Below are 54,330 nucleotides of genomic sequence, written 5' to 3'. Positions count from 1 at the left end.
TGCCCGTGGAGGCCAGCGTTTCCTGAAACACCACGTATTTCTTGAATTCCTCACGGGTGATATTCAGGCGCTCGTCGTACACCGGTGGCACGCCACGCGCGGCGCTCACGGCGATCTGGCGCAGGACTGCCGGGTCGCCGCCCACGCTGGCTACCCGCAGTTCCAGTTGCACTGTCGAGATGCTGGAGCGGCGCGTGAGCAGGGTCACCGGCTGCGCCGTCTGGGGCAGCAGGGCGCTCAACCTGGTCAGCAGTGAGGGGGCCAGCGGTGAGGGTACAGGGGCCGAGGACGCCCCGAAGCCGTATCCGGCCACCAGCAGGCCAGACACAAGAGCAGTTGCACAGAGGGGCCGGGCCAGCGTCATGCACTGGCGAGCATAGCCCTGGCGGGTGAGAATTCCCCGTTGCCGGGCGGCAGAATCATGAAGCGTCCATCAGGTGGGCGTCAGCTCGGCCTGGGGCCCGGCCGCACACAGCAACGCGCCGGCCCCCAGGATCAGGGACCGGCGCGCACAGGGGTTTGAAGGGCCTCACCCCTCCCCCAGTCCAACGTTTCAGACAAACCCGGAGAGCGGCTTTGCAGCGCGGGCATGAGCATCACGTCCCTCCGGGCGTGGCATCGGCACATTGGAACAGAGCCGATGTGTTGGCAGAACAGACGGCAGTCTGTATCAGAACCGCGCCGAACCGTTTCCATTTCCGGGGTGAGGCACGTTGTTCGTCACTCGCTCTGCGGCGCCGCTGTCCCAGCCCGCCCGGTCGGCCGGGGGATCAACAGCGAGGGAATAAACAGCTGCGGTTCAGGCCTTGCCCACGCTGCCCAGCACAGTCAGTTTGTGCTCCACGATCTGGCTCATCAGGTCGCGGGCGGGGCCAAAGATCTTGCGGGGGTCGAACTCTTTGGGGTTGGCGTTCAGGGCTTCGCGGATGGCCACGGTGCTGGCCAGACGCAGGTCGGTGTCCACGTTCACCTTGGCAATGCCGTGGCCGGTGGCGCGCTGCAGGTCCTCGTCGGCAATGCCGGCCGCGTCGCCAATCACGCCGCCGCCGGTGCGGAATCGCTCCACGATCTCGGCGGGCACGCCGCTGGAGCCGTGGGCCACCAGCGGAATGCTGGTGAGCTGCGCAATCTTCTCGATGCGCGCGTGGTCAATGAAGGGGCGGCCCTTGCCCTTGTATGCGCCGTGGCTGGTGCCAATGGCAATGGCCAGGTAGTCGGTGCCGGTCTGCTCGATAAACTGCACGGCTTCCTCGGGGTCGGTCAGGAAGGCGTCTTTCTCGTCCACCACGATGTGCTCTTCAATGCCGCCCAGGCGCCCCAGCTCGGATTCCACGCTGATGCCCATGGCGTGCGCAGCTTCCACCACGCGCCGGGTTTCCTTGACGTTCTCCTCGAACTGGTGGTGCGAGGCGTCAATCATGACGCTGGTAAAGCCCATCTTGATGGCCTTGAGGGCCGATTCGTAAGACGAGCCGTGATCCAGGTGCAGCGCCACCGGCACGGTCGCGCGCTGGGCAAGGTCAATGACGATGTTCGCCAGATCCTGCCCGCCGTACTTGATGGCGCCCTCGCTCATCTGCACCATCACGGGGCTGCGCAGCTTCTCGGCCGTGTGGATGATCGCCTGCGTGATCTCCATGTTGTTCGTGTTGAACGAGGCCACGCCGTACTTGCCAGCGCGGGCGGGAACCAGGATGTCGTTACCAGTGACGAGCATGGGAGTGCCTCCTTGGGGCGCGGTGGTCCGGCGGGTGCCAGGGGCGGCCGGAACCGGACTGGGCCAGAAACCATGTTCACGGGCCAGCGGGGGAGGGGCGGGCGCCTGATCCCCACGCGGGCCACTGTGAGCGCCCCCACTTTACTGGCTTGCGCGGCCCGGTGCCCCGGGGCGTCCACACGACCGGGCGGGGGGGCCAGCGCGCCGGGCGTAGCATGGACTCCATGAGCCGCCCCCCTGCCGCGTTTGACCCGGCCAGCGCCCTGTCGCGCCGGGCCCGCACCATGAATGCCAGCGCCATCCGCGAGATTCTGAAAATCACCCAGCGCCCGGACGTGATCTCGTTTGCCGGGGGCCTGCCAGCGCCGGAACTGTTTCCCATTGAGGAGGTTCGCGCGGCCACGAACGCGGTGCTGGACCGCGCGGGCGCGGCGGCGCTGCAGTATTCCACCACCGAGGGCCACCCGCCGCTGCGCGAGTGGATTGGCGCGCAGGCCGGCATTCCCGCCAGCAACGTGCAGATTGTGACCGGCAGCCAGCAGGGGCTGGACCTGCTGGGCAAGGTGCTGCTGGACGAGGGCGACACCGTGCTGGTGGAAGCCCCCACCTACCTGGGCGCGCTGCAGTCATTTCAGCCGTACCTGCCGCGCTACGTGCAGCTGCCCACCGATGACGGCGGCATAGACGTGGACGCCCTGGAAGAGGTGCTGAAGCGGGAACGGGCCAAGCTGCTGTACGCCGTTCCCAACTTCCAGAACCCCACCGGGCGCACCCTGAGTGCCGAGCGCCGGCAGCGTCTGGTCGAGCTGACGGCGCAGTACGGCGTGCTGGTCATTGAGGATGACCCCTACGGCCAGCTGCGCTTTTCGGGCGAGGCGGCCCCCAGCCTCTACGAACTGGGCCTGCAGCTGCACGGCGACCCGGACCGCAACCATGTGGTGTATTCCAGCTCGTTTTCCAAGACCCTGGCCCCGGGTCTGCGCGACGCCTGGGTGCAGGCCGCCGCGCCGATCATCGCCAAGCTCATTCAGGCCAAGCAGGGCTCGGACCTGCACACGCCCACCCTCAACCAGATGATCATGGCCGAACTGGTGCACGACGTGTTGCCCCGCCAGATTGAGCGGGTGCGCCGGGCGTACGGCGAGCGGGCACAGCACATGCTGCGGGCCATGCAGGCACACTTTCCGGCCGGGGTGGAGCACACCACGCCTCAGGGCGGCATGTTCCTGTGGCTCACGCTGCCGGGGGGCGTGAACACCGAGGCCCTGCTGCCCCGCGCTGTGGAGCGCCAGGTGGCCTACGTGCCCGGCCGCCCCTTCTACGCCCTGGGCGGCGGCGAGAACACCATGCGCCTGAGCTACTCCAACGCCACGCCGGCGCAGATCGACACCGGCATTCGCGCCCTGGGGGGGCTGCTGCAAGAGGCGCTGACCGCATGACCCGGGCCACACCCGGCGTGCTGGCCGAGGTCCAGCGTGAACGTCAGCGCCAGGAGGCCAGGTGGGGTGAGCAGAACCTGGACCCCGCCGTGTGGCTGATGGTGCTGGGTGAAGAGGTGGGCGAGGCGAACAACGCGGCGCTGGAGCACCTGTTCACCCAGTTCGACAAGCAGGCCGACCTCCGCGGGGCACGCAGCCTGGACGATTACCGCGCCGAATTGATTCAGGTGGCGGCAGTGGCGGTCTCGGCGGTGGAAAGCCTGGACCGCCAGCGGGCGCGGGCCGAACAGGCGCAGGGCCCGGCAGCGGCCCCCAGCCCGGGATAGGCCCGGTTCACCGCCGGCCTGTCCCCCGCCCCCGCACTTGGGCCAAGGCCCCCTCCCCTTCTACACTGGCAGCCATGAGCCCCACCGCGCCCCTGGGCGTCTTTGATTCCGGCGTGGGTGGCCTGAGCGTGCTGGCCGAACTGCGCCGCGCGCTGCCGGGCCAGGACCTGCTGTATCTGGCCGACACCGCCCACGTGCCCTACGGCGCCCGGTCCGACGAGGACATCCGCACCCTGACCGACCGCGCGGTCACGGCGCTCCATGGCCTGGGCGCCGGCGCGGTGGTGGTGGCGTGCAACACCGCCTCGGCCTTCAGCCTCGCGCACCTGCGCGCCCGCTTTGACATGCCCATCATTGGGCTGGTCCCGGCGGTGAAACCCGCCGTGCAGGCCACGCGCAGCGGTGTGGTGGGCGTGCTGGCCACCCCCGGCACCCTGCGCGGCACCCTGCTGGCCGACGTGGTGCGCGAATGGGCCGGGCCGGCGGGCGTGCGGGTGCTGAACGCGGTCAGCACCGAGCTGGTGCCCCTGGTGGAAGCGGGCAAGGCGGACCATGACCAGACCCGGGCCGTGCTGCGCGAGGTCCTGACCCCGCTGGTACAGGCGGGGGCCGACCAGCTGGTCCTGGGCTGCACGCACTACCCCTTTCTGGCGCCCAGCATCCGCGCCGAATTTGGCACCACCTTCGCCCTGCTGGACAGCGGCGCGGCGGTGGCGCGGCACACCCGGCGCGTGCTGGACGGCGCCGGGCTGCGCGCGCCGGACACGGCCTCAGGCAGAGTGCGCTACTTCGTAACCGGCGACCCGGCACGCTCGGCCCCCGTGTTCGCCGCACTGCTGGCAGCAAACATGCACAATGGAGCAGAACTCCACCGGGCCCCCGCGCCCAGAATCGAGCGCCTGCACCCATGACTGCCCCCCAATCCAGCAAGTTTCCCGCCCGCGAGGGCCGCGACCCCCTCACCCCCCGGCCCGTCACCGTCAAGCGCGGCGTGAATCCGCACGCCCCGGGCAGCGCCCACCTGATCATGGGCCGCACCGAGATCCTGGCTACCGTGACCCTGGAAGAAAAGCCTGCCCCCCACATGCGCGGCAAGAAAGAAGGCTGGCTGACAGCCGAGTACTCCATGCTGCCGCGCGCCACCACAGATAGGCAGGCGAGAGAGCGCAACCTGCAAAATGGGCGTCGCTACGAGATCCAGCGCCTGCTGGGCCGGGCGCTGCGCGCAGGGATGGACCTGCGCTTCTTTCGGAACCAGACCCTGTACGTGGACTGCGACGTGCTGGTGGCCGACGGCGGCACCCGCGTAGCCAGCATTCTGGCCGGGCACGCCGCCCTGCACGACTTCTGCGACCGACTGATTCAGAAGGGGCAGCTGACCGACTGGCCTATTGCCCGCAATGTGGGGGCCATCAGCGTGGGCCTGCTGGGCGACGAGGTGCGCGTGGACCTGGATTACCAGGAGGACAAGGCCGCCCGCGCCGACCTGAACGTGGTGGCCACCGACGCCGGCCTGATCGTGGAGGTGCAGGGCGGCGCCGAGGAAGGCGCCCTGACCCACGAGGAATATGTGCGCCTGCTGTCCACCGGCACCGCCGCCGTGCAGGACGTGATGCGCGAGATCACCCGGCAGCTGGCGGTGATTCAGGGGCTCTGAAGACGGCCCTGAGGCGCCCTGCGCTACACTCCGGGGCAGTTCAAAGGAGGGCACACGGCATGAGCGTGACGAGATTCATCGGGCGGGCGCTGCTCGCAAGCATCTTTATCAAAAGCGGCCTGGACCACCTGCAACACCCCGAACCCATCGTGCGCGCCGCGCGCGGCGCCGAGGTGCCCGAACCCGAACTGGCCGTCAAGGTCAACAGCGGCGTGATGGTCGGCGCCGGCGCCCTGCTGGCCCTGGGCGTGGCCCCACGCGTCAGCGCCACGGCCCTGGCCGCCAGCCTGATTCCCACCACTGTTATTGGCCACCCCTTCTGGGACAAGGAAGGCAAGGAGCGCGCGCAACAGCAGACCCAGTTCCTGAAAAATCTGGCGCTGCTGGGCGCGCTGCTGTACCTCACTGGGCGGGAGTAAGCGGGAGTAATACGGCTTCCGAAAAATTCCGTAACACATTATGGAATTTTTTCGACCAGAGGGCGCAGGAACAAATGCGGATTTCCGGGAATTGGGCTGGAACAGCGCCGAAGGCGGGGAACATCCCCCTTCTTCCCGGATGTTCCGGAAATGGACGGCAGTCCGTATAAGACGGACTCGGAGAGCGGCTTCGCAGCGCGAGCAGGAGCAACACGTCCCTCCGGGGATGGCGCCGGCACATTGGAACAGAGCGGATGTGTCGGCAGAACAGACGGCAGTCCGTATAAGCCGGGCCAGGAGCCGCCAAGAAGTCCAAGTCCAGGGGTCGAGACTGTCATGGTCCCGGCCCCTGCGGCGGTTTACAGCACGCGCAGGCGGTAGAAGATCCCCGCCAGGGTGCCGGCCAGGGCCACCGCCAGCGCCAGCACAATCCAGATGCCGTTGGGGTTCTCGGCGAAGGGAATGGGCACGTTCATGCCAAAAATGCTGGTGACCAGGGTAGGAATGGCCACCAGAATGGTCGTCACGGTCAGCACCTTGACCACCTGATTGACGTTGTTGGAAATGACGCTGGCAAAGGCGCCTGCCATGCTGGTCAGAATGTTACTGGCGATACTGGCCATTTCGATGGCCTGCAGGTTCTCGATGAGCACGTCGTCCAGCAGATCGCTGTCTTCCTCGTACATCTCGAAAATGCGGTCACGCTTGACCCGCTCCATCATGGCCTCGTTGGCTTTCAGGCCGGTCAGGAAGTACACAAGGCTCTTTTCCAGCTTCAGCAGGTTCAGCAGTTCGCGGTTCTGCTGGCTGTTCTCCAGCTTGTCCTCAATCGTGTCCACGCGCTTGTTGATCTGCCGCACGTCAATCAGAAAGCGCTGGGCGTTGCGCAGGAACAGCTGCAGCGTCAGGCGGTTTTTCTTGACGGTGCTCACCCGGCGCACCAGCCCGCTGAGCACGTCCTTGACCACCGGATTTTCCGGCAGCGCGCACACCGTTACCAGACAGTGGTCGGTGTGCAGAATCCCCAGCGGCACCGTGTCGTAGGGAATATCGCTGTCCTCGGCCAGTCGGTAGCTCGTCTGCATGATGATCAGCAGGTGCCCGTCCTCGCGCTCGAAGCGGGAGCGTTCATCCGGGTCCAGGGGATAACTCAGGTAATCCAGGTCCAGGCCGGTGTCCCGGCTGACCCGGGCCAGTTCTTCCGGGCTGGGATCGGCGGCGTTGATCCAGCAGCCGTCCACGTAATGGTCCAGCGTGGTGAGCTTTCCGCCGACGCTGCGGTAGTACGTCAGCATGCGGGCCTCCGGGCGGGCAGGACCAGGGGGCCCAGCTTTTCAGCAGGCCCTGGGGGGGTGGGGCACAGACCGGGCAGGTGGCCACCGCGCCAAGGAAAACTTTTCAGGGTGCAGCACAGCAGGGAACGGCGCATGACGCGACCTCCAGAAGCAGAAGAAAGACTCGCAGGGGTCGGGCCAAACTGGGCGGTTCGCCGTCCAGGGTAAAGGGTTCTGGGCTCACGTCATCACCTCCCCTGTGCGTCACAGGCACACGCGCGCCGGTTCGGGCGCAGCGCTGCCATGCTAGCCCCGCCGGGCGCGTGTCAGCAAGGGGCACGGCAACGGCCCTCCCCAGCGGGTGGGAAGGGCCGGCGCCAGCGCGCGCGTTACAGGCCGAAGTGAACGCGGTTTTTCACGATGAAGTCTTCCTCGCCGCCGGGCACGTCCTCCTCGGGGAAGATGGCGCTGACCGGGCAGGCAGGCACGCACGCACCGCAGTCAATGCACTCGTCGGGGTGAATGACAAACTGGTCTCCCCCGTCATAAATGCATTCCACCGGGCAGACCTCGGTGCAAGCCTGGTCCTTGACACCGATGCAGGGGCTAACGATCACGTGAGGCATGGGGGACAGTATGCACACGCTGCGGGGCCGCCGCAAGGGCGAAACCCCACAGGATGCCTGGACGTTTTTCACGTTCAGGCGCGCAAAACCGACCCCGCAGCTCAGGATTGGAACGCGGTTCAGGCTGGCAGGTTCAGGTGGCGCTCCACCAGTTCCAGGTCGCTGTCCTTGTCCACATCGGTGCCCACCGCCGCGTGCGGCGTGACCAGCGCGCGGGCCGTGACCCCCAGCAGCCCCGAGACCCGGGCTTCCAGCTGCGCCACACTCAGGCGCCCGGTAACCAGCCGCAGCAGAATGCCGGGCCCAATCAGGGCCGCCAGCCGCAGCGGGGCCTTGCGGGCAGCCAGCACCTCGCGCAGCCGGGGCAGAAACTGCCCGATCAGCGCCGGGTCCAGCAGGAACAGGTTGCCGCCCGTGAACACCCCGTCTTTCAGGCGGGCGTAGGTGCGTTTCACGCCGGGAAAGGCCGCCTCGCAGGCGTCGCGGCGCACCACGGGATACACCAGCGCGGCGTCTCCCGGGGCCGCGTGCAGCACGTCGCGCACCTGAGCGGCGGTGAGCAGCGGAATGTCGGCCGTGACCACCAGCACCCGTTCCCCGGGCCGCAGTCCAGCCGCCCGCAGCGCCTCCACCCCCGCGTCCAGGTTGCTCAGCAGGGTGCCGTGGTCGGTCACGCGCTCGTCAATCAGGGCGTCCAGGGCCGGGGTGGTGGGGCCCACGTAGGCCACCCGCGCCACCTCGCCGCTGTCCCGCAGGGCGCGCAGCACCCGCTCGGCCATGGTCACGCCAGCCACCGGAATCAGTGGTTTGACCTTCACGCCGTGCGCGGCGGCAAAGGGATCGCCGGGATCGCCGCCGCCCAGCACCACCGCGCTCCAGTGCGCTCCGTTCTGGCTGTTCATTGCGGCTCAGGGTAGCAGACCGGCCCCGGGGACCGCAGGCAGGTGCAGCTGCGCGGTAAACCCCTGCCCTGGAGCGCTGCGCAGGGTCAGGGTGCCGCCGTGCAGGCTTGCCACCTGCCGCGCCAGCGCCAGCCCCAGGCCGTGCCCGCCTGTGTCCCGGGTGCGGCTGGCGTCCGGGCGGTAAAAAGCTTCGCCCAGCCGCGCCAGGACGGCCGCGTCCACCCCCGGACCGTCGTCGCTGACGGTCACCACGGCGCCCTGCGGGGTCGCCTCTATCCCCACCGTTACCGCCGCGCCCGGCGCGTGGCGCACCGCATTGGTGGTGAGGTTCCAGATGGCCTGCCCCAGCAGCACCCGGTCCCCGGGCACCGTGACCGCCTGGGGGGCATGCAGGTCCACGTCGGCCAGGGGGTCCTGTTCGCGGGCGCGGTCCACAGCCTCGGCGGCCAGCTCCCGCAGCGGCACGGGCGCGCGCTGCACGGCGGCCGGGTCGCGGGCCAGCAGCAGCAGGTGGTTGGCCAGGGTGGACAGCCGCGTGATGTCGGTGCCGATTTCCTTGAGGTCGGCGCGGTAGCGCTGGGCGTCGCGGTCGCGGGCCAGCGTGCCCTCCACGCGGGCCGTCAGCGCGGCCAGCGGCGAGCGCAGGTCGTGGGCGGCGGCGCGAAGAAAGCCCTGCTCGCGGTCACGGGCCTCGGCCAGCCGGGCAAAGGCGCCCTGCAGGGTCAGAGCCAGCCGCGCCAGTTCGTCGCCCTCGCCGGCGCCGGGCAGGGGGCGGCGCAGATCACCGCCCGCGCCCACCGCGCGCGCCGCCGTTTCCAGGGCGCGCACCGGGCGCAGCAGCCGCCCGGCCACCAGCCAGCCCAGCAGCAGCGACAGGCCCAGGGCCAGCGGGAGCAGCAGGGTCAGCGCCCGGCCAAAGGCCCGCTGGGCTTCACTCAGGGCGCGGGTGTCCAGGGCAATCTGCAGCAGGGCGTTGCCGCGCAGGGGCCGCACCAGCAGCAGAGCCGCGCCGTCCGCGCCCCCGTGCAGGCCCGGGGCCAGGGTCAGGGCCACCCCTGGCGGAAAGGCGGTAGTGCCCACCGCGCGCAGCTCGCCGCCTTGCAGCGCCACCACCCGCAGGGCCAGCCCCTGCCCGTCCACCTCGCGGGCCACGCGCTCCAGGTCGGCCTGCGAGATCGTGGCCACTCCCAGCAGCGAGGACAGCAGCTCTTCTGGCCCGTCGCCGGGCCCGGTGCGCTGGGGGCGCAGCAGCCCTTCCACCCGGCCCTGCACAGCTTCCACGGCGCTGTTCAGGCGCTGCGCCTGGGCCTGACGCAGAAAGCCGTTCACCGCCACGTACAGGCCCCCCGCCACCAGGGCCACGGCCAGCCCGGTGGCCAGCGCCGCCCACAGGGCCAGCCGGGCACGCAGGGTCAGGCGGCCCGGCTTCAGGCGCATGGGCCCCTAACGCGCCACACGGTAGCCCCGCCCCCGCTCAGAGCTGATGGCGTCCGGTGAGAGCTTGCGCCGCACGTAGCGCACATAAACGTCCACAATCCGGGCCTCGCCCCCAAAGCTGGGGCCCCACACCCGGTCAATCAGGTCTTCACGGGAAAACCAGCGCTCCGGGGCCAGGGCCAGCGTTTCCAGCAGGGCGTATTCGCGCCCGGTGACGGCCACCTCCTGCCCGTCCCAGGCCACGGTGCGGGCCACCGTGTCCAGCAGGCCCCGCCCGGCGCCAAAGCCCACGCGCGGCGCGCCCTGCCCCCGCTCCCGGCGCGACAGGGCCCGCAGGGTGGCCAGCAACTCGGGCATGGCAAACGGCTTGACGAGGTAGGCGTCGCCGCCCAGGTCCAGGCCCTCCACCCGGTCGGTCAGTTCGCCGCGCGCGGTCAGAAACAGAATGGCCGAGTCCACGCCCGTATCGCGCAGTTCGCGCGCCACCGCAAAGCCGTCCATGCCGGGCAGCATCACGTCCAGCACCACCAGCGGAAAGTCACCCAGCGCGGCCTGTTCCAGGCCCCCGGGGCCCGTCTGCGCCCAGGTGACGTCGTATCCGGCCTCGCGCAGCGCGCTGGCGGTGGGCTGCGCGATGCGGGCGTCGTCCTCCACCAGCAGCAGTCTCATGGCAGGCAGTGTAGAGCCGCCGGGTTAAACCAGCGCAAAAAAGCCCCCGCCAACCGGCAGGGGCCTGGGAACAGCCTTGTCTTAGAACAGGCTGCTGATACTGAGGCTGGCGGCGCCGGCGTTGAGGTAGATCCACTGCGCGCCTGCGGGCACGCCGCTGCGCAGGGTGGCGGTGGCCGGGGTGCTGGCGGTGGCGGGCGTGCCGCTGTAGTTGACCCAGTTCCAGCCCTTGACCAGTCGCACGTCCACGTCGTAGACGGAGGTCACCTTGCCTGCGGGGTCTTTACACTCGACCCTGCCCTTCCAGGTGAAGTTGCGGTCGGCGTAGCTCAGGCTGCCCGCGCTCATGGTCTTGCCAGTGACCGACATCAGGGCCACGGGGCCGTCCTTGGTGGCATCCACCGTGAACTGGCCGTCGCCAATCTGGGCTTCCTTGTCGCTGATCACCGTGGTGTCGGTGCAGCCCGCCGTAGTGTTGGCGCTGTATTTCGTCAGGCTCGTGGGCACCGGCAGGCTGGTCAGGGCAAAGCCGCCCTGGGCCGACAGCGCCGTCTCGGTCAGGGCCTTGGGGCTGCCGCTCACGAAGGTGCTCAGGACGATCTTGCCGGCGCCGCCCGTCCAGGCGGTGGTGGGCAGGGTGTAGTTGCCAGTGGCATCTGCGGTGACCTTGCTCTCCACCACGGTGCCGCTCACACCCGTTTCAGGCTTGGGCGTGTTGAAGAAGTTGCACGAGGCCAGGGCCAGAGGCGCCAGAACCAGCAGGGACAGAGGCTTTTTCATCAACTCGAAAGCTTAGTTTAATGACCTGGCGTTGGCTGCCCGCCTCCGCTTGACTGAAGGATACCGGCGTGCTAAGTAGCTCGCTGTTGATCTTTAGATCAACCGAGCGGAGCGAGTATCGAAAAAAGTACGTTGCACCGGGAGTGGAGACTTTGCGGTGCTCTCCTGCAAAGTCGTAACGTGAGGTGCAACGTACTTACCTGATCGCCTGCCACAGGGCCCAGCCCAGCAGGCCCACCAGGGCCAGGGTGCCCAGCGCCACCCCCGGAATCAGCCAGGGCAGGCGCCGCTGCAGGGCCAGGCTGCGGCCCTGCGCCGCCTGGTAAACCGGTGCGGGCAGGGTGCGCGCCGCCAGCGCCAGCAGTCCCGGCACCACCAGCGCGTCATCCGCCACCCCCAGCAGCGGGGTCAGGTCGGGCAGCAGGTCCAGGGGCAGCAGGGCGTAGGCCAGCGCCGCCAGCGCCAGCAGCCGGGCGCCCACCGGGGTCTGACGGTCCCCCAGGGCAAACAGCAGGGCCAGGGCGTCACGCCACACGGCACGAATCCGGGTGATCACGCCTCCTCATACGCGCCCCGGGGCGCCGCCGTTCCCAGCCCGGGGCGGCCGTGGTATGCTGGACGGGTCCGCTGCGCCGCCCCCTCAGGGCAGCCAGCGCCGGAGGTCAGCGCAGACTGGCTCGCACCCCGCGAGCCCACGTGTACCGCGAGGACACGTTCACAGACACGGGAACCCGCACGCAATTCACGCTCTTTCTGCCGCGCCCTGCGCGCAGAACGCCGCGTTTGCCTGCTCGCCCCGTGCCCTGGTGCCTGACCGCCCCGGACACGGGTGGCGTTCCCGTTTTCATGGCGCCCCCCGCTGTGGTACACTCCGCTCTTGGTGACCCGCCAGGAATGCGTGGGGGCAACGACAACGCCACAGCCGCCCGACAAGCAGCGTCTTCGGGCGCGCGGCAGGAGGAACAAAGATGTTTGCAATCATTCAGACGGGCGGGAAGCAGTACCGCGTGCAGGAAGGCGACGTGATCCGCGTCGAGAGCCTGAAGGGCGAGGCCGGCGACAAGCTGGACCTGACCCCCCTCTTCGTGGGCGGCGAGCAGGTCACCTTCGGGGACGCGGCCGGCAAGTTCACGGTCAGCGCCGAAGTGGTGGAGCACGGCCGTGGCGCCAAGATCTACGTGCGCAAGTACAAGAGCGGCATTCAGTACCGCCGCCGCACGGGCCACCGTCAGGACTACACCGCCATCAAGATTCTGGGCATCAAAGGCTGAGGTGAACTGAAATGGCACACAAGAAAGGCGTAGGCTCGTCCAAGAACGGCCGTGACAGCAATCCCAAGTATCTGGGCGTGAAGAAGTTCGGCGGCGAGCAGGTGCTGGCCGGCAACATCCTCGTGCGTCAGCGCGGCACCAAGTTCAAGGCCGGCCCCAACGTGGGCATGGGCCGTGACCACACCCTGTTCGCCCTGGAAAGCGGCAAGGTCGTGTTCACCAACCGTGGCGCCAAGGGCCGCTTCATCTCTGTTGAAGTGCCTGTCGCAACCGCTGCTGACTGAGCGCCCCCAGCATCTGGGCCGGTGACCCCCGTGGTCGCCGGCTCTTTTGCTGGCCCGGGCGCGGTACAACAAGGGGCATGTCCAGCTGCCTCCTGAGCATGGCCCTGCTGCTGGGCACCGGGGCCGTCCTCGCCGCGTCCCCCGTCCCCGCCCCTGACGCGGCCCGGCGTGAGGCGCTGGAGGTCGGCGCCCGAAACACCCTGCGCCGCTGCGTGATTGCCCTCACCCAGCAGCAAGTGGACTCGCCGTCCAGCCAGCTGCCCGCCGTCTGGGCGGGTCAGTCCTGCGCCCAGGCCATGCCAGCGCTGGCCCATTGGCCTGCCGCCCGGGCCAGCGTCATCCGCCTGCGCCCGGCCACCAGGGAGGGGTTTGAACTTACCCTCACCTCAGCGGCAGGAACGCTGTACCGCTGGCCGCCGTCCCCGACGCTGTTGCCCCCACCGCCACGCACAGGGTCGCCGCTGCTGGCTGGCGTTCTGTGGGTGACGGGGCTGGTCACCTTTGCAGCCGCGCTGGGTCTTCTGGCAGCGGCGCCAGGTTCCCGCGTTCTGGCAGCCCTGGGGTTGGTCCTGGGAGGCCTGAACGCCCTGTCGTGGCGTACCCTTGACCTGGGCCCGCTGGAACTGGCCGGCGCTGTGGTCGCCGTGAGCCTGGCGGGTGGGCTGGTGCTGGGGGTGTTGGGGACGCTGCCCCGGACAGCGCTGCGCGCAGGCCAGGAAGCGTGGTGGGTGTCGCTGGGCAGCAGCCTGTTCTGGGCGACGCTGCTGGCTCCCCTACTGGCCATGCTGGTGCTGACGGCTGGAGACGCCCTGTGGGCCGCCCCAGGCTGGACCCTGGGCGCCGCCGCGCTGACCGTACTGGGCCTCAGTCTTGCGGCGCGGCGCTGGGCTGCCCGCCGGGGCGCCGGGACACTTCCCTGATAGACTGACAGGCGTTGCGGCCTGACCGCCGCGGCCCGCGTGGGAACAGCAGCGGCCGCCCGGTCAGGCCGCGTTCGCGTTGCCGGCGGGTGCCAGGCGCGCGTAAAGGAGTTATTGTGGCGTTCCGTGATGTTCTGAAAATTGAGGTGGCCGCTGGCAACGGTGGGGACGGCAGCATGTCCTTTCACCGCGCCAAGTTTATGGAAAAGGGCGGCCCGGACGGCGGGCACGGGGGCCGGGGCGGCAGCGTGATCCTGCGCGCCATTGAGGGCGTGGAAAGCCTGGAGCGGCTGGTGGGCAAGCGCAAGTTCAAGGCCCCCAACGGCGCCTACGGCGAGGGCCGCCTGCGCCAGGGATCCGACGGCGAAGACATCTACATTGACGTGCCGGTGGGCACCACCGCCTTCGACGAGGACTCGGGCCGCGTGATCGCCGACCTCGTGCGGGTGGGCGAGGAAAAGGTGATTGCGCGCGGCGGCTCTGGCGGGCGCGGCAACAGCACCTTTGCCAGCAGCACCCGGCAGGCCCCCCGCTTTGCCGAACTGGGCACGCCCGGCCAGAAGCGCCGCGTGCGCCTGGAACTGCGCCTGATTGCCGATGTGGGGCTGGTGGGCTACCCCAACGCGGGCAAGAGCAGTCTGCTAGCAGCCCTCTCGCGGGCAAATCCGGCGATTGCCGATTACCCGTTTACCACCCTCTCCCCCATTCTGGGCGTGGTGGACCGTCTGGACGGCCACGGCCAGCCGCTGGACGAGCGCTTCACCCTGGCCGACATCCCCGGCATTATCGAGGGCGCCAGCGAGGGCAAGGGCCTGGGCCTGGAGTTCCTGCGGCACATCAGCCGCACGCGGGTACTGGTATACGTGCTGGACGTGACCCGCGACCCGGTGGGCGAACTGCGCCAGCTGCAGGCCGAGTTGCAGGCCTATGACCCCACCCTGCTGGAGCAGGTGGCCCTGGTGGCCCTGAACAAGGTGGAGCTGACCGACGAGGACCTCGCCGCCATGGTAGAGGACGAACTGGCCCAGTTTGGCCTGCCGGTGATCCGGGTGAGCGCCAAGGCAGGCCATGGTCTGCCCGAACTGCGCGAGGCCCTGTTTCAGATGCTGCCTGACCGCGAGCTGTGGGCCCAGAGCCACGCGCTGGACATTGAACTGGACACGGTGGCCGAGGAGCCGCTGCGCGTGGTCTTCCGCGAGGACCCCCCGGCGCGCGGCGTGGGCATTGTCAGCACCGGCCAGCCCGAACGCGTCTGGGAGATTCACGGCGGCAGCTTCGAGGCGCGGATCGTGCGGTTCTCGCGGTACATGGACGAGGCGTCTGAGTATCTGGGTGGGGTGTTCAAACGCCAGGGCCTGTACAACGCCCTGAAACGTGCCGGGGCCCGCGAGGGCGATACGGTGGAAATCGGCACCTTCCGCTTCGAATACTTTGACGACGAGGAAGGGCGGCAGGGGTAAACCCTGCGGAGAGAAAAAGACAGAGGCCACGTGGCCTCTGTCTTTTTGGTTGACCCGTTTACTGCTCGAAGTCACGGGTGAAGTTTTCCTGCTTGATATACACGAAGCGGGGGGTAAGGGGCGGCAGCTTGGAAATTTGCCGGAAGTTCTCCTCGAACCTCCATTGACGCAGGGGAGGGTTATAGGTGGGCTGTCCGACACGGAAGGAGCCGAAAGCGTGCAGCGGTCTGTCCAAGCTGACCAGCGACCCACGGTAGTTGTAAGGCTGAATACCATTGGGGTGACCATTGTTCGCCCCCCACTCCTCGTGGAAACGCATCATGTTGTGAACCCCACCACTCTGAAGATCCGAGGCAAGATCATTAAAGATTTGCCGCTCGGCCACCGTCGTCGCGGTCCCTGCCAGGATAGCGGCGTTGATCGTGGTGTCATCGGCCAGTCGTGCCATCAAATCGAGTCCTGACTTGTCATCACCGGCAAATGTCTCTTCCGTCGCCGCATTCACTGCTGTGGAGACACCCGCAGGACGATCCGTAGCGGTAGGAAATCGGGCATTCATGTCCACATCACGATATAGGCAGTAGGTTTCACCCAGATAGGTCCACTTGGCATGGTAGAGCGTTCTTCCTGGGGCTCCAGCCGCCATAGAAGCATTAGCCGCCGAGGGAGCACGCGAGGTCGTGCAGGGGTTGGGTTTGATCGGACTCGCCTCATCACGCTGCCACCCCGCGCTCGTCTTCCAATAGGCGTTTTTACTGATATAGGTCGTCCGGCCTGCCGCAGCTTCTGTGCCGGGCATGAAGCGGCCAGGGATCGCCTGCATCCACCGTTCAGAGAGCACGTTGAAGCTGTCGGCCAGAATGGCGGTGGGAACCCAGTCCACGCTGTTGGCCTGCGCGCTGTTGAAGTTTCCCATGACATATATGGCTTGATCCGTGACGAAGGTAACCCCTCTGGGCTTATTTCCCGACGAAGCGCGAATATTGGCACCGTTTCGTAGACGCACACCGTAATTATTGGCCACAGGTTGATTGGCCTGGGCAATGGCACCATTGCTTCCGTTCGTCAGAGGCACACTGAGAAGGCTGGTCGCCACGCTGCTTCCCGCAACACCACGATCATCGAAGGTCATGTAGATCACCAAACCGCCCTCAGTGCTGTTCTGCAAGCCCCCAGAAATCCCCAGGATTGAGGTGTTGCTGGGTGACTCGATACAATTCATCAGGCGCTGGACATCGATCTCCAGTAGCGTTTTTGTGGCTCGGGTCGGCGCATTGCCCAGCGACGGGTCTTCCCAGTACCGGGCTTCACGGGTGTCCCGAAAGGTCTGGGTATAGCTCACGGCGCTGCCTGACGAAAAGTTGGCGGGAAGAGTGATAGCCCCCAGTTGAACACATCCCACTGGATTGAGCTTTTGCCCCGTGCTGCTGACAAACTGAGGCTCCCAGAGTGTGCCATTCATCGTGTTTACAGTATCTAGGCGCTTCAGGACAATCCGAACATCTGCCTTCTGCCAATACTCAGCAGATGGTGTGGGTTGCAATTCAGAAATCGATGGAACATCCAATACTCCAATATTTGGTTCTACCGTTCCGCCGTAACGATTCCTATAGTAGGCTCTGTCATACGGGGTATCCACATTGGTGTTGCAAGGTAGGTCCACCAGACTGGTGTTCTGTGCAGCAATGCGAACTGTGCCCTGACAAACATTATCCCGCTTTTGACGACGATAGATCTCGAAGGCTGCAGTGATCTGACCACGCAAAGTCAACGAGGTATCCGAGCCTGTTCCCGAATCCAGGAAGATATTGCCGTTGGAGTGAATGGGGCCCGTGAATTCCAGCTTCGCGGTGTTGTCGAACTCCATGTCCTTGTCGAAGAACACCGCGAACTGAAACAGTGGCACCACGCGGCTGCGGAAGGTCATGTTGGCGATGGCTTCGGGGTTACCTGCAGCGTTCAGGGCCTGACTGCGAACAGTAAAGGGCGTCTCCTCACCCACCAGTCCGGCAAAGCGCTCACCCGCAGGAACCGTGATGGTGTACGGGTCTTCGCTGCGCCAGACATAGCTGACCACCTTGCGCCCGGCGATGGTGGTTTCCTCGCAACGCAGGTCGTCGCTGCCCATGTTGCTGGGCGTGCAGGGCGTAGTACTTGGATCTGGAGAGGTGCCCTGTGGGGTGCGGAAGCTCTTGAAGAGGGTGCGGACCCGGTCGGCGCGGGCATTAAGCGCGGCTTCGGCGGCGTAAAACCCAGCGCTGCCCTTGGAGGTGGCGCTGGAGGTCCGCGCATTGTTCACGGTCAGCAGTGAGTAGGTGATAAGCATGACGCTCAGCAGGGCCACCAGACTCAGGGCCAGCACCAGGGAAAACCCCTGCTGTCCCTGCGTGCGCGGCAGGTGAGGCGGGTGGGCAGGCATCACAGATGGACTCTCCTTTGCAAGGCGCAAGCTCATCAGCGCGCCTCGCTGGCAACATTGCGGGGGAAGACTGTGGCCTGAAAGTTGCGCGTCGTGTTGCGCCCCTGACCACTGCGGGCCCGAAGGGTGGCGACGACCGACTGCACGCGGTTCCAGGGACCATCTATGGCAAGGGTGTTCACTGTGGCGGTGGGGTTGACGAGCGTGGCACCCAGCGCCAAGCTGTCCACGTCGAAGGCCACGGTCTGACCCTGGGCGTCCGTCTGACCGGCCACCGCCAGCTTCAGCTCATTGTTCTGCACCCAGTACCGGCGCTGGTCAATCAGGATGATCTGACTGCCGTTGGTGCTGGAGAAACCTGCCGGCACGTTGTCCGCCAAATCAAGCTGAACTTCTCGTTTGGTTAGGTCGGCCTGGTTGGAAACCGGTCCAATAGTGGTGACCACCACCGGTGCAAACGCCGCTGCAATGCCGTTACCCGCCGGCCGGTACAGCAGCGCAGCCTGGGGTGCGTTGCTCTGCGAACCGAAAAAGATCCGCCAGGTGCGTACGCGCGTGTCATCTCCACTGGTCCCAGAGTTGGAAATGCCGTTGTAAAGACACTGGGACGGCGTATTACCGGCTGGCGTCGGTCCAATGACCTGCACACGGTTCCCCGTCACCTTGCAGACACTCAGAATCTCTGGGCGGCGACTGATCATGTCGGTGGCAGTCCCCACCTGTGCAGCGGTCATCGGCGGGATGCCACGGCGCACAATCAGGCGCTGATTGGTGCTGCTGAATTCCACACCAGACAGTGGAATCCGCAGGCTGGTCAGGTTTTCCCCTGCCTGACGTAGATCGTTGCTTATGATGTCCAGCGCCGATTGGGTGTTCTGGGCCGCCATGATGCGGCCAGTGTCAGACTCGACCAGATCGTTGCTGCTGTCAAACAGCGAAAAGGCCACCATCATGACCACTGCCAGCAGACTCATGCTCACCAGCAGTTCGGTCAGGGTGAATCCAGCCTGGGCAGGCTCAGGATTCATTGCCGAACTGGGTAAAGTACGTTTCGGCACGGTGCAGCACAGTGTTGCCATGTTTCACCTCCACACGGATATAGACGGACGTGCTGCTGCACGGCATGCTGTTTTTGGTGGCTTGCGGCAGATCGTTGGGACAGAAGTCCGTGTTGGCGGTGTAAGTCTGACCGTTCATGACGACTGTCTGCGACAGATCATTAAATTGCAGCGCTGCGTAGTCCGTGCGTTGCCGGTAGCTTTCCATGACCTGCTCGCTGACCCGCACAGCGTTGGCTTGGCGCTCCACGCGGGTGTTCAGACTGGTGTTGGCCAGCATGGCGCTAATCACAGTGGACATGGCCACGCCCAGGATTGCCAGCGCAATGAGTAGTTCCACCACTGTGAACCCGGCCTGCACCTGCGCTTCACTGCGCACTGGACTTCACCCCTCCGCTGAGCGCCACCTGCACGGCGTATCGTGAGCGCGTATCATCGATGTTCAGCTGACCACCTATGACAGCCAGCCCCCGGGCGCTGTAGCAGACAATGACGTTGGGATCGACAGAACCACCCTGGCGCGTCAGCGTAACTGGCCGTCTGGCCATGCGTTCGGGGAGTTCCACCAGACCCTGGACAGTCCACGTTCCCTGATTGGGTCCTGCACAACGCAGCGCACTCTGAATCTGCAGACCCCCGTTGCTCAGCAGTACCAGCCGCCGCGCCTGGGTATTGGCCGCCGCATCAGCGCGCATCTGGAAGAGAGCGGAGTGAACAGCCCGCGCGGTGTCCCGCGCCGGATTGCGCAGGTTCTGGAAACTCACCATGCCAATGCCGAACAGAATGCCTAGAATCGCCATCACCATAAGGAGTTCAAGGAGCGTGAAGCCCTGCCGATGGTTCTGGGGAGAAAAGTGGGGTGTCCTCATAGGTGACCTCGCTGTCACTCAAGGTGCCACCCGGCCTCTGACAATCGCCGCACAAATTTCCACACAGCACGGCCTTTTCTGCCCATTCGGGGGCCCCCAAATGGGTGGCCTTCCCCCATTCAGGGAGGGCCCGGGCGGGCCCCATGCCGGCAACAGGCAACGCTTCCTCAAGGCCCGGCGCTGGCCCCGGCAGTAGGCTGGGCAGCATGCTGGTGTCCGGTTCTGTGCAGACCCTGCTGGCGCGCGAACGGCAGCTGCTGGGTGACCTTCAGGCGTTCGTGGAAAGCCAGGGCGCCCCCGAGGATGTGGTGGCGCACGCCCGACAGGCCCTGCGGGCCCTGGACGAGACTTTCCTGCTGGTGGTGGTGGGCGAATTCAACGCGGGCAAGAGTTCTTTTGTGAACGCCCTGCTGGGCGCGGCGGTGCTGCCCGAGGGCGTGACGCCCACCACCGACCGCATTTACGTGCTGGTGCACGGCGACACCCCTGGGGAGGTGGAACCCACCGCCGACCCCTTCGTGAGCCGCCTGACGCACCCGCTGCCCAGCCTGGAGGGGGTGGCGCTGGTGGATACACCGGGCACCAACGCGATCATCCGCCAGCACCAGACGCTGACCGAGGGCTTCTTGCCCCGCGCCGATCTGCTGCTGTTTCTCACGAGTGCCGACCGGCCCTTTACCGAATCCGAGCGGCAGTTCCTGAGCCTCGCCGCCCGCTGGGGCCGGCAGGTGATCATGGTGGTGAACAAGGCCGACCTGCTGGAAACCCCCGAGCAAAAAGCGCAGGTGCGTGAATTCGTGGAAACCGGCGCGCGCGGGGTGCTGGGTCTGACCCCACCCGTGCTGCTGGTAAGCGCGCGTGCAGAGCAGCGCGGCGGTGACGTGGGCTTTCACGCCCTGCGCGAGGTGCTGCGCGCCCGCCTGTCCGACACCGAGCGCACCCGCCTGAAGCTGCAAAGTCCCCTGGGCACCGCCGCCGCGCTGCTGTCTGGCGAGGAAGCCCGCGCCGACGCCGCCCGGCGCACCCTGAGCGAGGATCTGGCGGTGCTGCGTGACCTCGAAACCCAGCAGGTCACCCACCGTGAGGGCATGCTGGGCGAGCTGGACGGGCAGCTCAACCGCGTCTCGCGCCTGCTCAGCGAATTCGAGGTGCGGGCCGACCGCTTCATTGATGAGCGCCTGCGCTTTTCCAATCTGCGCGGGCTGCTGAACAGCCGCGAACTGGAAGAGGACTTCCGGCGCGAGGCGGTGGCCGAGCTGCCCGAGGCCATTGACCGGCAGTTTGGCACCATGATTGACCGCTTCGTGGAGGCGAATCTGCACTTCTGGGAGGACGTGCAGGCCTTCTTAATCCGCCGCCAGCCCAGCGCCGAGGTGGCCCGCACCCGCTTTTCCTACGACCGGGGCGCGCTGCTGGAGGGCATTGCCGGCAGCGCGCGCGACCACCTGGAAACCACCACCGAGCAGCAGCTGGCCCGCGAACTGTCGCGCGACGCCGAGGACGCCATGAAGGGCGTGATTGGCGGCCTGGCCGGCGGCGTGGGCATTGGCGCGGGGGTGGGCGCGCTGATCGGCGCCACCGCCCTGGACTTCACGGGCGGCATTCTGGCGGGCCTGACCCTGGGCAGCCTGGGCCTGTTCGTGCTGCCCAACAAGCGCCTGCAGGCGCACCGGCAGCTGCGCGCCCGGGTGGCCGAACTGCGCGAGGCCCTGGAGCGCATTGTGCGGCGGGAATACGAGCGCGAGCAGGAGCGGGCCGATACCCGACTGCGCGACGCGGTCAGTCCCTACACCCGCTTTACTGCCCAGGAGCAGACGCGGCTGCAGGCGGCCCAGACCCGCTCAGCCGAACTGCGGGCCGAGCTGGAGACGCTGCAAACCGAGGTTAAGGCCCTGGGCTAAGCCCGGCACCAGAAGCCCAGACCGTTGCCCTTCCAGGCTGGGCGAGGCGCAGAAGCCGCCCAGCAGGAATCCGCTTACGGCAGCGCTTCGGCTTCCCGGACGATGCTCAGCACGCGCTCGCGGATGTGGCGTTCCTCGCGCAGGTAGCGCTGGGCGCTCATCTGCACGCCAATGGCGGCCACCACGCTCTCGCCGTGGGGGTCGCCGGGGTGGGACAGGGCGTGGTATGGCACCCCCAGGGTGCACTGGCCCGGCACCCATTCCTCAATGGAATAGGCGTACCCCAGACGGCGCACCTTGGCCACCTCGGTGCGCCACTCGTCCAGCGAGGTGATGGAACTGGGGGTGCAGGCCGAGAAGGTGCGCGGTGTCAGGTCCGCGTGGGCATAGAGAATCTTGCCGCTGGCCGTGGCCGTGGCGGGCAGGTAGACGTCCAGCGGCAGGTCAATGTCGGCGTCGGGGTGGCGTTCGCGGATGGCGGCCACGATTTCCTCGCCTTCCAGAATGCACAGAAAGGCCACCGAGCGCACTTCCAGCGCCAGCCGGGTAATCAGGGCGCGCGCCTCGGGAAACCAGGGCAGCGCGGCCGTGAGCTGCGCGCCCATCTCGGCCAGGTGCCAGGACAGGCGGTACTTGCCGGCGGGCGTGCGGCGCAGGAACCCGGCTTCTGTCAGGCCGGCCAGATAGGCGTGGGCCGTGGCGCGGGGCACGCTCAGGTGCGCGGCCAGCGCCCGCACGCCCCATTCCGGTTGTTCGGCACTGAAGGCGCCCAGGATGTTCGCCGCTTTCTGTAACGACAGCACTCGTCCAGCTTACAGGGACGAGGCAGGAATGTATACCGCTGTGGGCTGTGGGGCGGCCTTCCGCTGAGCGTCGGCCTGGTCAAGCCGCCCCCCTGTGCACCCCGCCCGTGGGCCCTACGCCCCCCGCAGGTGGGCGAGCATCAGTTCGGCGGTGGCGCGCAGGGCGTCCACGTGGGTGCGTTCGTAGGCGTGGCTGGCGTCTACCCCGGGGCCAATCAGGGCCACCGGGTAGTCGCCGCCCGCGCGCCACGCCGCCGTGCCGTCGGAGGCGTAGTAGGGGTAGATGTCCACCCGCAGGTCCAGGCCAGCGCGCGTGGCGGCGGCGCGCAGCCGCCCGCCCAGCGCGTGGTCGTAGGGGCCGCCGCCATCGGCCACGCACAGGGTCACGTGATGCTCGCTGCTGGTCTGGCCCTCACCCACCGCCGCCATGTCCACGGCGATCAGCTCGTCGGTGTGGGGCGGAATGCCGGTGGCGGCGCCGTGGCCCACCTCCTCATAGGTGGTGACATGAAAGGCCGCCGTGACGGGCGCCGGGCGGGCCAGCAGTTCGCGGGTCACGGCCACGAACACCGCCACCGCCGCTTTGTTGTCCAGGTGCCGGGCCTTGATGTACCCGGCCGGGGTCACGCGCGGCCGGGCGTCGAAGCTCACGAAGTCGCCCACTGCCACACCCAGGGCCTGCGTGTCGTGGTCGCTGACCACCCGTTCGTCCAGGCGCACCTCCATAACCGCCGCTTCCCGCTTTAGCTCGCGCAGAGCTGGCCCGTGCACGTGGGTGCTCTGGCGCACGTTGACCACGGTGCCTGTCAGCTCGCGGCCGGCCTGGGTGTGCACGCGCACGTCCTCACCCTCCACGGTGGCCCAGTCGTAGCCGCCCAGGGCCCACAGGCGCAGGCGCCCCGACGGCTTGATGGCCTTGACCATGGCCCCCAGCGTATCCACATGCCCGCTGAAGGTGACGTGCCCCTTCCCTGTGCCCGGCACCTCCCAGGTCAGGGCGCCCTTGCGGGTGCGGGCCGGGGCCACGCCCAGGGCGCGCAGTTCGGTGTCCAGCAGGGCCACGGCCTGTTCGGTGAAGCCGGTGGGGCTGGGGGTGGCGAGCAGCCGCACCAGCAGGTCCAGTGTGGGTTCCAGGTTCATGGGGTCTCCAGGGGGGCCACCGCAAAGCCCTGGGCCTGGGCGCCGGCCAGGGTGGCGGTCCATTCAGGGGTGTCGGGCAGGCCCAGGGGGTGAAGGGTGTGGACCGCGCGGGTATGCAGGGCCGCGCCCAGCTCCGAATCCGCAAAGGCGTCGGGCAGCCCGGCGCGCACCAGCAGGTCACCGTGTTCCACCCGGAAATCGGGGTGTAGGGTCCAGGGCTTGGACAGCGTCGCCCAGTCAGCCCCCGGCGGGGCGTCCCACTGCACCACCGCCACCAGCCAGCCCTGCGCGCGCGCGGCCTCAATCTGGCTGGCCCAGCGCCGGACCAGGGGGCGTTCATCGGCCCGGCCGTCCAGGTGACAGCGCTGGGCATGCAGCAGCAGCAGGGCATGTGGGGTCAGCGGCATGCCCCGAAGCATAGCGGGGCCCGGGAGGCGCCCCCCGTCAGGTCTGCTCCAGTTTCATGCTCATGATGCTGGCGCCGGCGTCCACGTACACGGTCTGCCCGGTTACGCCACTGCCCAGATCCGAGAGCAGGAACAGGGCCAGCTTGCCCACCTCCTCGGGGGTGGCGTTGCGGCCCAGCGGCGCGCTGGCGGCGGCCTTTTCATACATGGTGCCAAAGCCGGGAATGGAACGCGCGGCGATGGTGCGCATGGGCCCGGCGCTGATGGTATTCACGCGCACACCCGCGCCGCCCAGTTCGGCGGCGAGGTAGCGGGTGGCGGCTTCCAGGGCGGCCTTGGCCACACCCATCACGTTGTACTTGGGCACCACCTGCTGCGAGGCGTGGTAGGTCAGGCTGACGACGCTGGCCCCCGGGCGCAGCAGCTCCTCGGCGTGGCGGGCGGTGGAAACCAGCGTGTAGGCGCTGACCGTCAGGGCCGTGTTCCAGTCCTCGGGGGTGGTGTCCACGAAGCGGCCGTCCATGGCCGTGCGCGGCGCAAAGGCGATGGAATGCACGAGATAGTCCAGATGCCCAAATTCTGCCTTCACGCGGGCAAACAGGGCGGCCAGATCTTCTTCTACCGTGGCGTCGGCCTGCTGGCTCCACACGCCCCCGCGCCCGGCCAGCAGCTTGTCCAGTTCACCTTTCAGGCGCTCGCCCTGATAGGAAAAGCCCACGCGGCAGCCCGCCGCGAGCAGCTGCTCCGCAATGGCCCAGCCCAGGCTGCGCGCGTTGGCCACGCCCATCACCAGGGCCGTTTTGTCGGAAAGATCTATCTGGACCGTCATGCGGGGGACTGTAGCAGCCCCCGGGGGCCGCGCGCTGAAGCGGGTGCAAAAGGCCGGCGCTGGGCCTGACCCCGCCGCCCACCGGCCTTCGCCTTCACCCACCCCCCCCACCCCCCCCGTCAGAATCTGGTGAGAGATGAACGGGGATACTGAAGACCTGATGCTCCTTCACGCGCCGCACCTCACTGCGCCGCACGCCTTCAGTACGCGTGTCGGGGGCGTGTCGCGCGGCGCCTACGCGGGCCTGAACCTGGATGACCGCGAGGACGACCCCGCCGACGTGGCCGAGAACCGGGAGCGCCTGTGCGCGGCCCTGGGCTTTGCCCCCGCGCAGGTGGCCCGCCTGACCCAGGTGCACGGCACCGAGGTGGTGCAGGTTCAGGGCGGCGGCGTGTGGACCGGCGACGCGCTGGTGACCACTCAGCCAGGGGTGCTGCTGGCCATCGGCACCGCCGACTGCTACCCCCTGCTGCTGGAAGACCCGGACACCGGGGTGCTGGGCGCCGCGCACGCAGGCTGGAAGGGCACACTGGGCGGCATTGCCGGGCGCACCGTGGCCGCCATGACTGCCCTGGGCGCCCGACCCGAGCGGATTCGCGCCGCTGTGGGCCCGGGGATCGGCGCCGCTGCCTACCCGGTGAGCGAGGGGGTGGCCGCCGACTTTGAAGCGGCGGGGCTGGGGGGCGCCGTGCAGCGCCGGGGCGGGCAGCCCCACCTGGACCTCGCCTGGGCCAACCGGGCCGCGCTGCAGGCGGCGGGCGTTCGGGCCGCCCACATCTGGGTCAGTGGCCGCTGCTCCACCGAAGCCGACTTCTATTCCTACCGGCGCGACGCCGGGCGCACGGGCCGCATGTGGGCCGTGATTGGCCGCGCCGCGCCGGGGGTGGGCGCATGAGCCTGCTGCGGCCCCACGACGTCATTGACCACGTGACCCAGATCACGCCTGAATTTCTGGCCGCGCGCGGACTGCGCGGACTGCTGCTGGACCTGGACAACACCCTGGTGCCCTACGGCAGCTACGAACACGGCGGCGCCGCCGGGGTCATGCGCTGGGCACGCGACCTGAAACTGGCGGGCATCCGGCTGTACCTGCTGAGCAACGCCACGGGCAGCCGCGCGGCCTTCTGGCTGGAACACCTGGGCTTTCAGGGCGTGGGACTGGCGGGCAAACCCAACCCCCGCGCCTTTCGCCGCGCCGTGAGCGCCATGGCGCTGTTGCCGCACCAGGTGGGCATGGTGGGCGATCAGGTGTTCACCGACATTCTGGGCGGCAACCTCAGCGGCATGCACACCATTCTGGTGCAGCCGCTGGCCACCAACGCCCTGCCCCATACCCGCGTGGCCCGCAAGCTGGAACGCGCGGTGCTCAAACGCTACGGCCACGACTGGCGGCCCGGCGCCGCTGCGGAGCCCGCCGCTGCACCACAGGGCACAGCACCCTCAGAAGGAGAGATGAACTATGGCACTTTCAATCGGTGACCGGCGCCTCGGGGCCATCCTGCTGGAACAGGGGTATGTCAATGACGCGGACCTGCAAAAAGCCCTGGTGCGCCACGCCGAGGTGGGCGGGCGCCTGGCTGACATCCTGATCGATTCGGGGCTGGTGGGTGAAAAGCGCATTGCCCGCGCCATTGAAGAGGCGCTGGGCATTCCGCTGGTGAACCTGCTGGTGGTCACGCCCGACGCAGGGGCCCTGGGGGCGGTGCGCGCCCAGACAGCCATGACCGTGCAGGCCTTTCCCTTCGCGCTGGAGGGCGGCACCCTGCGCGTGGCCATTGTGGACCCCCTGTCGAGCTACGCCATTGAGGCGCTGGAAGACGACAGCGGCCTGAACATCGAGCCGTACCAGGCGCTGCGCGACCAGATCATGTGGGCCATTGCCACCAACTACCCCGAACTGAACCTCTCGGCCGATCTGCCGGCCGACGCCGAGGGCAACAGCGGCGGCGGCATGATGGGCCAGCGCCTGATTGCGCGCGGCCTGATCACCGACGCCCAGCTGCAGATGGCCCTGGACGCCCAGCAGCAGACCGGCGAGCCGCTGGGCGCCACCCTGATTGCCCAGAAGGCCATTACCGAAGACCAGCTGTACGAGGTGCTGGCCGAGCAGGTGGGCACGGTGTTTCTGCGCAACCCGCGCGACTTCCAGCCCAGCGAGGACGTGCTGGGCGCCATGCTGCGCGCCGACGCCCTGCGCCTGACCGCCGTGCCGGTGGATGAAACCGACACCGGCGTGACGGTGGTCACCAGCGATCCGCGCAAGCGCGACGACCTTGAGGCCCTGATTGGCCGACCCGTGAACCTGATTCTGGCCAAGCCCTCGGACGTGGAACTGCTGATTGAGCGCTTTTACCCGCAGCGCGGGCGCCTGGGCGAGCAGATGGTGCAGCAGGGCACCCTGTCGCGCGCGCAGCTGCGCGAGGCCCTGCAGGTGCAGGCCAGAGAGGGCCGCGTCAAGGCGCTGGGTGAAGTGATCGTGGAACTGGGCTTTGCGGGCGCCGACGAGATTGACAACGCCCTGCAAAAGCAGAACGCCGGGGGCGGCCGCCTGGAAGACACCCTGGTGCAGTCCGGCAAGCTGAGCCCCGAGATGCTGGCGCGCTCGCTGGCCGCGCAGCTGGGCTACGAGTTCCTGGACCCGGTGCAGAACCCACCCGACGCCAAGGTGGCCCTGATGATCCCGGAAGCCACCGCGCGGCGCTACGGCGTGGTGCCCATCCGCCTGCAGGGCGAGTCACTGGTGATTGCCATGAAGGACCCGCGCAATGTGTTTGCGCTGGACGACCTGAAGCTGATCACGGGCCGCGAGATCGTGCCGGCCGTGATGGCGGAAAAGGACATCATCCGCCTGATTGAGCGCTACTTCGGCAACAAGGACATGGCCGACCTGAACCAGCGCCTGGTGCAGGAAAGCAACAAGCGCGAGAAGGAAACCAAGCGCCAGGACGACGTGGACATCTCGGCGGGCCTGGACGACAACGCCGTGGTGCGCGTGGTGGACAACATCATCCGCGAGGCGGCGCTACAGGAAGCCAGCGACATTCACATTGAGCCCACCGAAACGGCCCTGCGGGTGCGCTACCGGGTGGACGGCGTGCTGCGCGAACAGAACGCGCTGCCCAAGGGCAGTTCGCAGAGCATCCTGGCGCGCATCAAGATTCTGGGCAGCCTGGACATCAGTGAACGCCGCGTGCCGCAGGACGGCCGCATCCGCTTCAAGAAGGGCTCCATTGACCTGGACCTGCGCCTTTCAACCCTGCCCACCGTGTACGGGGAAAAGGCCGTGATGCGCCTGCTGCAAAAGGCCAGCAACATCCCCGAGGTGGAGCAGCTGGGCTTTTCGGAACACAACTACCAGCGCTACCTGGACACCATCCACAAGCCCAACGGCATCTTTCTGGTGACTGGCCCCACGGGTTCGGGAAAATCCTTTACCTCCTTTTCCACCCTCAAGCGCATCGCGGTGCCCGAGAAGAACACCACCACCATTGAAGACCCGGTGGAATATGAAATTCCCGGCATCATTCAGTCGCAGGTGAACCCGGTGGCGGGCATGACGTTCGCCCGCGCGCTGCGCGCCTTCCTGCGTCAGGACCCGGACATCATCTTCGTGGGGGAAATCCGCGACGCCGAAACCGCCAAGATTGCCGTGGAAGCCGCGCTGACCGGTCACCTCGTGCTGGCCACGCTGCACACCAACGACGCCCCGGGCGCCATCGTGCGCCTCGAAGAAATGGGCGTGGAGCACTTCAACATCGGCGCGGCCGTGGTGGGGGTGGTGGCCCAGCGCCTCGTGCGCAAGGTCTGCAACGACTGCAAGGCCCCCACCAACGCCGACCCCGATGTGCTGCGCCGCCTGGGGATTACCGAGCGCGACCTGATGGGCGCCCAGCTGATGCGCGGCGCGGGCTGCAACCGCTGCGGCGGCACCGGCTACAAGGGCCGCATGGGCATTCACGAACTGATGGTGATTGACGAGCCGCTGCGCGTCGCCATCGGCGCGGGCAAGAACGCCACCGAAATTACCGAAGTCGCCATCCGGCAAAGCGGCATGAAAACCCTGCGCCAGGACGGCATTGACAAGGCTCTGTCCGGCATCACGACCCTGGAAGAAGTGCTGGCCGTCACCAGCAAGTAACCCCCAGCGCCTCACCCCGCCCTCTCCCCTGCCCCGAGGTATTCCCCATGACCCAGCCTGCCGACATCACCGATATCCTGCGTTTCGCCGCCGACAAGGGCGCGTCCGACGTGATCATCACGGTCGGCCTGGCGCCGCAGTTCAAGCTGCAGGGCGTGTACGACGCCCAGGGCTTTGCCGAACTGGGCGCCACCGACACCCGCAAGCTGATGTATTCCATGATGAACGAAAAGCAGCAGCGCACCTTTGAAGAGCGCCGGGAACTGGACTTCTCGTTTGCCCTGGGTGAAAAGGCCCGCTTCCGCGTGAACGCCTTTATGCAGCGCGGCAACGTGGGCGGGGTGCTGCGCCTGATTCCCACCAAGATCAAGAGCGCCCAGGAAATGGGGCTGCCCCAGAACGTCATTGACATTTCCAACGCGCCGCGCGGACTGGTGCTGGTGACCGGGCCCACGGGCTCGGGCAAATCCACCACGCTGGCGGCCATGATTGACCACATCAACACCACCAAGCGGCTGCACATCATGACCATCGAGGACCCCATCGAGTTCATGCACACGCACAAGCAGTCCATCATCAACCAGCGCGAGGTGGGCGCCGACACCATGAGCTTCAACGACGCCCTGCGCGCGGTACTGCGCCAGGCCCCCGACGTGATTCTGGTGGGCGAAATGCGTGACTACGAGACGATCAAGGCTGCCGTGACGGCCGCCGAAACCGGCCACCTGGTGATGGGCACCCTGCACACGAACAGCGCGCCCGAATCCATTGACCGTATCGTGGACGTGTTTCCCGAGGAGCAGCAGGAGCAGATCCGCGTGCAGCTGGCCAACAACCTCGTGGCGGTCATGACCCAGCAGCTGCTGCCGCGCCTGGACGGCCAGGGCCGCATCCTGGCCTACGAACTGCTGATTGCCAACCCCGCCGTGCGCGCCCTGATCCGCGAGGGCAAGACCTTCCAGATCACCAGCGTCATGCAGACCGGGGCGCGCGAGGGCATGGTGACCATGGACGCCTTTCTGGCCAACCTGTACCGCCGCCGCGTGATCTCCTTTGACATCGGTGTGGAGCGCGCCGTGGACGCCAAGGAATTTGCCCGCCTGGCCAACGACCCCACGATTGGGCAGGCCGGGGGCGCCGCCGCCGCCCCCGCCGGCTACGGCAGCGCGCCCGTGCAGGGCTTCGGCGTCACGGCCCCCACCCAGAGCCCCGGGCGCGGCGATGCGGGCCGGGGTGACGCCCGCAGCACCAGCACGCCGGAGATGGGCGGCGGCGGGTACGGCCGGCGCTAAGCCGCACCAGAGCCCCGGGGCGCGGCCGTCCGTACTGGACAGCCGCGCCCCCATGCTTGCAGCCTCCCCCCACTCGTCTGCACGTCCACGCCCCTTCCCCTACTTTGTTTTTCACTGCAGGGAGTAGAGTGTGCAGGTGACGTGGCTTAAGCCAGTGGAAATCGGACCGGACGCCCAGGCGACTTTCGGTGAATTTGTGCGCGACCTGGACGCGCGTCTTCTGGACCCGGCCACCAACCGCGCCGAGCTGGTGCGCGACATTCTGGCGCAGGTGATGTACGGCCGGTCCGCCGCGCAGCTGCTGGCGGACGCCCCGCTGGCCGCCCTGAACCTGGACCCGCGCAACATCACCTTTGAAGCCGAGTACTACATGGCCACCGACGCCGAGCAGTTCGCCCGGGTCAAGCCGCTGCTGTGGCTGTGGAAGAGCCTGGACCAGACCCCGCTGGGCCAGAACCCGGCGCTGGGCATTCCGGTGCGGCGGGTGCTGGCCGGCCACATCTTCAAGCGGGTGGGGCGCAACTTCAAATGCTGGCAGAACGTGGAATTCAGCGTGGGCTACAACATGGAAGTGGGCGACAACGTGGTGGTGCACCGCCATGTGCTGCTCGACGACATCGGCGGCATTGAGCTGCACGACGGGGCCTCGGTCAGCGATTACGTGAACATCTACAGCCACACCCACAGCGTGCTGGACGGCCCGGACGTGACCCTGCGCAAAACCGTGATCGGCCGGGGCGCGCGCATCACCTACCATTCCACCGTGCTGGCGGGCAGCGTGGTCAGCGACGACGCCATGCTGGCCACCCACGCCCTGCTGCGCGGTGATATTCCGCCGCACGGTATTGCCATGGGCCTCCCGGCGCGCACCACCCGCGTCAAACTGCGCCCCCCCACCCAGGTGCAGGTGGACGCCCGCACCTGGCCCCGCGAGGCCGCCCGGAAGGCCAACCCCGAATTCCCGCAGCCCACGCCCAACCAGACCCGGGTGCCCGAAGCGGGCCCGGAAGCCGGGGCCGAGCCGGAAGCGCGGCAGCCGGTCGGGCGCGAGGGGTAAGCGGGACAGGCGCGTACCCGGCCTGCCCCGCTCCCTTGACTGGGCCCCCTTCTGCCTCTGCCCCCTTGCTCCTGGCGGCCTTTACAGCTCGGTGGTTTCGCCGGGCTTCAGCAGCCGCACGTCCACACCCCGGGCCGCGCCTTCACGGGCAAATACGGCCGGGTCGCCAGTCAGCACCGGGAAGGTGCCGTAGTGCATGGGAATGGCCACCTTCGGGCGCAGCAGCTCCAGCGCGCGCGCCGCTTCCTCGGGGCCCATGGTGAAGTGGTCCCCAATGGGCAGCAGCGCGGCGTCCAGGCCGAGGTCACCAATCAGGCGCATATCGGAAAAGAGGCTGGTGTCGCCGGCAAAGTATACGCGCTGCCCGCCCAGTTCAATCACCAGTCCGGTGGGCATGCCGCCGTAGGTGCCGTCCGGAAACGAGGAGCTGTGCCACGCCGGGGTCAGATAGACGCTGCCCCACTCGGCGCGGTAGGTGCCGCCAATGTTCAGGGCCACCGCGTTTGTGGCGCCGTGTTTCATGGCGTAGCCGGCAATCTCGGCGGTGGCAATCAGGGGCACCCCTCCCTTGGCAAAGGCCAGGGCGTCGCCCCAGTGGTCGCCGTGCGCGTGGCTGATCAGCACCGCGCTGGGCTTGAGGGCCAGGGCCTCGTCCACACCCAGGCTGGCCTGTGGGTTGCCGCTCAGAAAGGGATCAAGCAGCAGGCGGTGGTCGGGGGTGTGCAGCACAAAAGCGCTGTGGCCCAGAAAGCGGATGTTCATGGGGGACCTCCTGTGACGGTCATACGGACTGCCGTCTGTTCCGCCAACCAGCCCGAACAGAGGCCGGCTTGCTGTCTTCACGCCCGGAGGGGCGTCCAGCTCTTTCTCACTTCGCTCGGGTTGCGCCGCTTTGGCCAGCGATTCAATCCGAGTCCGTCTCATTTCAGCACGTCCGCGCCCTGGGCCTCTATCTTCAGCAAGTCTCCATGTGCGGCGCCCGGGCCCCCGCCCATGGCCCAGGGTCCGTTCAGGCCGTATAGTGGGCGCGCAAACGCCCGGCCTTCTCCGCCCCCTTGTCCTGAAAGGAGCGCCCCTCTCCGTTGCTGCCCACCCCGCTTGGTCAGGTCAGTGTCCGGGACATCCTGGACATCGCCCTGGTTGCGTTTCTGATCTACCAGGGTTATCTGCTGGTGGCCGGCACGCGGGCGGTGAACGTGGTGCGCGGCATTCTGGTGTTTGCCGGCGTGTGGGTGGCGGCGCAGCTGCTGAACCTCACCACCCTGGGCTACCTGCTGGGGCGGGCGGGCACCGTGGGAATCTTCGCCCTGATCGTGCTGTTTCAGCCGGAACTGCGCGCGGCCCTGGAACGGGTGGGCCGCCCCCGGGGCGCGGGCGCCGGGGCGGGCGGCGCCGCCCTGCAGGACCTGGCGCGCGCCATGGAGCGCCTCTCGGAGCGCAAGACGGGCGCCCTGATCGCCATTGAGCGCCGCACCCCGCTGGGCGAGTACGCCGCCACGGGCGTCGCGCTCGACGCCCTGGTGAGCGTGCCGTTTCTGGAAGCCCTGTTTGCCCGCAACGCCCCGCTGCACGACGGCGGCGTGATTGTGCAGGGTTCACGCGTCATTGCGGCCGGCTGCCTGTTTCCGCTGCAGTCCAGTGACGGCACCTACCGCCGCTACGGCACCCGCCACCGCGCGGCCATTGGCCTGTCGGAACTCACCGACGCCGTGGTGCTGGTGGTCAGCGAGGAACGCGGCAGCATGCGCCTGGCACTGGGCGGGCGCCTGGGCCCGGACCTGAACGGCACCGAACTGCGCGAGCAGCTGCGCGCCCTGGTGTACGACCGCCTGCCGGACCTGGACGGCGCCGCCCCCGCCCCGGAGGCCCGGTGAGCGCGCCGCGTCTGGCCCGGCTGCGCCGCTGGCTGAGCCCGCGCTACGCCTGGACGCGCTTTACCCACAACCTGGGGCCCAAGCTGCTGGCGCTGGGCGTATCGCTGACCCTGTGGTTCGTGGCCACCGCTGACCGCCGCGCCAACGTGACCCAGGGCTTCGACGTGCCGGTCACGGTGCGCGACACCACCGGGGGCGGCGAGGAAAAACGCGCCACCAGCAACCTCAGCCCGGCCTCGGTGCGCGTGATTCTCTCCGGGCGCCCCGAGCGGCTGCGCGAACTGGACAGCGGCAGTGTGGAGGCCGTGGTGGACGTCACCGGCATTCCCGAAGGCAGCTTTACCCAGCCGGTCACGGTCACCCCGCCCACCGGCACGGCGGTGCAGCGCCTGACCCCCACCCGGGTGCAGGGCTTCGTGGACACCCAGGTGCAGCGCACCCTGCCCGTCACCCTCAGCGTGACCTCGCCGCCCGAATCCAGCGTGCCGCGCTACGTGGTCTCGCCCACCGAGGCCAGCGTGACTGGCGCCGGGCGCGTGCTGACCACCGTAGCGCGGCTGGTCACCAGTCCCGCCGCGCTGGCGGCCGGCGGCCAGCAGGAGGTGGCCCTGATTGCCCTGGACAGCGGCGGGCGACCGGTGCCCGGGGTGACGGTGCGGCCCTCCACCGTCACCGTGCGGCGCCTGGACACCGGCGAGCTGCCGGTGAAGACGGTGCGGGTGGTGCTGAACGAGCCGCCGCCGACCCTGCGCGTGGTCGCGGTCAGCCTGCAGCCCAGCACGGTGCGCGTGGTGGCCGCTCCGGAGTTGCTCGCGCGCCTGCGCGAGGTGGGTGGCACCGTGACCTACCGCGCCGGCACCTACACCGTGCCTGTGCGGCTCTCGGTGCCTGCCGGGGCGCAGGCGCTGGAAACGGTGAGCGTGCGCCTGACGGTCGCGACGCGGCCCGCCCCCACCCCCCCTGCCCCGTGAAGGAGCGGCGCCACCGCGTTCGTGCCTTGCCGGCGCGCGGCGGCATCAAGCCCCTATGCCCGCGAAAAACCGGGTCACAGCGCAGGCCTGGTGGCGCCATCGCCCGGCCCGCGCCCTGGCCCAGTCTGACGAGGCCCATCAGAAAGTGACCCAGAGGTCAACCCGCCGCCCCCCGGCCGGTGTACAGTTTGGCCCATGATGTGGGGAAGCGGCCACAGTCCTTCGTGATCGCCCAGCTTCTCGTACCCCGCCCCGGTGTGGCGGCGTGGACCGGCTGGGAAGAGCGCGTGCGCCTGATGGTCAGGCCACGGCGCTACGAACACGTGCTGCGCGTGGCCGAACTGGCCGCGCAGATTGCGCGCGCCAATGGCCTGGACGATATGCGCGCCTACGCGGCGGGCATTCTGCATGACATTGCCCGCGACCTGCCCGACGCCGAACTGCTGCGCCTGGCCCCCCCCGAGTGCGACATTGACGCCGCACACCCGCTGGCCCTGCACGGGCGCGCTGCCCGCACCCTGCTGGAGCGCTGGGGCTACAGCGATCAGGTGGTGCTGGAGGCCGTGGAGGACCACACCACCGGCCCGCGCGGCGGCAATCCGGTGTCGGCCTGCGTGTACATCGCAGACGTCTCTGAACCCGGGCGCGGCGTGAACCACGACATCCGCGAACTGGCGCTGTGCCACCTGGGCGCGGCGCTGGAGCGCGCCATCGTCTCCAAGGTGACCTACCTGCAGGGGCGCGGCATTCAGGTGCACCCACGGACCCTGCAGGCGTACCACGCCCTGCCCTGTGTGGCCCAGGCCACCGACGCCAGCCCGCCCCCCGCGCCCCTGCGCCTGGACCCGTGACGCCCCTCTCTGCCCCGCCCCGCATTGCCGGGCTGCGTGCCCTGCAGGCCTTTGGCCTGACGCTCTCGACGCTATCGCTGGCCGCCTTTGCGCTGCTCAGTGGGGCCGGGCCAGGGTCGGCGGCGCCGGTGGCCGGCGGGCCGGCCCCGCAGTTCACGGTGCTGATTGCCGGGCGCGACATCGTGTACTGCTACTACCAGCAGCCCTGCAAGGACCAGGAGCAGCGCACCGGCCTGGTGCAGCCGCCCAACACCGACACCGTGATGCTGGTGAAGGTGGACGGCGCCCGGGTGCGGGTGCTGAATATTCCGCGCGACACCAACGTGGGTCCCTTTGACCGCTTCAAGTCCGTGGCCCAGCAGAAGGTCAACAGCCAGTACTGGGCCGGTGGCCCCGAGGCCCTCACGCGGGCCGTGGAAACCATTACCGGTGAGCGGGTAGACGCCCACGTGATTGTGCGCACCGACTACGTGGCGCGCGTGATTGACGCGCTGGGCGGCCTGGACGTGACGGTGCCGGAAGGCGGCATTGAGTGGGTGGACAAGGCGGCCGGCGTGAACCTGAACCTCGCGCCCGGCGCCCACCACCTCAGCGGCGAGCAGGCGGTGCTGTTTCTGCGGGTGCGCAAGGGCTTCGGAGACGACTACGGCCGCATTGATCACCAGAAGCAGGCCCTGACCCAGCTGGCCGCGCGCCTGAGGTCCCCGCAAGGCCTCACTGCACTGCCCACCATCCTGGGCGGCATTGGCAACGGCGTAGAAACCAACGCTGATCCCAACCTGCTGGCGGCCCTGCGCCCCTATCTGGGTGGGCTGAAGCTGAGCTTCGCCACCCTGCCCACCGACGAGATTCCCGGCACCTTTAACCTCGCGGTCAACCGCGAGCGCCTGACGGCGCTGTGGAACGACACCCCGGCCGCCCAGTCCCAGGCTGGACAGGCCCAGCCCAGCGCCCGGGTGCGGGTGGTGGACGCCAGCGGGGCCGAGCTGGGCGAGGCGCTGGCCCGCGCCCTGCAGGCCCTGGGCTACCCCCAGGTCAGCGTGAACCGCACGCCGCAGAGCAACGAGGCCAGCCAGGTGTTTACCGGGCAGGCCCTGCAGGACGCCAACCTGCTGGCCGAGGCCCTGAACCTGCCCCGCTTGCAGGGCGAGCGCTTTCCGGTGGGGCCGGGCGAGGTGGGGGTGTTTCTGGGCCAGGACGCCCGCACCGCCCTGGCCGCGCTCTCGGGCCCTGGAACCGCGCCGTAGCGGCCCGCCCCCTTTTTCAGCGAACCTCAAGGCGAGGGCCGCCCCCGGGCCTGTACACTGACCCATTCGGCAAGCCCCCCCTCTCTGTTGCCCTTTTCTTCCCTCCCCCTTTTCCCTGGAGACCCCATGACCCAAGACCCCACCATTCAGAATCAATTGCGCGCCATTGTGGACGCCGCCCGTGAACGCCGCGCCGAGGACGTGGTGGTGCTGGACCTGACCGAGGTCAGCAGCACCCTGGAATACTTCGTGATCTGCACCGCCACCGCTGGCCTGCAGCTCAACGCCGTGCAGGAGAACATCCGCGAAAAGGCCCAGGCCACCGGCCTGCCGCGCCCCAGCGTGGAAGGCCCCAGCGAGCGCTGGCTGCTGCTGGCCTTTGGCGGCAGCGTGGTCGTGCACATCATGACCAAGGACGCCCGCGAGTACTACGACCTCGAAGGGCTGTGGAGCGACGCCCGCGTGCTGGACTTTCCCGAGATCCACGCCTGAGCGGCCTCCCCAGCTGCCCGCCGCCCCTGTCTGGAGGCGGCGGCTTTCTTATGTCGTGATACGGACTGCCGTTCCTTTTCGGCACATCCAGAAAAGAACTGGATGGTCCCCACCTTCGGCGCCCTGCCAGTTCAATTCCCGGAAATCCGTACTTTTCCCGCTTCTCCAGTCGGAACAATTCCGTAAGCCGTTACGGAACTGTTCGGAAATCGTATTAGCCCGCTTCCAAAGAGGTTCGTTACCCCCCAGGAACGACGAATCTTTTCCATCGCCGGAGACCCGTACGTTCTCGTCTGCGCTCTGCGCGTCCGCTCATTCCTCGCCTGCGGCTTACCTGAGTTCCGTCTTATCAACGGTTCGGACTCCGGGAATGAGCAGCGATCAACACGGCCTCATTGCTCTTCCCACCTTGCGGGGGACTCGCAGAGCTGCGCCGCAGAGGTTGGGAGAGGGGTGAAAGGACTGGCGTTCCAGACGACGTTTTCGCAACTGGCGCCCCACACTGCTTGAAAAGTGTCCGCACCATTGCTTACACGGACTCCGTTGGAATCGTTTCTGTAAACGATTCCATTCGAGCGGACTTGCAGAGCGGCTTCGCAGAGCGGGGGGGAGAAACACGTCCCTCCGGGCGTGGCGTGAGCAAATCGGTTCTCTTCCGGATTGTGGGCGTGACAGACGGACCCTGTCTTAGCCGGCACCCACCTGCAGGTCCTCCAGATGCGCGGCGCAGGCCAGGGTCTCGCACTGCACGGCCTCATCAGCCCAGCGCAGGGTACTCAGGGCCGTGTTGTGGTGCAGGCCGCGCCGCCCCGCCCAGGCGTCCGCGAAGTCCCAGCCCAGCCACGTGCACAGCAGCGCCGTGATGACCACGCCGTGGGTCACGATCACGGCGTGGTCGGTGGGCTGCAGCGCCAGCCGGTCCAGGACCGCGCCCACGCGGCGGGTCAGGTCGGCCACCGATTCGCCCTGGGGCGCGGCCACCAGCGGCCACTGTCGGAAGCGGTCAGCGTCCTGCGCTTCAATCTCTGCGAAGGTCAGCCCCTCCCAGGCGCCAATGTGAATCTCGCGCAGGTCGGCACTGGGCTGCACCGGCAGGCCCAGCGCGTGGGCCAGGGGCGCAGCGGTCTGCGCGGCCCGCCCCAGATCGCTGGAGAGCACATGGGTAGGGCGCACCGGGTGGCCTGCCAGCCGCCGGGCCAGCGCCGCGGCCTGGGCCTGCCCGTGACCATTGAGGGCAATGTCGGCCCAGCCCTGAAAACGGCCGGCGGCGTTGTGGGCGGTCTGACCGTGCCGCACCAGGGTGATGCGGGTCATCCGCGCACCCGCAGAAACCAGGCGGCCCAGGGGGCAGGGGTCGCCTGAGGACTGGGCGTGGTCACTGGGCGGCCTCATGGATGGCCCCATCCTGCAGGTGGGAATCGGTGACCAGGATGGCCATGCGGCGCTGGGCCACCCACTCGCCCTGCCAATACAGGGCGTCACGCTCGGTGCCTTCATGGAGAAAGCCGCACTTCTCGTAAACCCGCTGGGCACGGGGATTAAAGGCGTACACGCCCAGACTGATGCGGTGCAGTCCCACCTGCTCAAAACCGTACGCCACCACGGCGCGGGTTGCCTCGGTGCCGTAGCCCCGACCCCGCTGAGCCGGACTGTTCAGTGCGATGCGGAAATTCATGCTGCGGTTGTCGGTATCCAACTGGTTGAGCACCACCTCGCCCAAATACTGATCATCGGAAGCGCGCAGAATGGCCCAGTCGGAGCGGTCCGGCGCCTCTGCGACGCCCGCCACAAAGCGCGCGACCTGTTCGCGGGTAAAGGTCCCGTGGGTGCCGGTGAGCCGTTGAGATTCCTGGTCCTGTAAGCCCGCCATCATGCCGTTCAGATGTTCAGGGCCCAGAGGCACCAGACGCAGCCGGGCAGTGTGCAGGACAGCAGGTGGGACGAGCGCAGCGGTGTTCACCATAGAAGGCGTTCTAACAGGTGCCGCCCAGGGGTGCCATGTGTGATCTGGCTTAGCTTTTGCCTACCTGCGCTGCCGCCTGCTCCAGCGCCGCTGGCAGCTCACGCGCCACCCGTTCCAGGGTGCGCCCGGCGGCCGCCCGCACCATCTTTTCAAACGCCGCGCCGCCCCAGCCCTGGGCGTCCGGGGTCTGCAGGTGAGCGCGGAAGGCAAACGAAAAGTGCAGCGCGGCGCCTGCCACGCGGGCCTGGCCGGCCACCTCCACCCAGGCCCGCTCACCTGTCACGGGCTGCGGCTGCAACTCGGCGCCGTCCGGGGTCACCTGCAGCACGCTGCAAAACGGCAGGTCCACGGTGCCCAGCCCGGGCAGCGGCACCACCAGCTCTCCCTGCACGCGCCCTTCCCCCGCCTGCAGGGCACGCAGAAAGCGCAGGTGGGCCAGGGTGCGCGCGGGATCACGCACAAAGGCCAGCGCCGCGTCCGGCGTGCCGGTCCAGGGCAGCTCGAAAGCCTGCGCCGCCTCGACGATCAAGCGCCCCGCCTCACGGTCCCCACTTCACTCCACCCATTCGATCACCACGCGGTTCTCGGCCAGGGCGGTCTGCAACTCGGCGTCGGCGGCGCTGCGCAGGCGGGGCAGGTGAGCAAAGCGCGGGGTGGCCGAGGCAAAACCCAGGCGCACCACCACGTCGTCGCTGGTCTCGTCCTTGCCTATGCGCCACACCAGCTGCCCGCCCAGCGCTTCCAGGGCCCGCGCCAGTTCGGGCGGGGCGGGCGCGGGTGGGCCGGGCAGGTCTGCGCTCATGGAGGCATTGTACGCGCCCGGCCGCGCGGCGGGCACCGCTTTGGGGCCGGTCTTCTCATGACGGGACCCCCCGTTCTGTGCGAAGCAGGGAGGCATGACTGCTCTCCCTGTGCGCTGGCGCCACCTGGAAACCCAGGTGGGCCTGGAAAACCTGCCCGCCTTTCACCGCGCCTTTCTGGCGTGGCGCGGTGTAGAGGGCGCGCCGGCCATGCCCCTGCGCCGGGTGCAGCAACGGGTGGAAGCCGAGCTGAACCGGCTGGTGCAGGCAGGCCACGCCACGCGGGAGGAGGACGACTGGACGCTGGCCCCCGGCGCCCTGGCGGACTTTGAGGCGGCCCAGCCCTACCTGAGCTGAGCCGACCCGTATCCTGGGCCCTGTGAGGACGCTCTTTTGAGTCTGCGTATTCTGGGCGGCACCGCCAAGGGCCGGGCGCTGCAGGTGCCTGCCAGCGCCCGGCCCAGCGGCGCACGCGTGCGCAAGAGCCTGTTTGACCTGCTGGCCAGCCGCGCGCCCACTGGCACCTTTCTGGATCTGCACGGCGGCAGCGGCGCCATTGGCCTGGAAGCGGCCAGCCGGGGCTACGCGGTGACCCTGGTGGAAAAAGACGGCCGCGCCGTGGGGGCCCTGGAGGCCAATGCCCGCGCCCTGGGCCTGCGCGCCCGCATCCTCAAAGGCGACGCCCTGGGCCTGCTGCCCCGGCTGGGCCGCTTTGACATCGTGTTCAGCGACCCGCCCTACGAGGCCGACATCCCGGCGCTGACCCGTACGCTGCTGGCCAGCGAGGCGGTGGCCAGTGGCGGGCTGCTGATCTGCCAGCACCCGGACCGCCTGAGCCTGCCGCCCGCCCCCGGTTACACCCACGAGGTGCGCGAATACGGCAGCAATACGCTGACCCTGTACGAGCGGCTGCAAGATGAGCAGGAGCCATAAAAACGGCCCCAGCCTCAGCCCACGTCTGGCCCAGGACCAGTCGCGGTTCGTCTGCTGCCCTGCCCTTCCCAAATTCCGTTAAGGTGGCAGGGCAATGAACGCCGTCTTTCCCGGCTCCTTCGATCCCATCACCAGCGGGCACATGGACGTGCTCACGCGCGCCGCCAAGATGTTCGGGCAGGTGACGGTCACGGTCATGCACAACGCGCGCAAGCAGGGCCGCCACCTGTTCACCCTGGACGAGCGCCTGGCCATCCTGCGCGAGGCCACCGCCCACCTGCCCAACGTCAGCGTGGATTCCTTTGGTGGGCTCCTGGTGGACTACATGGCCCAGCAGCAGGAGGGCATCATCATCCGTGGCCTGCGGGCGGTCAGCGATTACGAATACGAGCTGCAGATCGCGCACCTGAACCGGCAGATTGGCGAGGTGGAAACGGTCTTTATCATGGCCGCCACCCGCTGGAGCTTTGTGAGTTCCTCGATGGTGCGCGAAATTGCCAGCTACGGCGGCGACATCAGCGAGATGGTGCCCCGGGCCAGCGCCGCCGCCCTGCGCCGCAAGCACGCCGACGTGTACGCCGAACGGGAAGCGGAGCAGCGCGCCCGCACAGAGGGGTAGGGACGGGGGCGCTGGTCTCCCTTGGCGGTATAACCACCGCGCCCCGAGGGCCAGAGGCCGCCTGCGGCCTGCTTTCACCAGCGGTCCCCAACCCAACTGCACCGGCCCAGCAGCAGAGGGGCCGGGGCACCCTGCACCCCCGGCCCCTCTCGCCCCGTTGCTCTTACCCCTGCGCGGCCACCCTCAGGGCTTCAGCCTTGTGGGTGCTTTCCCAGGGGAACTCGGGGCGCCCAAAGTGCCCATACGCGGCGGTCTGGGCATAGATGGGGCGGCGCAGCCCCAGTTCGGCAATAATCGCCTGCGGGCGGGCGTCAAAGTGGGCCGCCACCAGGGCCGCGAGCTTCTCATCGCCCACCGTGCCGGTGCCGTAGGTATCCACACGCAGGCTCACGGGCGCCGCGCGGCCAATGGCGTAGGCCACCTCCACCAGCGCGCGGCGGGCCAGCCCGGCGGCCACGATGTTCTTGGCGATAAAGCGGGCGTAGTAGGCGCCTGAACGGTCCACCTTCGTGGGGTCCTTGCCGGAAAAGGCCCCGCCCCCGTGCGGCACCGCGCCGCCGTAGGTGTCCACGATGATCTTGCGCCCGGTCAGCCCGGTGTCGCCGTGCGGCCCGCCAATCACGAAGCGCCCGGACGGATTGATGAAGTACTTGGTCGCCCCGGTCAGCAGTTCGGCGGGAATCACCGCGCGAATCACGTGCTCGATCAGGTCGGCGCGGATCTGCTCCTGGGCCACATCCTCGCTGTGCTGGGTGCTGATGACCACCGTGTCCACCAGCGTTTCGGTGGCTTCATGGGGTTCACCGTCGCGCACCACGGTCACCTGGGCCTTGGCGTCCGGGCGCAGGTACACAAAGCGCAGGGCCTGGGTCTGCTCCTCGCCCAGCTGTTCCCCGCGCACCTGGGCGTCGCGGGCGGCCTGGGCGGCCTTGCGCAGCTCGGCCAGGCGCCGCGTCAGGCGGTGCGACAGCGAGATCGGCAGCGGCATCAGCTCGGGCGTTTCATCGGTGGCGTAGCCGAACATCAGGCCCTGGTCACCCGCGCCCACCTCGGACGCGGCGTTCTCGGGGCGGGCGCGCTCTTCTTCGGTCATGCCGCGCCACTCTTCAGAGTGGTTCACGCCCCCGGCAATTTCCGGGCTCTGCTCGTGCAGGCTGACCAGGACCGCGCTGTACTCGGCGTCAAAGCCGTAGTTCGCGCGGGTGTAACCCACCTTCATCACGGCGTCGCGCACGGTTTTCTGCACGTCCACCCGCGCCACCCTGGCGGTCACTTCGCCCGCCACCACGGCCATGCCGGTGGTCAGCAGCGTTTCGACCGCCACGCGGCTGCCTGGCTCCTGGCGCAGGAACTCGTCGAGAATGCTGTCCGAGATGAAGTCGGCCAGCTTGTCGGGGTGCCCTTCAGACACCGATTCCGAGGTGTAGTACTTCCGCATATGGCTCCTTGCGTGCCGGGGGGCGTCTCACAGAACCGCCTGGAGAGGGATGTCGCTGCGGTCCCGGCCACGGCCACGCGCCCGGGAGGGGCGGCGTGGCCAGAGCAGCGTAACGCACCGGGGGCCAGCCCGGGAAGGACAGGAGGCCGGGCGAGGTGGACGGAGTACCGGGCCGGGCCCCACCGCCTTCAACGCCTCCCCCTTAGCTCCTCCGCCCCCCCTGACATCCGCCTGACGTTGCCCGTCAGAATGGAAACCAATGAGCCACGTCGTTGTCATCGAGGACGAGGGGACGGTGCGGGACGTCCTGCGCTTTCACCTGGAGCGGGCCGGGCTGCGGGTCACGGCCCTCGATTCGGTGGCGGGGGCCGAGGGGGCCCTGAAGGGCGCCGACGCCCTGGTGCTCGACTGGATGCTGCCCGGCGAGAGTGGCCTGAGCTTTCTGCGCCGGATGCGCGGCGACCCCGAACTGCGCAAGCTGCCGGTGCTGATGCTCACCGCCCGCGCTGCCGAGGCCGAGCGGGTTGAGGGCCTGGAATCCGGCGCCGACGATTACCTGACCAAGCCCTTCTCGGCCGCCGAACTGGTGGCGCGGGTGCGGGCCCTGCTGCGCCGCACCCAGCCCGAGGTGCCGCCCCTGATGACCAACGGGCCCCTGAGCGTGGATGTGGGCGCGGCCGAGGCGCGCGTGGCGGGCCAGCGCATGAATCTCACCCGGCGCGAATTCGATCTGCTGGCCTTTTTAACCCAGCACGTGGGCCGGGTCTATTCCCGCACCGAGCTGCTGGACCGCGTGTGGGGCGCGGACTTTCTGGGCGGCGAGCGCACGGTGGACCAGCACGTGACGCAGCTGCGCGCCCACCTGGGCGACGACCCCAGCAAGCCCGGCTTTCTGGAAACCGTGCGCGGCAAGGGCTACCGCATGCGGCCCTGGACGGAAGCGCCGTGACCGGTACCGACCACGCCGCCAGCCCGGAGCGCGCGCTGTCCCCCCTGCCCAGCGACCGCTGGATGGACGCCCTGCCCCAGGCCGTGCTGCTGACCCGGGCAGGCGTGGTCACGCGGGTGAACGCCGCTGCCTCGCGCCTGTGGGGGGTGCCCCAGGAGCGCGCCCAGGGCCGCCCGGTGCTGGAGGTGGTGCGCCGCCACACCCTGGAAACCCTGCTCGAACGCGGCGGCGAGCTGGAACTGGAGGTCTCGGGACGCACGCTGCGCTGCCAGGCCACCCGCGACGGCGAATCGGGCGCTCTGATCGTGGAGGACGTGACCGACCACCGCCGCCGCGAGGCAGAGCTGCGCGAGGCCACCGCCGTGCTCTCGCACGAGTTCCGCACGCCCGTGGCCGCCCTGCGCGGGGTGCTCGAAGCCCTGGAATACGACATGCCGCGCGACCTCTCGCAGAACTTCGTGCGCCAGGGCCTGCAGGAAACCGAGCGGCTGGCCCGGCTGGTCGAGGACCTTGCCGTGGGCTTCCGGCCCACCCGGGCGCGCACCCTGCCCCTGACCGAAGCCTTTGCCCGCGCCGAGCGTCTGCTGGGGGCCGAGCTGAGTGCCCGGCGGGCCAGCCTGCGCTTTGGGCAGGACTTTCTGGTGCGCGCCGATCCCGACAAGCTGCTGCAGGTGCTGCTCAATCTCATTGAAAATGCCCTGAAATACGGCCCGCCGGGCCAGCCCACCATCGAGGTGCTGACCGCCGAGCGCGGCACCTGGGTGGAGGTGAGCGTGCTGGACCGGGGCGAGCCCATCCTGGACGCCGAGAGCCTGTTTGGCGCCCACACGCGCGGCCCCGGCGCGGCGGGGCAGGGCAGCGGCATGGGGCTGTACATCGTGCGCTCCATCGTGCACGGCTGGGGCGGACAGACCTGGGCCGAACGGCGCGCGGATGCCAACGCCTTTTGCTTTACCCTGCCCGGGGTGGGCGGCCTGTGATCCGGTGCGCGCGGCCCCGGGCCCCCGGTTGCCCCTGCTTCCCCCCGCCTCTTGTTCCCCCGAGCCCCAGTTCCCCCCTCCCAAGGAGTGCCCATGCGTGAAGCCCTGGAAAACGATCTGCGCGCCGTTCTGAACGGCGCCCTGAACATGCTCGGCACTGTCGAGCGCATGCTGCCGGTGGCCGGCGACGTGCTGCTGCGCGAAAACGTGGAGCGCCTGCCCGAGGTCAAGGCCCTGGACCGCGAGGTGGACGCCCAGGAAGCCCAGATTGAGGCTGAATGCCTGCGGATCATTGCTCTGCACCAGCCCGTGGCGCGCGACCTGCGCATGGTGGCCCTGATTCTCAAGAGCCTCAGCGACATCGAGCGCATGGGTGACTACGTGGTGCATGTGGCCGAGGACGGCGCCGAACTGGCCCAGGGCCCGGCCCTCAAGCGCTACGTGAATCTGGCGCGGATGCTGGACCGCCTGGGCGAGATGAGCCAGAACCTGCGCACCGCCATGGCCGACCGCGACGTGACCCGCGCCGAGGCCACCGTGCAGATGGACGACGAGGTAGACGACCTGTACGAGCAGATTCAGCGCGAACTGGTCACCTACATGCTCGAAGACCCCCGCAACATCTCCAAGGCCCTGATGCTCATGCGCGTGGGCCGCAGCCTGGAGCGTGTGGGCGACCACATGGAAAACATTGCCGAGCGCGTGCGCTACTGGGTGACCGGCCAGCGCGAGGGCACAGAGGGATAAGGGCGCTGGGCCATGAGCCATGAGCTATGGGGAAAAGGCAGGGGCGTCCCTGCCTTTCGCTGATGGGCTTTTTCCTCATGGCCCATGGCCTGCGCCCGCTACACTCTGGCCTGTGAGCAACGACGCCAAGCCAACCGTCCTGGTTATCGTGGGGGGCTCCATGGCCGCCGTGAAGGCGCCGTCGGTGCTGCGGCGGCTGCGCGAGGGGGGCGCACAGGTGCGGGTGATTGCCACGCGCGCGGCGCTCCACTTCATCACGGAACTGTCGCTGAGCACCGCCGCCGACGGCCCGGTGGGCACCGATGAGCACTGGTTTGAGCCCCGCCCCGACGCCCTGCACCTCACGCACGCCCGGGTGGACGCGGCGGTGGTGGTGGGCGCCTCGGCCGAACTGCTGGCGGGCGCAGCGCACGGGCACGCGGGCGACCTGGCCCTGGCCACACTGCTGAGCGTGCGCGCGCCCATCCTGTGGGTACCGGCCATGAACGAGGCCATGTGGAGCCACCCGGCCGTGCAGGCCAATGCCGCGCAGCTGCGCGCCTGGGGCCACGCCTTCCTGGGCCCCGAGGTGGGCGCTTTTGGCACGCGGGGCGAGGGCTCGGGCGTGGGCCGCATGAGCGAGCCGGAGGAGATTGCGGCGGCGGTGCTGGCGCTGGTGGAGCCGGCGGTGGAGGGCCAGCGGCTGCCGGGAGCTCCAGGGGCCCAGGACCTCGCGGGGCGCCGCGTGGTCGTCTCGGCTGGCCCCACCCGCGAATACCTTGATCCAGTGCGCTTTATCAGCAATCCCAGCAGCGGCAAGATGGGCTTTGCGGTGGCCGAGGCCGCCCGGGACCGGGGTGCCCAGGTAACGCTGGTGACCGGCCCGGTGAGCCTGCCGGACCCAGCGGGCCTGCGCGTGGTGCGGATCGAATCGGCGCTGGACCTGCGCAGCGCCGTGTTGCAGGCCGCCCAGGACGCCGACCTTGTGGTGATGACGGCTGCCGTGGCCGACTACCGCGCGGCCGCCCCCAGCGGGGAAAAGCAGGCCAAGGTGGCGGGCGACGTGAAGGTCCACCTCACGCCCAACCCGGACATTCTGGCGGAACTGGGCCAGGCCAAGGGCCGGCGCGTGCTGGTGGGCTTCGCCATGGAAACCCACGCCGGGGTGGAACGCGCCGCCCAGAAAGCCCAGCGCAAGAACGCCGATTTCATCCTGCTCAATTACCCCACCCAGGCGGGCACGGCCTTTGGCGGCGACGACAACCAGGTGACCCTGGTGCGCCCCGACGGCACCCATGAGGCGTGGCCCCACATGAGCAAGAGAGAGGTGGCCACGCGCCTGCTGACCGAGGCGGCCCGGCACCTCCCCCCCCTCACCCCAGCGGCCCCGATTGCATAAACAGTTGAATATTCATAGCATGTGAGGAATGGCAGGGGCGCTCAGCAAGGACCAGCGGCAGAAACGCATTCAGGACATCATCGCGCGCGAAAGCGTGAGCACGCAGGGCGAACTCGTGGAGCGCCTGCGCGCCGAGGGCATCCGGGTCACGCAGGCCACCGTCAGCCGCGACATCAACGAGCTGCGCCTGGTGCGCCTGCCGGTGGGCAAGGGCCGCCACCGCTACGCCCTGGCCCAGACCGCCAGCCACACCGGCGCCGAGGAAGAACTGGCGCGCCTTTTTCAGAACTTCGTGCACGACGTGGACCGGGGCGAGAACATGCTGGTGATCCGCACCGCCGAAGGCCACGCCAGTGGCGTGGCCCTGCTGCTGGACCGCGTGCGCCGCGACGACATCGTGGGCACCATTGCCGGCGAGGACACCATCTTCGTGGTGGCCCGCACCACCGCCGACGCCGAGAGCATCATGGAGGAATTCCACGCGCTGATGCTGGGGTAGTGGGGTGATGGTTGAAAGTTGATGGTTGATAGAGAACTGCTTTTTCCGTCAACGATCAACCACCAACCATCTGCCCCCTACGGCACGTCTTCTTCCCCCAGCTCCGGCACGTTGCCAATGGGCAGCTGCACGTGGGCGGTGGTGCCCGCGCCGGGCTCGCTTTCCAGCCAGATGCGGCCCTGGTGCGCGTCCACGATGCCCCGGGCGATGCTCAGGCCCAGGCCAGCGCCGCCCTGGTCGCGGCTGCGGCTGTCTTCCAGGCGGTAAAAGCGGTCAAAGAGGCGCTCGAGCTGATCGGCGGGAATGCCGGGGCCGTCGTCCTGCACGCTCAGGCGCACCTCGTTACCCAGGCGGGCGCTGCGCAGGGTAATGGTCTGGGCGCCCGCCTTCAGGGCGTTGCTCACCAGATTGATCAGCACCTGTTTCAGGCGGTCGGGGTCGCCCTCAAAGGTCACGTCTTCGCCCTCCGTCTTCAGGGCCGTGCCCTGGGCCTGGGCCAGCGGGGCCAGCTCCTGGGTGATTTCATGGAGAAACAGGGCCGCCAGAATGGGCTCGCGGGTAATCGCCAGCGCGCCACTGTCTGAACGGGCCAGTTGCAACAGGCTGGCAATCAGGTTGGTCAGCCGCTCGGATTCGCGCTGGATGATGCGCAGACTCTCGGCCTGCTGCCCGCTGGGGCTGGTGCGGCGCAGCAGGTAGCTGGCGTGGCCGCTGATGGCGGTCACGGGCGTGCGCAGTTCGTGGCTGGCGTCACTGGTAAAGCGGCGCTGGGCCTCAAAGCTGCTTTCCAGGCGGCCCAGCATGGCGTTCAGGGCGGCGGCCAGGGCTTCAACCTCGTCGCCGGTCTGCGGCACCGGCACCCGCTCGGTCAGGTTCTGGGCGCCAATACGCTCGGCGGCGCGCTGCACCCGGCGCAGAGGCTGCAGCGCCTGCCCAGCCAGCGCGTAGGCGCCGGTGCCAGCCGTCAGCAGGCCACTCAGGAACAGCACCAGCAGCACCTTTTCCAGCTGGCTCAGCAGCCCCTGCACCGTGCTGAGGTCGCGCGCCACATACACCAGACTCACGCTCTCGTCTTCCGGGGCGTCCAGGCTGGAGGTGCCCAGGCTGGCCCCCACAGGCCCGGTGCCTGGGCTGGCCGGCAAGGCGCTGGCCGATTGGCCCGCCACCTGACCCGGCGCTGAGGGGGTGGCCTGTGGTGCCGGGGGCTTTAAGGGGCCCAGCACCACCAGCAGGCGCATGGGCACCGGCTGGCTGTTGGCCGAGACATACACCATGCGGTTCAGGGTCAGGCGGCCGTCGGCCGAATCAATCAGCCGCTCCAGTTCCTCGTTGGAGAGCTTGATGGGCCGGTTCACGTCCACCGCCAGCGAGCGCCGGGTATCGTTGCGCAGGGCCTCCACGGTACGGAACAGTTCCGCGCGCCGGCCGGGGGTGTGCAGATCGTCAATCAGCGACTGCCGGGTGTAGAAGTACAGATTTTCCAGCGCCAGGCTGGAATCGGGAAAGTAGAAGCGGGCCAGCAGCTTGGCCGGCCCGATTTCGGGGGTGCCGGCGCGCTGGGGGGTGTTGCGCTGCACCCAGTCCAGCGGCAGGCGCGGTTCGCCCGGTGCCAGGGGATTGACCACGTAAGACACGAAGCGCCGGTACGTGCCGTCCAGTTCGCGGTCCAGCCCGCCAATCAGATTGGCGCGCATCAGGTACAGGGTAATGAACCCCACTGCCGCCAGCAAAAAGGCCAGCAGCGCCGTATAAAACAGGGTCAGGCGCCAGCGCAGGGTCACGCGCGGCTCCGGTCAGGGGCAGCACTCATGGGGTGCAGTGTAGCGGCGCCTCCCATGAGATCCGGCGCGGGGGTGGGCACTGTGCCGTGCCCGGGGGCTGGCGCCGGAGCTGTCAAGGGCTTCAGGCAGACGTCCTTGACCCTGCCACAGCGCCACGCGCCCTCAGGACCTCGCTTACTCCTCGCGCAGCACGTAGCCCACGCCGCGCACCGTATGAATCAGGCGGCGCTCACCGCCCTCCTCCAGTTTGCGGCGCAGATAGCCAATGTACACGTCCACCACGTTGCTGCCGCCCGTGTACTCGGGCCACACCTTTTCCTCGATTTCAAAGCGGGAAAACACCTTGCCGGGGTTGCGGGCCAGCAGCTCCAGCAGCTCAAATTCCTTTGCCGAGAGTTCCACGCGGCGCCCGCCCCGGAAAATCTCGCGGCCGTCCAGGTTCATGACCAGGTCGGCTACGCGCACCTCACCGGTCACGGCCGGATTCACGCGCCGCAGGTGCGCCCGCACCCGCGCCAGCAGCTCCTCGATCGAAAAGGGCTTGATCAGATAATCATCGGCGCCGGAATCCAGGCCCTCGACCTTGTCCTGAATGCCGTCCTTGGCCGTCAGGATGATGATGGGGGTATTGCTGGTTTTGCGAATGCGCCGGGCCACTTCCAGACCGTCCAGGACCGGCAGCATGAGATCCAGAATCACGAGATCGGGGTTGACTTCCCGGAATTTCGACAGACCGGTGACGCCGTCAAAGGCCACTTCGGTGGCGTAGCCTTCGGCTGCCAGTTCGAGTTCGATAAACCGCGCAATATCCTTTTCGTCCTCGATCACCAGCACCAGTGGCTTGCGTTCCATGCGGTCAGTCTAGGGAGCGTTCTCATGAGAAGCCCCCCCGCGTGCTTAATCAACTTTCATGCGCGCGTCGTGCGGGGTTTCGGCCAGCAGATGGTGCGCCATGCAGTCATTGCCGAAGCCCTGCAGGGCCAGGGGGGCACAGGGCCAGGTCAGGTGTTCGGGCAGGCGGCGGCGCACCTCGTCGCAGATCAGGGTGTCGCCGGGGCGCGCCGCGTCGCACAGGCGCTTGGCGTAGTTCACGGGCAGGCCGTAGGCACTCAGTTGCCCGCCCACCATGCCCATCAGGACCGGGCCCACCGACACGCCCGCGCGCAGGCGCAGGGTCTGCCCCATCTGCGCGGCCAGGTGCAGCCGCACGGCGCGCCCGTGGGCATCCTGCGCGGCGGCACAGGCCTGCGCGGCGTGCTGCGCGGGCCACCACGCCAGCACCGCGTCCCCCTGGTGCTGCAGCACCTGGCCGCCCCGCGCCTCAAAGCTCAGCACCATCAGCTGCACGAAATCCTGCATGAGGGCCATGTAACCGTGCAGCGGCAACGCCTGGGCCATGGCCGTGCTGCCCACCAGATCCACCAGCACAAAGCAGGCAGAAACAGTGTCGTCCTGGGGACCGGGCAGGGGAAGCAGGAGATCAGGCATAAGGCAACGGCCCTCATCATGCCTGAACATGAGCGGAAAAGAAAGATGAAATTAAATCAACATTGAAGTGTCCAGGATATACAAAACCTCACATTCCGGAATTGGGCAGGGTCTGGGTGGCCCTGCCGGGCGAGGAAAGGCACAGCCCCGGAGCGCGCCCGGACAGGCTGGGCTGGCCCCAGATAGCCGACTCCTTCTGCAGCCTCTCTTTTCCAGCTCCTCCCCAGTTCTGCCAGATTCACCGGGTTGCCGCCGCCAGAAGGGCGGGCCGTCTCATCTTTGGCAGGGCTACGGGCCTGCTGGCTTCCTCGCCAACCCTCTTCTCTCATGAGGGCCAACTCTCACGCTCAGGGCTGGGTGACCAGGAAGCCGTGCAGGGGAGGCAGAGTTCGAAAGGCCAGAAGGTCGCCGGGGCGGGCCGACAGGGAGGCCCCCAGAGCCGCCAGCACCAAGGGCAGCCGCGCCTGCACCACCAGCACGCCGCGCTCGGCGGCCAGCACCCGGCCCCGGCCCTCCACGCCCGACACGCCCACCACATGCAGCTGCTCCTGCGCGTCCCCGTCCCCGGCCACCACCTCGCTGGCCGCCAGGTCCAGCACCCCATGCACCACCACCTGGGCCGGCCCCGGGCGCGCCGCGTAGGGCCCCGTGCGGTCGAAGAGGTACAGCACGCGCCCGCCCGCCGCGAACTCCAGCAGCGGGCTGCCTTCCCGCTGCGGGTACAGGATGCCGCTGGCCGCATAGGCCGCAAAGCGCGCTGTAAATTCCCGTTCCGATGTTTCCAGCGTCATGCCGGGACTCCGGGGGCAGTGCAGCGGAGCGGCGGGAAGTCAGTCTGGGCGGGCCGGGCGTGGGCGGGGCAGCTGAAGCTGTCCATCAGCGGGCGCCCCAGGCTACCCGCCGGCCCGCCGGGGTTCCCCAGATGTGGGGCAAGTGCTTCTGCGCGCTCTACCATTCGTCCCGCGATTCTAGCGAAGCCGCCGGCCCCAGCCACCCCAGGTCCGGCCGCGCGGCCCCGGCGGCGTCCAGCACCGCGTCGGCGCGCTCCAGGGCGAAGGTGCCTTCCACCTCGCGCTGCACATGAATCAGGGCCAGACCATACAGCCGCTCCAGCTGGGCCCAGGCCACCGAGCCCGCCGGCTGTTCGTCGCGGGCGCGGGCCAGCAGGGTGGCGGCGCGGCGCTCATCGCCGGCCACAAAGGCGGCGGCGGCCCCGGGGGGCACAGGGGCCTTCAGGTCAGGGTGCGCCACGTCACGTCCACCACCACGCCCGCCAGCATGGTCAGGGCCAGCCACATGTTGGCGTCGAAAAAGGCCACGTTCACGCGGGCGAGATCATTGGGATTCACGATCCGGTGCTCGAACAGCAGAATGCCGCCCATCACCAGCGCGGCCAGGTAATACCAGCCGCTGGCGTCCGTCACCCAGCCCACCAGCAGCAGCAGCGCGAAGGTCAGCGCGTGGCTGAGGGCCGCAAGGCGCAGGGCACGCGCAATGCCAAAGCGCGCCGGAATGCTGCGGATGCCGTTGGCCACATCGAAGTCGCGGTCCATGGTGGCGTAAATGACGTCCAGGCCGATCATCCAGAAAATGACCACCGCCCACAGCACCCAGGCGGCCGGTGCAAACTCCCCGGTGACTGCAATCCAGCCGCCTGCCGCCGCCGCGCCGTCGGTCACCCCCAGCCACGCGTGGCACAGCCAGGTGTAGCGTTTGGTGTAGGGGTAGCCGATCAGGAACACCACGGCCAGCGGCATCAGGGCCAGGCACAGGGGGTTCAGTTGCGCCGCCGCAAAGGCCATGATGACCAGGCTGCCCAGCACCAGGGCCCACGCCTGGGCCGGGCTCACCTTGCCGCTGGGTACCTCGCGCGCCGCGGTGCGGGGGTTGCGGGCATCGATATAGCGGTCAATCACCCGGTTGGCGCCCATGGCTGCTGTGCGCGCGGCGGCCATGGCCACAGTGACCCACAGCAGCACCGCCCAGCCCGGCCAGCCGGTGCCACTGGTCTGCATGCTGGCCAGCAGCATGCCCGCGTAGGCGAAGGGCAGCGCGAACACCGTGTGCTCGAACTTCACCAGATCCAGGTAGGTTTTCACGCGGGCGACGCCTTCACTCACGACCACGCAGCATAGCGCCTGCACGGGGGGCACAGACTTTGCTATAGTGCCCGGGCGCGCGTAGGTGGGCCTTCTTCGAGGCGTAGCGCAGGCCGGTAGCGCACTTGGTTTGGGACCAAGGGGTCGCAGGTTCGAATCCTGTCGCCTCGACCACAGTTCGCCCCCTGACGCGCGCACCCCAGCGGGATTGGTGTAGTGGTAGCACAGCAGCCTTCCAAGCTTCTGGCCTCGGTTCGAATCCGTGATCCCGCTCCAGAATGACAGGCTCCCCGTGCGGGAGCCTGCCGCCTATGCGCCCTTAGCTCAGCTGGATAGAGCAACCGCCTTCTAAGCGGTCGGTCGCAGGTTCGAGTCCTGCAGGGCGCGCCAAACAAACCCCCAGCTTGAGCGGGGGTTTTGTGCTGCCCGGAGGGCTGGGATGGTCTCTCCCTCCCCTGCTCCTCAGTCCAGCACGCGCGGGATCTTGGGCCAGGCAACTCAGAAGGTGGCGTCCTGGCCCAGCTTGCCGTCGGCATACACACGCTCCACCCCCGCCAGCAGGGCCGCCAGCGAGCGCTGTGAAGTGGGCACCTGCGCCAGCGGCGGGCTCCCGTCGCGCGTCAAGCTCCCTGAGGGCCGCGCCCAGCGCCATCTTCTGTCCGAGGGGCGGAACAGGGGCGGTGAGAAGGCCCTGCAGGGACATTTTTGGTTCCTGCAGGCCGCAGCATGGGCGGGATGCCTGCGCCCCGCCTGCCCGAACCTGCCGCGCAGCCCCAGGTGCCAGAGGCCCTGACCTTTCTGGAGGCCTATCACGCCGAAACCGGCGCGCCCGGGCTGGCGGAGCGGTGCCAGGAGGTGCAGCGCAGCGGCCAGCTGCTGCTGAGCACGGCCGAACTGACCCACGGCGCGCGCATGGCGTGGCGCCACAGCACCCGCTGTGTGGGGCGGCTGCCCTGGGCCAGCCTGCAGGTGCGCGACCTGCGGCACGTCTCTGGCGCGTCCGAGGTGTTTGCCCACCTGTGTGCCCACCTGCGCGCGGCGCTGAACGGCGGGCGAATCGTGCCCATCCTGAGTGTGTTTGGGCCCGGCGTGCAGGTACACAACGACCAGCTCATTCGCTACGCCGGTTACCCACAGCCGGACGGCACGGTGCTGGGCGATCCACAGAACGTGGCGCTGACCCGGCACCTGCAGCGCCTGGGCTGGGCCGGGGGGCCCGGCACCCCCTTTGATGTGCTGCCGCTGGCCATTGAGGCGCAGGGCGAAGTCGCCCTGTTTGAGCTCCCGCCCGACACCGTGCACGAGGTGCCCATCACCCACCCCGACGCCCCGGGGCTGGGCGCGCTGGGCCTGCGCTGGCACGCCCTGCCGGTGATCAGCAACATGACGCTGGAGGTGGCGGGGCAGTCGTTCACGTGTGCGCCCTTTAACGGCTGGTATCTGCAGACAGAAATTGCGGCCCGCAATCTGGCCGATGAGGAGCGCTACAACGCGCTGCCCGCTGTGGCCCAGGCACTGGGCCTGGACACCTCACAGCGCCGTTCGCTGTGGCTGGACCGCGCCCTGGTGGAGTTGAATGTGGCGGTGCTGCATTCCTTCGACGCGGCGGGCGTGCGCATGGCTGACCACCACAGCGTCACGCGGCAGTTTCAGCATTTTGTGCAGCTGGAAGCGCAGGCCGGGCGCACGGCCCGGGGCCGCTGGTCCTGGCTGATTCCGCCCCTGTCTCCAGCCACCACGCCCGTGTGGCACCAGGCCTATGACGATACCGAGCTGAAACCCAACTTCGTGCCGCAGGTCTGGCGCGAGACCCACAGCGGTTGCCCGTTCCAGGGGCCCTAATGTGCAGGGACGTTGAGGGGGAGAACGGCCCTGCCAAGCAGTCTCCCCTGCGCGAGAACAAACCCTGTGCCAGAGCAAAACCCAACAACAAGACAGCGCCCCGGAACATAAGTTCCGGGGCGCTGATTGAACGCATCTGGTCTGATGGACGTGACCTGTAGAAAGGAGGTGATCCAACCGCACCTTCCGGTACAGTTACCTTGTTACGACTTCACCCCAGTCATGCGCCACAGCCTAGACGCCTGCCGTCAGGCTCCCGGCGGTTTCAGCTGCAACGTACTCCCA

General features: G+C 68.4%; 59 protein-coding genes, 3 tRNA genes and 1 rRNA gene (1 of these 63 only partly in view). 32 read left to right on the top strand and 31 right to left on the bottom strand.

From position 1 onward, the window contains the following. On the bottom strand, positions 1 to 364 hold the 5' portion of the coding sequence (locus tag C8263_RS11260) for a hypothetical protein (RefSeq protein ID WP_146160661.1). 365 nt of this gene lie to the left of the window's left edge; only the first 364 of its 729 coding nucleotides appear in the window; it begins with the start codon at positions 362 to 364; the stop codon falls past the left edge of the window. Positions 365 to 799: 435 nt separating this feature from the next. Continuing rightward, the gene (gene fba, locus C8263_RS11255; RefSeq protein ID WP_107138218.1) at positions 800 to 1,717 is read right to left on the bottom strand and encodes a class II fructose-1,6-bisphosphate aldolase; all 918 of its coding nucleotides are present in this window, start codon (positions 1,715 to 1,717) and stop codon (positions 800 to 802) included. Between the two features lie 224 nt (positions 1,718 to 1,941). Between fba and C8263_RS11250 the strand changes: the two genes are divergently transcribed. From C8263_RS11250 to C8263_RS11230, 5 genes are all read left to right on the top strand, one after another. Further along, on the top strand, positions 1,942 to 3,156 hold the full coding sequence (locus C8263_RS11250) for an aminotransferase-like domain-containing protein (RefSeq protein WP_233218777.1): 1,215 nt from the start codon (positions 1,942 to 1,944) through the stop codon (positions 3,154 to 3,156). Continuing rightward, the gene (locus C8263_RS11245) at positions 3,153 to 3,482 is read left to right on the top strand and encodes a nucleoside triphosphate pyrophosphohydrolase family protein (RefSeq protein ID WP_107138217.1); all 330 of its coding nucleotides are present in this window, start codon (positions 3,153 to 3,155) and stop codon (positions 3,480 to 3,482) included. Before C8263_RS11250 ends, C8263_RS11245 begins: the two co-directional genes overlap by 4 nt. Positions 3,483 to 3,556: 74 nt before the next feature. Then, positions 3,557 to 4,393 (top strand): glutamate racemase, encoded by an 837-nt coding sequence (gene murI, locus C8263_RS11240; protein ID WP_107138216.1) that lies wholly within the window; start codon positions 3,557 to 3,559, stop codon positions 4,391 to 4,393. After that, a complete protein-coding gene (gene rph, locus C8263_RS11235) occupies positions 4,390 to 5,139 on the top strand; it encodes a ribonuclease PH (protein WP_107138215.1) in 750 nt (249 codons plus the stop codon). The genes murI and rph overlap by 4 nt, the downstream gene beginning before the upstream one ends. A 59-nt stretch (positions 5,140 to 5,198) precedes the next feature. After that, positions 5,199 to 5,558: a DoxX family protein gene (locus C8263_RS11230; protein ID WP_107138214.1), complete on the top strand. Its 360-nt coding sequence runs from the start codon at positions 5,199 to 5,201 to the stop codon at positions 5,556 to 5,558. Between the two features lie 359 nt (positions 5,559 to 5,917). Here C8263_RS11230 and C8263_RS11225 read toward each other — a convergent pair whose 3' ends face one another. From C8263_RS11225 to C8263_RS11195, 7 genes are all read right to left on the bottom strand, one after another. Beyond that, a complete protein-coding gene (locus tag C8263_RS11225) occupies positions 5,918 to 6,853 on the bottom strand; it encodes a magnesium transporter CorA family protein (protein ID WP_107138213.1) in 936 nt (311 codons plus the stop codon). Between the two features lie 368 nt (positions 6,854 to 7,221). After that, a complete protein-coding gene (locus C8263_RS11220) occupies positions 7,222 to 7,458 on the bottom strand; it encodes a ferredoxin (RefSeq protein WP_107138212.1) in 237 nt (78 codons plus the stop codon). Between the two features lie 119 nt (positions 7,459 to 7,577). Continuing rightward, on the bottom strand, positions 7,578 to 8,360 hold the full coding sequence (locus C8263_RS11215; RefSeq protein WP_107138211.1) for a nucleotidyltransferase family protein: 783 nt from the start codon (positions 8,358 to 8,360) through the stop codon (positions 7,578 to 7,580). 6 nt (positions 8,361 to 8,366) lie between these two features. After that, positions 8,367 to 9,797, bottom strand: coding sequence for a sensor histidine kinase (locus C8263_RS11210; protein WP_107138210.1), 1,431 nt, complete (start codon positions 9,795 to 9,797; stop codon positions 8,367 to 8,369). A gap of 6 nt (positions 9,798 to 9,803) precedes the next feature. Further along, complete coding sequence (locus C8263_RS11205; protein ID WP_107138209.1) at positions 9,804 to 10,466, bottom strand: response regulator transcription factor; 663 nt, start codon at positions 10,464 to 10,466, stop codon at positions 9,804 to 9,806. 81 nt (positions 10,467 to 10,547) lie between these two features. Further along, positions 10,548 to 11,246, bottom strand: a complete 699-nt coding sequence (locus C8263_RS11200) for a hypothetical protein (RefSeq protein ID WP_107138208.1) — start codon at positions 11,244 to 11,246, stop codon at positions 10,548 to 10,550. A gap of 196 nt (positions 11,247 to 11,442) precedes the next feature. After that, positions 11,443 to 11,802, bottom strand: a complete 360-nt coding sequence (locus C8263_RS11195) for a DUF1232 domain-containing protein (protein WP_107138207.1) — start codon at positions 11,800 to 11,802, stop codon at positions 11,443 to 11,445. Between the two features lie 412 nt (positions 11,803 to 12,214). Between C8263_RS11195 and rplU the strand changes: the two genes are divergently transcribed. The 4 genes from rplU (at position 12,215) to obgE (ending at position 15,181) form a co-directional block, all read left to right on the top strand. Then, positions 12,215 to 12,517, top strand: coding sequence for a 50S ribosomal protein L21 (gene rplU / locus C8263_RS11190; RefSeq protein WP_107138206.1), 303 nt, complete (start codon positions 12,215 to 12,217; stop codon positions 12,515 to 12,517). 11 nt (positions 12,518 to 12,528) lie between these two features. Beyond that, entirely contained in the window at positions 12,529 to 12,801 is a 273-nt protein-coding gene (gene rpmA, locus C8263_RS11185) for a 50S ribosomal protein L27 (RefSeq protein WP_107138205.1), read from the top strand. A 77-nt stretch (positions 12,802 to 12,878) separates the two neighbouring features. Then, entirely contained in the window at positions 12,879 to 13,721 is an 843-nt protein-coding gene (locus tag C8263_RS11180; protein ID WP_146160660.1) for a hypothetical protein, read from the top strand. Between the two features lie 116 nt (positions 13,722 to 13,837). Then, positions 13,838 to 15,181, top strand: a complete 1,344-nt coding sequence (gene obgE / locus C8263_RS11175) for a GTPase ObgE (RefSeq protein ID WP_107138203.1) — start codon at positions 13,838 to 13,840, stop codon at positions 15,179 to 15,181. A 58-nt stretch (positions 15,182 to 15,239) separates the two neighbouring features. Here the strand turns inward: obgE and C8263_RS18930 are convergent, their stop codons facing one another. The 4 genes from C8263_RS18930 to C8263_RS11155 are packed head-to-tail and all read right to left on the bottom strand — an operon-like array spanning position 15,240 to position 19,527. Further along, positions 15,240 to 17,636 carry a hypothetical protein gene (locus C8263_RS18930; protein WP_146160659.1) on the bottom strand — a complete coding sequence of 799 codons (2,397 nt, stop codon included), beginning with the start codon at positions 17,634 to 17,636 and terminating at the stop codon, positions 15,240 to 15,242. Continuing rightward, positions 17,636 to 18,628: a PulJ/GspJ family protein gene (locus C8263_RS11165; RefSeq protein ID WP_158263788.1), complete on the bottom strand. Its 993-nt coding sequence runs from the start codon at positions 18,626 to 18,628 to the stop codon at positions 17,636 to 17,638. The genes C8263_RS18930 and C8263_RS11165 overlap by 1 nt, the downstream gene beginning before the upstream one ends. Then, positions 18,618 to 19,037: a type II secretion system protein gene (locus tag C8263_RS11160; protein WP_107138312.1), complete on the bottom strand. Its 420-nt coding sequence runs from the start codon at positions 19,035 to 19,037 to the stop codon at positions 18,618 to 18,620. The genes C8263_RS11165 and C8263_RS11160 overlap by 11 nt, the downstream gene beginning before the upstream one ends. After that, positions 19,027 to 19,527, bottom strand: coding sequence for a type II secretion system protein (locus C8263_RS11155; protein ID WP_107138200.1), 501 nt, complete (start codon positions 19,525 to 19,527; stop codon positions 19,027 to 19,029). The genes C8263_RS11160 and C8263_RS11155 overlap by 11 nt, the downstream gene beginning before the upstream one ends. Positions 19,528 to 19,733: 206 nt before the next feature. Between C8263_RS11155 and C8263_RS11150 the strand changes: the two genes are divergently transcribed. Next, the gene (locus C8263_RS11150; RefSeq protein ID WP_107138199.1) at positions 19,734 to 21,428 is read left to right on the top strand and encodes a dynamin family protein; all 1,695 of its coding nucleotides are present in this window, start codon (positions 19,734 to 19,736) and stop codon (positions 21,426 to 21,428) included. Between the two features lie 74 nt (positions 21,429 to 21,502). Here C8263_RS11150 and C8263_RS11145 read toward each other — a convergent pair whose 3' ends face one another. The 4 genes from C8263_RS11145 to C8263_RS11130 all read right to left on the bottom strand — a co-directional run bounded on the left by C8263_RS11145 (position 21,503) and on the right by C8263_RS11130 (position 24,607). Next, positions 21,503 to 22,231, bottom strand: a complete 729-nt coding sequence (locus C8263_RS11145) for an IclR family transcriptional regulator (RefSeq protein WP_107138198.1) — start codon at positions 22,229 to 22,231, stop codon at positions 21,503 to 21,505. Positions 22,232 to 22,345: 114 nt separating this feature from the next. Further along, the gene (locus C8263_RS11140) at positions 22,346 to 23,371 is read right to left on the bottom strand and encodes a M42 family metallopeptidase (protein WP_107138197.1); all 1,026 of its coding nucleotides are present in this window, start codon (positions 23,369 to 23,371) and stop codon (positions 22,346 to 22,348) included. After that, positions 23,368 to 23,778: a cysteine hydrolase family protein gene (locus C8263_RS11135; RefSeq protein ID WP_107138311.1), complete on the bottom strand. Its 411-nt coding sequence runs from the start codon at positions 23,776 to 23,778 to the stop codon at positions 23,368 to 23,370. The genes C8263_RS11140 and C8263_RS11135 overlap by 4 nt, the downstream gene beginning before the upstream one ends. A gap of 37 nt (positions 23,779 to 23,815) precedes the next feature. Next, positions 23,816 to 24,607 (bottom strand): enoyl-ACP reductase FabI, encoded by a 792-nt coding sequence (locus C8263_RS11130; protein ID WP_107138196.1) that lies wholly within the window; start codon positions 24,605 to 24,607, stop codon positions 23,816 to 23,818. A 136-nt stretch (positions 24,608 to 24,743) separates the two neighbouring features. Here C8263_RS11130 and pgeF point away from each other — a divergent pair, with 136 nt between their 5' ends. From pgeF to C8263_RS11105, 5 genes are all read left to right on the top strand, one after another. Beyond that, a complete protein-coding gene (gene pgeF / locus C8263_RS11125; RefSeq protein ID WP_107138195.1) occupies positions 24,744 to 25,502 on the top strand; it encodes a peptidoglycan editing factor PgeF in 759 nt (252 codons plus the stop codon). Next, complete coding sequence (locus C8263_RS11120) at positions 25,499 to 26,086, top strand: YqeG family HAD IIIA-type phosphatase (RefSeq protein ID WP_107138194.1); 588 nt, start codon at positions 25,499 to 25,501, stop codon at positions 26,084 to 26,086. Before pgeF ends, C8263_RS11120 begins: the two co-directional genes overlap by 4 nt. Next, positions 26,067 to 28,745, top strand: a complete 2,679-nt coding sequence (locus tag C8263_RS11115) for a type II/IV secretion system protein (RefSeq protein WP_107138193.1) — start codon at positions 26,067 to 26,069, stop codon at positions 28,743 to 28,745. The genes C8263_RS11120 and C8263_RS11115 overlap by 20 nt, the downstream gene beginning before the upstream one ends. Positions 28,746 to 28,792: 47 nt before the next feature. Further along, a complete protein-coding gene (locus C8263_RS11110) occupies positions 28,793 to 30,037 on the top strand; it encodes a type IV pilus twitching motility protein PilT (RefSeq protein WP_107138192.1) in 1,245 nt (414 codons plus the stop codon). Positions 30,038 to 30,173: 136 nt separating this feature from the next. Continuing rightward, on the top strand, positions 30,174 to 31,094 hold the full coding sequence (locus tag C8263_RS11105; protein WP_199188384.1) for an acyltransferase: 921 nt from the start codon (positions 30,174 to 30,176) through the stop codon (positions 31,092 to 31,094). A gap of 81 nt (positions 31,095 to 31,175) precedes the next feature. Here the strand turns inward: C8263_RS11105 and C8263_RS11100 are convergent, their stop codons facing one another. Continuing rightward, the gene (locus C8263_RS11100) at positions 31,176 to 31,856 is read right to left on the bottom strand and encodes a metal-dependent hydrolase (RefSeq protein ID WP_107138191.1); all 681 of its coding nucleotides are present in this window, start codon (positions 31,854 to 31,856) and stop codon (positions 31,176 to 31,178) included. Positions 31,857 to 32,179: 323 nt separating this feature from the next. On the opposite strand from C8263_RS11100, the gene cdaA reads away from it, so the two are divergent. The 5 genes from cdaA (at position 32,180) to rsfS (ending at position 36,529) form a co-directional block, all read left to right on the top strand. Further along, the gene (gene cdaA / locus C8263_RS11095; protein ID WP_107138309.1) at positions 32,180 to 32,968 is read left to right on the top strand and encodes a diadenylate cyclase CdaA; all 789 of its coding nucleotides are present in this window, start codon (positions 32,180 to 32,182) and stop codon (positions 32,966 to 32,968) included. Then, positions 32,965 to 33,939, top strand: a complete 975-nt coding sequence (locus C8263_RS11090; RefSeq protein ID WP_107138190.1) for a CdaR family protein — start codon at positions 32,965 to 32,967, stop codon at positions 33,937 to 33,939. Before cdaA ends, C8263_RS11090 begins: the two co-directional genes overlap by 4 nt. Positions 33,940 to 34,163: 224 nt before the next feature. Further along, the gene (gene yqeK, locus C8263_RS11085) at positions 34,164 to 34,790 is read left to right on the top strand and encodes a bis(5'-nucleosyl)-tetraphosphatase (symmetrical) YqeK (RefSeq protein ID WP_107138308.1); all 627 of its coding nucleotides are present in this window, start codon (positions 34,164 to 34,166) and stop codon (positions 34,788 to 34,790) included. Further along, entirely contained in the window at positions 34,787 to 36,037 is a 1,251-nt protein-coding gene (locus C8263_RS11080; RefSeq protein ID WP_107138189.1) for an LCP family protein, read from the top strand. Before yqeK ends, C8263_RS11080 begins: the two co-directional genes overlap by 4 nt. Positions 36,038 to 36,163: 126 nt before the next feature. After that, positions 36,164 to 36,529: a ribosome silencing factor gene (gene rsfS / locus C8263_RS11075; protein ID WP_107138188.1), complete on the top strand. Its 366-nt coding sequence runs from the start codon at positions 36,164 to 36,166 to the stop codon at positions 36,527 to 36,529. 687 nt (positions 36,530 to 37,216) lie between these two features. On the opposite strand, the gene C8263_RS11070 is transcribed toward rsfS, so the two are convergent. The 4 genes from C8263_RS11070 to C8263_RS11055 form a co-directional block, all read right to left on the bottom strand. After that, on the bottom strand, positions 37,217 to 37,843 hold the full coding sequence (locus C8263_RS11070; RefSeq protein WP_158263786.1) for a histidine phosphatase family protein: 627 nt from the start codon (positions 37,841 to 37,843) through the stop codon (positions 37,217 to 37,219). Between the two features lie 61 nt (positions 37,844 to 37,904). After that, positions 37,905 to 38,492: a GNAT family N-acetyltransferase gene (locus tag C8263_RS11065; protein WP_107138186.1), complete on the bottom strand. Its 588-nt coding sequence runs from the start codon at positions 38,490 to 38,492 to the stop codon at positions 37,905 to 37,907. Between the two features lie 49 nt (positions 38,493 to 38,541). Continuing rightward, on the bottom strand, positions 38,542 to 39,021 hold the full coding sequence (locus C8263_RS11060) for a DUF3809 domain-containing protein (protein ID WP_107138185.1): 480 nt from the start codon (positions 39,019 to 39,021) through the stop codon (positions 38,542 to 38,544). 24 nt (positions 39,022 to 39,045) lie between these two features. Beyond that, complete coding sequence (locus C8263_RS11055; protein ID WP_107138307.1) at positions 39,046 to 39,294, bottom strand: DUF3248 domain-containing protein; 249 nt, start codon at positions 39,292 to 39,294, stop codon at positions 39,046 to 39,048. A gap of 94 nt (positions 39,295 to 39,388) precedes the next feature. On the opposite strand from C8263_RS11055, the gene C8263_RS11050 reads away from it, so the two are divergent. From C8263_RS11050 to coaD, 3 genes are all read left to right on the top strand, one after another. After that, the gene (locus C8263_RS11050; protein ID WP_107138184.1) at positions 39,389 to 39,649 is read left to right on the top strand and encodes a hypothetical protein; all 261 of its coding nucleotides are present in this window, start codon (positions 39,389 to 39,391) and stop codon (positions 39,647 to 39,649) included. A gap of 36 nt (positions 39,650 to 39,685) precedes the next feature. Then, positions 39,686 to 40,225, top strand: a complete 540-nt coding sequence (locus C8263_RS11045) for an RsmD family RNA methyltransferase (protein ID WP_107138183.1) — start codon at positions 39,686 to 39,688, stop codon at positions 40,223 to 40,225. A 94-nt stretch (positions 40,226 to 40,319) separates the two neighbouring features. Then, positions 40,320 to 40,844, top strand: a complete 525-nt coding sequence (coaD, locus tag C8263_RS11040; RefSeq protein ID WP_107138182.1) for a pantetheine-phosphate adenylyltransferase — start codon at positions 40,320 to 40,322, stop codon at positions 40,842 to 40,844. 163 nt (positions 40,845 to 41,007) lie between these two features. On the opposite strand, the gene metK is transcribed toward coaD, so the two are convergent. Further along, a complete protein-coding gene (gene metK / locus C8263_RS11035; RefSeq protein WP_107138181.1) occupies positions 41,008 to 42,282 on the bottom strand; it encodes a methionine adenosyltransferase in 1,275 nt (424 codons plus the stop codon). A gap of 259 nt (positions 42,283 to 42,541) precedes the next feature. Between metK and C8263_RS11030 the strand changes: the two genes are divergently transcribed. From C8263_RS11030 to argR, 5 genes are all read left to right on the top strand, one after another. Then, positions 42,542 to 43,231 carry a winged helix-turn-helix domain-containing protein gene (locus C8263_RS11030; protein WP_107138180.1) on the top strand — a complete coding sequence of 230 codons (690 nt, stop codon included), beginning with the start codon at positions 42,542 to 42,544 and terminating at the stop codon, positions 43,229 to 43,231. A gap of 62 nt (positions 43,232 to 43,293) precedes the next feature. Then, positions 43,294 to 44,211 carry a sensor histidine kinase gene (locus tag C8263_RS11025; protein ID WP_107138306.1) on the top strand — a complete coding sequence of 306 codons (918 nt, stop codon included), beginning with the start codon at positions 43,294 to 43,296 and terminating at the stop codon, positions 44,209 to 44,211. A 93-nt stretch (positions 44,212 to 44,304) separates the two neighbouring features. Further along, positions 44,305 to 44,958 carry a phosphate signaling complex protein PhoU gene (phoU, locus tag C8263_RS11020; protein ID WP_107138179.1) on the top strand — a complete coding sequence of 218 codons (654 nt, stop codon included), beginning with the start codon at positions 44,305 to 44,307 and terminating at the stop codon, positions 44,956 to 44,958. A gap of 112 nt (positions 44,959 to 45,070) precedes the next feature. Then, a complete protein-coding gene (gene coaBC, locus C8263_RS11015; protein ID WP_269845136.1) occupies positions 45,071 to 46,336 on the top strand; it encodes a bifunctional phosphopantothenoylcysteine decarboxylase/phosphopantothenate--cysteine ligase CoaBC in 1,266 nt (421 codons plus the stop codon). Positions 46,337 to 46,364: 28 nt separating this feature from the next. Next, a complete protein-coding gene (argR, locus tag C8263_RS11010) occupies positions 46,365 to 46,835 on the top strand; it encodes an arginine repressor (RefSeq protein WP_107138177.1) in 471 nt (156 codons plus the stop codon). Between the two features lie 77 nt (positions 46,836 to 46,912). Here the strand turns inward: argR and C8263_RS11005 are convergent, their stop codons facing one another. The 6 genes from C8263_RS11005 to mqnP all read right to left on the bottom strand — a co-directional run bounded on the left by C8263_RS11005 (position 46,913) and on the right by mqnP (position 52,224). Then, positions 46,913 to 48,529, bottom strand: coding sequence for a sensor histidine kinase (locus tag C8263_RS11005; protein ID WP_107138305.1), 1,617 nt, complete (start codon positions 48,527 to 48,529; stop codon positions 46,913 to 46,915). Between the two features lie 261 nt (positions 48,530 to 48,790). Beyond that, positions 48,791 to 49,468, bottom strand: coding sequence for a response regulator transcription factor (locus tag C8263_RS11000; protein ID WP_010887388.1), 678 nt, complete (start codon positions 49,466 to 49,468; stop codon positions 48,791 to 48,793). A 45-nt stretch (positions 49,469 to 49,513) separates the two neighbouring features. After that, the gene (locus C8263_RS10995) at positions 49,514 to 50,104 is read right to left on the bottom strand and encodes an adenylate/guanylate cyclase domain-containing protein (RefSeq protein WP_107138176.1); all 591 of its coding nucleotides are present in this window, start codon (positions 50,102 to 50,104) and stop codon (positions 49,514 to 49,516) included. A gap of 347 nt (positions 50,105 to 50,451) precedes the next feature. Then, positions 50,452 to 50,895: a hypothetical protein gene (locus C8263_RS10990; protein ID WP_107138175.1), complete on the bottom strand. Its 444-nt coding sequence runs from the start codon at positions 50,893 to 50,895 to the stop codon at positions 50,452 to 50,454. Positions 50,896 to 51,052: 157 nt separating this feature from the next. After that, positions 51,053 to 51,355 carry a hypothetical protein gene (locus tag C8263_RS10985; protein WP_107138174.1) on the bottom strand — a complete coding sequence of 101 codons (303 nt, stop codon included), beginning with the start codon at positions 51,353 to 51,355 and terminating at the stop codon, positions 51,053 to 51,055. Next, entirely contained in the window at positions 51,337 to 52,224 is an 888-nt protein-coding gene (gene mqnP, locus C8263_RS10980; RefSeq protein WP_158263785.1) for a menaquinone biosynthesis prenyltransferase MqnP, read from the bottom strand. The genes C8263_RS10985 and mqnP overlap by 19 nt, the downstream gene beginning before the upstream one ends. Before the next feature lie 76 nt (positions 52,225 to 52,300). On the opposite strand from mqnP, the gene C8263_RS10975 reads away from it, so the two are divergent. The 3 genes from C8263_RS10975 (at position 52,301) to C8263_RS10965 (ending at position 52,593) form a co-directional block, all read left to right on the top strand. Then, positions 52,301 to 52,377 (top strand) — tRNA-Pro (locus C8263_RS10975). Positions 52,378 to 52,405: 28 nt separating this feature from the next. Beyond that, positions 52,406 to 52,479 (top strand) — tRNA-Gly (locus C8263_RS10970). A 37-nt stretch (positions 52,480 to 52,516) separates the two neighbouring features. Beyond that, a tRNA-Arg gene (locus C8263_RS10965) sits at positions 52,517 to 52,593 on the top strand. A 108-nt stretch (positions 52,594 to 52,701) separates the two neighbouring features. Here the strand turns inward: C8263_RS10965 and C8263_RS19820 are convergent. Beyond that, positions 52,702 to 52,827: a hypothetical protein gene (locus tag C8263_RS19820; protein ID WP_269845135.1), complete on the bottom strand. Its 126-nt coding sequence runs from the start codon at positions 52,825 to 52,827 to the stop codon at positions 52,702 to 52,704. A gap of 111 nt (positions 52,828 to 52,938) precedes the next feature. Between C8263_RS19820 and C8263_RS10960 the strand changes: the two genes are divergently transcribed. Then, entirely contained in the window at positions 52,939 to 54,045 is a 1,107-nt protein-coding gene (locus C8263_RS10960; RefSeq protein ID WP_107138304.1) for a nitric oxide synthase oxygenase, read from the top strand. 161 nt (positions 54,046 to 54,206) lie between these two features. On the opposite strand, the gene C8263_RS10955 is transcribed toward C8263_RS10960, so the two are convergent. Then, positions 54,207 to 54,330, bottom strand: a 16S ribosomal RNA gene (locus tag C8263_RS10955); the annotation flags it as partial.

This window comes from Deinococcus arcticus (assembly GCF_003028415.1).
GTDB classification, from domain to species: Bacteria; Deinococcota; Deinococci; order Deinococcales; family Deinococcaceae; genus Deinococcus; species Deinococcus arcticus.
This window is presented reverse-complemented; position numbering and strand designations above follow the sequence as displayed.

Excerpts from the sequence above, each read along its gene's own strand:
- fba (WP_107138218.1), bottom strand. The coding sequence starts at position 1,717 with ATGCTCGTCACTGGTAACGACATCCTGGTTCCCGCCCGCGCTGGCAAG.
- C8263_RS11250 (WP_233218777.1), top strand. The coding sequence starts at position 1,942 with ATGAGCCGCCCCCCTGCCGCGTTTGACCCGGCCAGCGCCCTGTCGCGC.
- C8263_RS11245 (WP_107138217.1), top strand. The coding sequence starts at position 3,153 with ATGACCCGGGCCACACCCGGCGTGCTGGCCGAGGTCCAGCGTGAACGT.
- murI (WP_107138216.1), top strand. The coding sequence starts at position 3,557 with ATGAGCCCCACCGCGCCCCTGGGCGTCTTTGATTCCGGCGTGGGTGGC.
- rph (WP_107138215.1), top strand. The coding sequence starts at position 4,390 with ATGACTGCCCCCCAATCCAGCAAGTTTCCCGCCCGCGAGGGCCGCGAC.
- C8263_RS11230 (WP_107138214.1), top strand. The coding sequence starts at position 5,199 with ATGAGCGTGACGAGATTCATCGGGCGGGCGCTGCTCGCAAGCATCTTT.
- C8263_RS11225 (WP_107138213.1), bottom strand. The coding sequence starts at position 6,853 with ATGCTGACGTACTACCGCAGCGTCGGCGGAAAGCTCACCACGCTGGAC.
- C8263_RS11220 (WP_107138212.1), bottom strand. The coding sequence starts at position 7,458 with ATGCCTCACGTGATCGTTAGCCCCTGCATCGGTGTCAAGGACCAGGCT.
- C8263_RS11215 (WP_107138211.1), bottom strand. The coding sequence starts at position 8,360 with ATGAACAGCCAGAACGGAGCGCACTGGAGCGCGGTGGTGCTGGGCGGC.
- C8263_RS11210 (WP_107138210.1), bottom strand. The coding sequence starts at position 9,797 with ATGCGCCTGAAGCCGGGCCGCCTGACCCTGCGTGCCCGGCTGGCCCTG.
- C8263_RS11205 (WP_107138209.1), bottom strand. The coding sequence starts at position 10,466 with ATGAGACTGCTGCTGGTGGAGGACGACGCCCGCATCGCGCAGCCCACC.
- C8263_RS11200 (WP_107138208.1), bottom strand. The coding sequence starts at position 11,246 with ATGAAAAAGCCTCTGTCCCTGCTGGTTCTGGCGCCTCTGGCCCTGGCC.
- rplU (WP_107138206.1), top strand. The coding sequence starts at position 12,215 with ATGTTTGCAATCATTCAGACGGGCGGGAAGCAGTACCGCGTGCAGGAA.
- rpmA (WP_107138205.1), top strand. The coding sequence starts at position 12,529 with ATGGCACACAAGAAAGGCGTAGGCTCGTCCAAGAACGGCCGTGACAGC.
- C8263_RS11180 (WP_146160660.1), top strand. The coding sequence starts at position 12,879 with ATGTCCAGCTGCCTCCTGAGCATGGCCCTGCTGCTGGGCACCGGGGCC.
- C8263_RS18930 (WP_146160659.1), bottom strand. The coding sequence starts at position 17,636 with ATGAGCTTGCGCCTTGCAAAGGAGAGTCCATCTGTGATGCCTGCCCAC.
- C8263_RS11165 (WP_158263788.1), bottom strand. The coding sequence starts at position 18,628 with ATGAATCCTGAGCCTGCCCAGGCTGGATTCACCCTGACCGAACTGCTG.
- C8263_RS11155 (WP_107138200.1), bottom strand. The coding sequence starts at position 19,527 with ATGAGGACACCCCACTTTTCTCCCCAGAACCATCGGCAGGGCTTCACG.
- C8263_RS11150 (WP_107138199.1), top strand. The coding sequence starts at position 19,734 with ATGCTGGTGTCCGGTTCTGTGCAGACCCTGCTGGCGCGCGAACGGCAG.
- C8263_RS11140 (WP_107138197.1), bottom strand. The coding sequence starts at position 23,371 with ATGAACCTGGAACCCACACTGGACCTGCTGGTGCGGCTGCTCGCCACC.
- C8263_RS11135 (WP_107138311.1), bottom strand. The coding sequence starts at position 23,778 with ATGCCGCTGACCCCACATGCCCTGCTGCTGCTGCATGCCCAGCGCTGT.
- C8263_RS11130 (WP_107138196.1), bottom strand. The coding sequence starts at position 24,607 with ATGACGGTCCAGATAGATCTTTCCGACAAAACGGCCCTGGTGATGGGC.
- pgeF (WP_107138195.1), top strand. The coding sequence starts at position 24,744 with ATGAACGGGGATACTGAAGACCTGATGCTCCTTCACGCGCCGCACCTC.
- C8263_RS11120 (WP_107138194.1), top strand. The coding sequence starts at position 25,499 with ATGAGCCTGCTGCGGCCCCACGACGTCATTGACCACGTGACCCAGATC.
- C8263_RS11115 (WP_107138193.1), top strand. The coding sequence starts at position 26,067 with ATGGCACTTTCAATCGGTGACCGGCGCCTCGGGGCCATCCTGCTGGAA.
- C8263_RS11110 (WP_107138192.1), top strand. The coding sequence starts at position 28,793 with ATGACCCAGCCTGCCGACATCACCGATATCCTGCGTTTCGCCGCCGAC.
- C8263_RS11100 (WP_107138191.1), bottom strand. The coding sequence starts at position 31,856 with ATGAACATCCGCTTTCTGGGCCACAGCGCTTTTGTGCTGCACACCCCC.
- rsfS (WP_107138188.1), top strand. The coding sequence starts at position 36,164 with ATGACCCAAGACCCCACCATTCAGAATCAATTGCGCGCCATTGTGGAC.
- C8263_RS11070 (WP_158263786.1), bottom strand. The coding sequence starts at position 37,843 with ATGACCCGCATCACCCTGGTGCGGCACGGTCAGACCGCCCACAACGCC.
- C8263_RS11065 (WP_107138186.1), bottom strand. The coding sequence starts at position 38,492 with ATGGTGAACACCGCTGCGCTCGTCCCACCTGCTGTCCTGCACACTGCC.
- C8263_RS11055 (WP_107138307.1), bottom strand. The coding sequence starts at position 39,294 with ATGAGCGCAGACCTGCCCGGCCCACCCGCGCCCGCCCCGCCCGAACTG.
- C8263_RS11050 (WP_107138184.1), top strand. The coding sequence starts at position 39,389 with ATGACTGCTCTCCCTGTGCGCTGGCGCCACCTGGAAACCCAGGTGGGC.
- coaD (WP_107138182.1), top strand. The coding sequence starts at position 40,320 with ATGAACGCCGTCTTTCCCGGCTCCTTCGATCCCATCACCAGCGGGCAC.
- metK (WP_107138181.1), bottom strand. The coding sequence starts at position 42,282 with ATGCGGAAGTACTACACCTCGGAATCGGTGTCTGAAGGGCACCCCGAC.
- C8263_RS11030 (WP_107138180.1), top strand. The coding sequence starts at position 42,542 with ATGAGCCACGTCGTTGTCATCGAGGACGAGGGGACGGTGCGGGACGTC.
- C8263_RS11025 (WP_107138306.1), top strand. The coding sequence starts at position 43,294 with ATGGACGCCCTGCCCCAGGCCGTGCTGCTGACCCGGGCAGGCGTGGTC.
- phoU (WP_107138179.1), top strand. The coding sequence starts at position 44,305 with ATGCGTGAAGCCCTGGAAAACGATCTGCGCGCCGTTCTGAACGGCGCC.
- argR (WP_107138177.1), top strand. The coding sequence starts at position 46,365 with ATGGCAGGGGCGCTCAGCAAGGACCAGCGGCAGAAACGCATTCAGGAC.
- C8263_RS11005 (WP_107138305.1), bottom strand. The coding sequence starts at position 48,529 with ATGCGCGCCAATCTGATTGGCGGGCTGGACCGCGAACTGGACGGCACG.
- C8263_RS11000 (WP_010887388.1), bottom strand. The coding sequence starts at position 49,468 with ATGGAACGCAAGCCACTGGTGCTGGTGATCGAGGACGAAAAGGATATT.
- C8263_RS10995 (WP_107138176.1), bottom strand. The coding sequence starts at position 50,104 with ATGCCTGATCTCCTGCTTCCCCTGCCCGGTCCCCAGGACGACACTGTT.
- C8263_RS10990 (WP_107138175.1), bottom strand. The coding sequence starts at position 50,895 with ATGACGCTGGAAACATCGGAACGGGAATTTACAGCGCGCTTTGCGGCC.
- C8263_RS10960 (WP_107138304.1), top strand. The coding sequence starts at position 52,939 with ATGCCTGCGCCCCGCCTGCCCGAACCTGCCGCGCAGCCCCAGGTGCCA.